This is a genomic window from Bacteroides xylanisolvens, assembly GCF_018289135.1.
GTDB lineage: Bacteria > Bacteroidota > Bacteroidia > Bacteroidales > Bacteroidaceae > Bacteroides > Bacteroides xylanisolvens.
In genome coordinates this window covers 692057-749727 of record NZ_CP072216.1, presented here as the reverse complement: position 1 = coordinate 749727, position 57671 = coordinate 692057, and the positions used below count along the sequence as shown (strand labels likewise).

The following is a 57671-nucleotide window of genomic DNA, read 5'->3' as shown; positions in this document are numbered from 1 at the left end:
TATCCATCTGATCCCAGTCCTTTGAAGCTAATTGGGAAAAACCTAGTTGTGTACGGAAAGTAATCTTGGCAGCTTCCCCCATACGTCCACGCTTGGAAGTGATTACTACCACGCCATTAGAAGCACGTGCGCCATAGATAGAAGTAGAAGAAGCATCTTTCAACACTGAAATGCTCTCAATATCATTAGGACTAATCGTGTTGAAATCTGAACTTGAAATAGCCACTCCATCCAATATAAAAAGAGGATCTTTCCCCGAATTAATTGAATTTGTTCCGCGAATACGAAAAGTTGCTGCCTTACTGGGTTCACCTGATTCAGAAAGCACCATTAATCCCGGTGCCTGCCCTTGCAGTGCCTGATCGAAACTCGGAGCAGGAACATCTTCCATCTTTTCAGCTTTTACCGTAGATACAGAACCTGCAATCGTACCTTTCTTACGTACACCGTAGGCAACAACCACTACTTCTTCTACCATTTGTGCATCACTCTCCATCTTCAGATTCATGCGAGTGGCAGCAGACACCTGCTTTTCCATCGTTTTCATTCCAATGTAAGAAAACTGCAAAATGGCGGGGGATTTCGTCACTGTGATACTGTAATTACCATTCATATCGGTAATTACTCCGTTCGTCGTACCCTTCTCCAAAACAGACACACCAATCATCGGCTGATTGTCTTCCGCCGAAATAATGTGTCCCGTTACCTGATATCCACCCTGTGCAAAAAGCAACAGGGGGATACTTGTCAGAGTAAAGAGTACAAACAAGAGAATTGATTTTCTCATCTTTGATACTTTGATTTTAAATTAATGAAATTGATTTATTTTTATAGATCCTTAATTCCGCAACACTATTATAAATTAAACTTTTTAAGTACCTGAGCAACAAAAAGTTGCTCAGGATTTTGCCATGTCAGAATTTTCACTTATCTTAGTGTTGCAAAAAAAACAAGAGAATCCGACGATAGACATGGCGAAGATACAAATTAAATCTGAGAGACTCACTCCTTTTGGGGGATTATTTTCAATCATGGAGCAATTTGACTCCACATTATCATCTGTAATCGACTCAACCCTCGGTCTAAGGTGTAGATCGTTCGGTTATCAGTACAGCGAAATCATCCGTTCTCTCATGAGTATCTACTTCTGTAGCGGTTCATGTATTGAGGATGTCACTACTCATTTGATGAACCACCTCTCGCTTCATCCGACACTTCGCACTTGTAGCTCTGATACTATCCTCAGGGCGATAAAGGAGTTGACGCAAGAAAACATTTCATACACATCAGATATGGGCAAGACCTACGATTTCAATACGGCTGACACTCTCAATACTTTATTGCTCAATTGTATATTTGCATCTGGCCAACTGAAAGAGGGTGAGATGTATGATGTTGATTTCGACCATCAGTTCATAGAGACAGAGAAGTATGATGCAAAGCCTACATACAAGAAGTTCCTTGGTTATCGCCCTGGCGTGGCGGTTATTGGCGATTTGATAGTCGGTATAGAGAATAGCGATGGTAACACAAATGTTCGTTTCCATCAGAAGGACACGCTGAAGAGGTTCTTTGCGAGATTTGAACAGAATGGGCTCACTATCAATCGCTTCAGAGCTGATTGTGGATCATGTTCCGAGGAAATCGTGGAGGAAATAGAAAAACACTGCAAGTCCTTCTATATCCGTGCTAACCGCTGCAGTTCGATCTACAATGACACCTTTGCTCTCAAAGGCTGGAAAACTGAGGAAATCAATGGCATTGAGTTTGAATTGAACTCTATCCTTGTTGAGAAGTGGAAAGGTAAGGCATATCGACTTGTGATTCAAAGACAGAAACGGATGGATGGTGTGCAGGATTTTTGGGAAGGAGAATACACATACCGTTGTATCCTGACTAACGACTATGATTCTTCCGTAAGAGAAATTGTCGAGTTCTATAACCTTCGTGGAGGAAAGGAACGTATCTTCGATGATATGAACAATGGTTTCGGGTGGGACAGATTGCCCAAATCCTTCATGGCAGAGAACACAGTGTTCCTTCTTCTTACAGCACTTATCCGTAACTTTTACAAGGCCATTATTCAAAGACTTGACGTAAAGAAGTTCGGGCTCAATGCAACAAGTCGCATAAAAGCGTTTGTCTTCAGGTTTATCTCTGTACCAGCCAAGTGGATCAGGACATCAAGGCGGTATGTGCTGAACATCTATACCTGTAATAATGCTTACGCAGATGTTTTCCAGACTGATTTTGGATAATGCCTACAACTTATGGGAATGATATTGTGTATTGCCTCAAGTCACATTGTGGGGTAAGGGGATATTGTAGGCAGAAGTGGGTGCTTCAAGTTCAAATTATCTGCAAATTCAGTAATGAGAGGACGTGTAAACGCAATAAGGACGTTCAAGGGCTTAGTTGCGGATTTGAGGTAGATTTATCTACAATAAGGAATACGCAGTCTTCGCGTAGAATAATACACTCCTTTCCCAAAATCGGTTTATGCATTTTCTGCACCGACTTGGGACAGGCTATTATTATCTATAAATATAGAATAGGAATAGACTAACTTGGCAAATTCTTAATATTGCGCCAAATATCCAAATAGATTTTTCGTGTTACTGCTGTGTGAATTAAATGTATGACCATCTGCTCTCTTAAGTTATAAATTAAACACTAATATCACTTGTTCTGTTTAGGTGTTATACACTTCTAATATTGTTCTATTTTGGCTACAAATATATATATTATATTTAAATAAAAGAAACAATATGTCGCATATTTTATACCAAATTTCCACTTATATCTTTTTGATACATATTTAAGTACACAAACCCATAAATGAAAATAAATCCACAACATATTTCAATGATAATTGAATATAAACGTTCATTTTGATAGTTACTTTAATTGCTCAAATAACAACATCACAACTCATACAAAATAGCTTATTAAGAGGATTCAATATAGAAAAGATAATTATTCAAAACTATTTCCTATTTTTGCACTCATTATATATAAATAAGGTATAAGATGAACTACGGATTTGTAAAAGTAGCTGCAGCCGTGCCACACGTAAAAGTGGCTGACTGTAAATTCAATGTAGAGAAGATAGAAAGTCTGATTACAGTGGCTGAAGGAAAAGGAGTGCAGATCATTATTTTCCCGGAAATGAGTATCACCGGATATACTTGTGGTGACCTATTCGGACAACAACTTTTGCTGGAAGAAGCAGAAATGGGGCTGATGCAAATTCTGAATAACACCCGTCAATTAGATATCATTTCTATTGTTGGCATGCCTGTCGTTGTCAATTCGACAGTAATCAATGCAGCCGTAGTGATTCAGAAAGGGAAAGTGTTGGGAGTTGCAGCCAAGACCTATCTGCCGAATTATAAAGAATTCTACGAACAACGTTGGTTCACATCAGCGCTTCAGTTGGCTACAAACAATGTACGCCTGTGTGGACAAATCGTTCCCATAGGTGCAAATCTGCTTTTTGAGACTTCAGATACGACTTTTGGCATTGAGATATGCGAGGACCTTTGGTCTACTATACCTCCAAGTTCCTCACTGGCACTGCAAGGGGCAGAGATTCTGTTCAATATGTCTGCTGATAATGAAGGCATTGGAAAGAACAATTATCTTTGTTCTCTCATCAGCCAACAATCTGCACGTTGTATTGCCGGATATGTATTCTCGTCTTGTGGCTTTGGAGAATCTACTACCGATGTGGTTTTTGCCGGTAATGGGCTGATTTATGAAAACGGTTCACTGCTTGCACGCAGCGAACGTTTCAGTATGAAAGAGCAACTGATTATCAGTGAAATTGATGTGGAACGCATCCGGGCAGAACGCAGGATAAATACTACCTTCGCCGCTAATCAGGCAAATTTAGGAGACAAGAAGGCGGTTTCTATCGCAACAGAATTTGTCAACAGCAAAGAACTGACCTTAACCCGGAAGTTCAACGCCCATCCTTTCGTACCACAAGGAATTGAGCTAAATGAACATTGCGAAGAAGTATTCTCTATCCAAGTGGCCGGACTAGCACAAAGATTAGTTCACACCGGAGCCAAAACAGCTGTAGTCGGTATTTCAGGCGGCCTAGACTCAACACTGGCACTGCTCGTCTGCGTGAAGACTTTCGATAAACTGGGATTATCCCGGAAAGGTATTCTCGGAATCACGATGCCGGGTTTCGGAACGACTGACCGCACATACCATAATGCGATCGATCTAATGAAATCATTAGGTATATCCATCCGTGAAATTAGTATTAAAGATGCCTGCATCCAACATTTTAAGGACATCGAACATGACATGAATGTACATGACGTTACATACGAGAATTCGCAAGCACGCGAACGTACACAAATACTAATGGATGTGGCCAATCAGACTTGGGGAATGGTTATCGGCACAGGGGACTTATCGGAACTTGCATTGGGATGGGCTACTTACAACGGCGATCACATGTCCATGTACGGGGTAAATGCGAGTGTTCCCAAAACACTTGTGAAATATTTAGTACAATGGGTGGCAGAAAACGGTATGGACGAAAACTCGAAAGCTACTTTGCTTGATATTGTAGACACTCCTATTAGCCCGGAATTGATTCCGGCGGATGAGAACGGAGAAATTAAACAGAAAACAGAAGATTTGGTAGGTCCTTATGAACTGCACGACTTCTTCCTATATTATTTCTTACGTTTCGGCTTCCGACCTTCCAAGATATTCTATTTGGCAAAAACGACATTCAAAGATATGTATGATGAAGAAACCATCAAGAAATGGCTTTCCACTTTCTTCCGTCGTTTCTTCAATCAGCAGTTCAAACGTTCTTGCTTACCGGACGGACCTAAAGTAGGAAGTATTTCTATTAGTCCACGGGGGGACTGGAGGATGCCTAGTGATGCCAATTCAGCTATGTGGCTTAAAGAAATAGAGAATTTATAGGGAAGTACAAACATCAAACTATTCTCACTGCTATGAGAAAAAATACTCATTACTATGAGAAGATTTTCTCATTATAGTGAGAATTTTTTCTCATAGCAGTGAGAATAGTTGAGAAAATATAACGCCTCATCATAGCTTCGATACAACATTTTAGCAAGACATGTATCTGCACAAAATTACATACTAAAATCCCTCTGTACACATAACTTTTTTTCTTATTTGCTCTATATCCGCTTCTTTAATCCTCCGAATGATATTTTTATAAATACGATGAAAGCCAAAACCGCCTTCAGTCATTTCATGAATCGCGTCTTCTTTTGAAACATTCTGAAATACCACTCGATAAAGTGCGCAAACAGCTCCTGTGCGATCTGATCCGTGATGGCAATGGATAACAATCGGCGCTTTACGATTCTTTATAATACGCAATGCTTCAATCAACTGTTCTTCATTGATGGAATGAGCTTTGGTCTTTACCCGATGAAGCTTTACGTTTGTTCTTGCGGCTTCATCATCATCACTATGTCTATTACGGAGATTGAGAGCTTCGCCAATACCATACTTTTCTAAAGCTTTAAAGTCTTCATGCGAAGGTTGCTCTGAACGATATACACCCGAATCGATCTTGTACAGATTGGTTAATTCACTATCAGGAAGAGTAATTTTCTCTACTTTTAGATTCTGACTAAAAATAGATATAGAGAAGATTACTCCCCAAAGTAGGCTCAACAGGATTCTTTTCTGCATAAGTCTATATTGTTATTATAAAAAGATCAAAGTACTCCCTTGCTGGATGGAAGTTCAAAATGATAGATATCTCTTTTGATTGCCATTTTCAAGGCACGGGCAAGGGCTTTAAAAATACCTTCTATCTTATGATGTTCATTTTGTCCTTCCGCCTTGATGTTCAGATTCATTTTTGCCGCATCACTTAGTGACTTAAAGAAATGAAGGAACATTTCCGTCGGCATCTCCCCTATCTTCTCACGCTTGAATTCGGCTTCCCAAACCAGCCAGGGACGACCACCAAAGTCTAAACAAACCTGACAAAGACAATCATCCATCGGTAAAGCATAGCCATAACGTTCAATTCCACGCTTACTACCTAAAGCCTGGTAAATACATTCTCCTAATGCAATAGCAGTATCTTCGATCGTATGATGCTCGTCTACCTCCAGATCTCCTTTTACACGGATTGTCAAGTCCATACCGGAGTGTTTTCCAATCTGCTCGAGCATGTGGTCGAAAAAGCCAAGACCGGTAGAGATGTCACAAGTGCCGTTTCCATCCAAGTTCAAAGCCACATCAATATCTGTTTCTTTGGTTGTACGACGTACTTCCGCTTTCCGTTCTCCGGCAAAAAGGAACTCGGCTATCTGATCCCAGTCAGTTGTTGCAAGGGCGCAGACTTCTTCCAGTCCTTTTTCTTTCAGGGTTTCAGGTGAATTTTGCAGATAGATTGCCCGACAACCCAAATTCTTGGCAAGTTCCACATCCGTAGGACGGTCGCCTATCACAAAACTTCCGGCAAGATCGTATTCCGGATTATTTAGGTACTTCGTCAGCATTCCGGTACGTGGTTTACGGGTGGGCGCATTATCTTCCGGGAAACTACGGTCTATCAGAATCTCATCAAAAGTAATCCCCTCTCCTTCCAATGTTTTAAGCATCAGATTATGGGCAGGCCAAAACGTTTCTTCCGGGAAGGAAGATGTACCCAATCCATCCTGATTGGTGACCATCACAAATTCAAAATCGAGTTTACTGCGGATAAAACCTAAATTACGGAATACTTTCGGATAGAATTCCAGCTTCTCCAATGAGTCGAGTTGGTAATCCACGGGAGGTTCGATCACCAACGTACCATCTCTATCTATAAATAATATTTTCTTCTTCATAAATTATCCCGGGTATTTTTTAAGGATAGCCAATAGGGTATTATTCTCTACACGGGTACCGACAGTCACACGCAAACAGTTGCAGCAAAGCGAAATGTTATGGCGATTACGCACAATAATTCCTTCACCTACCAAATAATTGTAGATTTTCACGGCATCCGTCACTTTTGCCAAAAAGAAATTCGCATCAGACGGGAACAGTTTAATGGTACATGGAAGCTTTTCAAATTCCGCTTCCAAATAGTCACGTTCTTCCTTCAGAGTTTTCACCCAACGTTCTATCTCATAATGTTTATGCAACATGGCGATGGCTTGCTGTTGAGTCAACTGGTTGACATTATAGGGATATTTGATTTTACTAAGAATATCAATAATCTCTTTGGAAGCAAAAGCCATTCCCAAACGGATAGCAGCACATCCCCAGGCTTTGGAGAATGTCTGAAATACGACGAGATTAGGATATTTATCCAACTCTTCGAGGAAAGACGGAGCTTTAGAAAAATCATTGTAAGCCTCATCCAACATTACCAATCCTTCAAACTGACAAAGAATCTTTTCTATTTCGGAACGAAGCAGATCATTTCCCGTCGGATTATTAGGCGAACAAAGGAAAATCAGTTTGGTATGCTCGTCGGTAGCTGCCAGCAATTTGTCAGCAGAGAACTGGAAGTCATCATCCAACAAAACTTTCCGATATTCTACATCGTTTACATCGGCACAGACCTGATACATTCCATAGGTAGGATCGATAGCTACTACATTATCTTTACCCGGTTCGCAAAAAGCACGAAAGACCAAGTCGATGGCTTCATCACTGCCGTTTCCGAGAAAAATATGTTCGGGAGATATTTTCTTAATTTTCGACAACAATGTTTTCAGTTCACACTGCATAGGGTCCGGATAACGGTTGTGAGGCGTATTGTACGGATTTTCGTTTGCATCCAGGAAAACAGAAGCGGTGACTCCTTTATATTCATCACGTGCCGAAGAGTAAGGCTTTAATTTCCAGATATTCGGCCGGGTTAATTCTTGTAATGTTTTCACTTCTTTAAATTTTAAGTTATGAATTTTGAATTGCTTTGAGACGAACTGTGACCGCATTCTTATGCGCGTCCAAATGTTCGTTAGCCGCCATCTCCTCAATAGCGGGACCAATAGCTTTTATTCCTTCCGGAAGAATTTCCTGGAACGTAATCTTGCGGATAAAACTATCCAGACTGACGCCGCTATATGCTTTGGCATAACCGTTGGTAGGCAAGGTATGATTTGTTCCGGAAGCATAGTCACCGGCACTTTCGGGAGTTAACGATCCAAGGAAAACAGAACCGGCATTTGTTACACGCTCTGCTACTTCCATGTAGTTTTCCGTTTCTATTATTAAGTGTTCCGGCGCGTATGCGTTAGTCAGTTCCAATGCTTCATCCAAATCCTTTACTAAAATCAGTTTACTATTCTCTAATGATTTTGCAGCAATTTCACGACGGGGCAATTCGGCTAATTGACGTTCTACTTCCGCCATTACTTCTGTTTGAAGCTTCTCGGAAGTAGTAATCAATATAGCCTGACTATCTATTCCGTGTTCTGCCTGTGACAAAAGATCTGCTGCTACAAAAACCGGGTTGGCAGATGCATCAGCCAGAACTTCGACTTCAGAAGGACCGGCAGGCATATCAATAGCTACATCACGCAGGCTTACCAACTGTTTGGCAGCTGTCACATATTGATTACCTGGACCAAATATCTTATATACTTTAGGTACACTCTCCGTTCCATAGGCCATAGCGGCAATAGCCTGCACACCACCAGCCTTGAATATTTTACTGACACCTGCCAGTTGCGCAGCAAAAAGAATAGCCGGATGAATATTTCCATTCTTATCGGGAGGCGTGCAAAGTACGATTTCCTTGCATCCTGCAATTTTAGCCGGAACAGCCAACATCAATACAGTTGAGAAAAGTGGTGCTGTTCCACCCGGAATATACAATCCCACTTTTTCGATTCCTACCGATTTTTGCCAGCAAGTCACACCGTTCATTGTTTCTACCTTCTTTCCGATAAAACGTTGGGAAGCATGAAAGGTTTCAATATTTTGTTTTGCCAGGGAGATGGCTGCTTTCAGTTCATCGCTTACCAATGTTCCGGCAACCTGTATCTCTTCAGGAGTCACAGCAAGCGCAGACAAGGTGACTTTATCAAAAGTAGCTTCATATTCCAAGACGGCTTTGTCACCTTCTGCTCTTACCTTATTTATAATAGAGCGAACAGTGTCAAACAAATTTTCCGTATTCAGTGCCGGACGTTTCAAAAGTTCCGTCCACTGTTCTTTTGAGGGATATTTAATCAATCTCATGGTTCCTACTTTATTAGATACCTATATATTTATACAATCATCTTTTCAATCGGCAGTACTAAAATACCTTCCGCTCCCAGTCCTTTCAGTTTTCCAATGATTTCCCAAAAACGTTTTTCATCAAGTACTGTATGAACAGAGCACCAGCCTTCCTGTGCTAACGGCATCACCGTAGGACTCTTCATACCCGGCAATACAGCAATGATTTCTTCCAGTTTATCTTTCGGAGCATTCATCAATACATATTTTTTATCTTCGGCTGTTTTTACCGCATTCATGCGGAACAGCAGTTCTTCGAGCACTTCTTTTTTCTCGTCGCTCATATTCTTGTTGCCAATCAGCAATGCTTCCGACTTCATTACGACTTCCACTTCTTTCAAACGGTTACTTACCAACGTAGAACCGGAGCTTACAATATCGAAAATAGCATCAGCCAATCCAATTCCCGGAGACACTTCTACAGAACCGGTAATCACGTGAATTTCAGCATTTACACCATTTTTCTTCAGGAAGTTACGAAGAATAACCGGATAGGAAGTAGCGATCTTCTTACCGTCAAACCATGACAAACCGGGATATTCAATATCTTTCGGCATAGCCAATGAAAGGCGACACTTACTGAATCCCAAACGTTTGATGATTTCCGCATCTTCTTCCTTTTCCATAAATTCATTTTCGCCAACAATTCCCAAGTCTGCCACACCGGTAGCCACTGTCTGCGGGATATCATCATCACGAAGGAATAGAACTTCAATAGGGAAATTGGAAGACTGCACCAATAAGGTACGTTTTGTAGTGCTCAACTTAATATCCGACTCTCCTAAAAGTGCCATTGTCTCTTCGAAGAGACGTCCTTTGGCTTGTACTGCGATTCTTAACATGACTTTATTTAATTTTTAATTATAATATGCGTTGAGAAATAAAAAAGGCTTACCGTATTCGGCAAGCCTTAGTTATCGTTTATATAGTTATACACAATATCATCCACGCCCACCGATTATTCGTTAGGAAAATGATGATGATGATGTGTAGTTGTATATTTCATATTTCTTTTATTAACTGCGACAAAAGTAAAGCATTTGTTTGAAACCACCAAACATTTATCACAAAAACTTGAGTTTTTATTTCAAATTAAAGGCAATATCTCTTCCGGCTCTACATCACATTTCGTAAAATGCATTTCGTCTTTCGACTTTTCTTTCGAGAAAGTAAAGTAGGTACAAACCGATTCTGTGCATACTTCTCCATCCTCATTATATAATTTTGCTTCAACAATGACAATGTTCCGCTTCACTTCTTTAATAGAGGCGCGCAATACTATATGAGAATCTTTGGTATCAACAGATTTTCGGTAACGGGTTTCCATCTTCGAAGTCACTCCAGTCGTTTGTAGTTTACGAAGCACCACCCACGCACAGATTTCATCCATCAAAACTGCTTGAATACCGCCATGCAAAGTGTCAATCCAGCCTTGATACTCGGGACGTGGCTTCCAAATGCTCACTACTTCGTCACCATCCTCATAAAATTCCATTTTTACTCCAGCTTCATTATTAGGAGCACAACCGAAACAATTGTACCCTTCCAAACCCTTCCAGGGATTTATTATCTTCTTCATAGTTCTCTCTTTTAGTTAGTTTTACTTCCCAAATATAAGCAATTCATGAAAAGGAGATGCAATTTTCACTGATTTACTTTCTAATACAACGAATAGCGAAAGCTTTCGTATCAATACCCGCATTAGATTCTTCTATGATATTCGTATCACTTTTCATGTAGAAAACCTTAGTATCGATGGTGGCATTTGTATTGTCCAATGTCCAATATGCCAAATGTTTGTTCTCATAATCTGCTTGAAAAGCCCCTACATACATTCCTACAGGAATACCATTAAAACCGGATAAATTAGTTGCAGGTTGCACTTGTCCTTCCGTCTTCAGGGGCAACCAGGTCCCTGACTTCAACAAAGAAGCTTCCCCCTTCAAGTAGTCTTTTAAAATATTCCAGTCTTCCCAATTCGGTATACTCCAGTGAGTTGGCAAGATCCTACCGGAAAGCGCAACATTAGCGGTATAAAAATAATGCTCTGTAGTAGATTGCAAATATCCGGCTATATTTGCTGTTACCTGATTCAATTTAGGGAGCGCATCACCGTTTACATATAAAGATGTCTCCAAATTACTCCTCATCCAGTATTGAGTTCCGATCTTCACTAGCGGATAATTATGGATGACTCCTCCACGAACATCACGAACAATATCTTCCTGTGCCAAAACAGGTAACACATCATCTGCCAGTGTTACTGATAAGGAGATTGTTCCGTCTGCCAGCACATAAACATTATGACGAGCCAATAAGGTGCCATCCACATAGGTTAATGAATGATCTTCCATATTCCATGATACACTTCCACCATTTACTTTTCCTGATTTTCCTAATAACTGTGCTACAATCCCTTGAGATAAATTAACGCTACCGTCTTCTTTCATCGGATAGGCAACAATCGCTTGAGAAGAAAAATCCGGAGTAACAAGATACTCTTTACATATTTCGGCTACTTGTTTTCCCGAATGTATCACTTTGTACACATTCGATTTTTCAAAAGTCAGCTTCGATACATCTATGTATTTATGCAAAATACCCGATTCGGTATGATCCACTTCTGTTCCATCCCAATCCCCGATTTCTCCGTTCACTTTACTCATTAATATATCTTCGGCCGATACAAACGTTATTTCCAACTCTCTCTGTTTTCCACTTTCCAATTGTAAAGTGGATGGTAATAAACTGGTATATAGTTTGCCGGCAGCTTCCAATGTTATGTATTGATACCCAACAGTCGCCTCTTGGGGAATCAAAATAAGCTCTTTTCCTACTAGTCGACCGTCTTTTATTTCCCATTCTCCTGCAGGAGTAATATCTTTCTCTTCAGAATAGGCAGAGAATGTTTTCTTCTGAAAATCATAAATGGTCTTAGTATAAAAGCCACTCACCGAAAGTGTAGGTTTCACAGATAGTATTTCTTCTATATTCTCTTCCTCTCCGGGGACAAGGACTATTTTCATGCGAAAGAACTGGTGGTTGTAAGTCAAAGCAACTGCATCTTTACTAGCTAATACTTCCTTTTTGGAAGCAACTAGAAAATCAGAATGAGAATAATCATCCAGTTTATCTTGAGTTGTTGCAACGGTCACTTGCATGGAACTTTCACCCATTGCTACCCCGCCCTTCTGATATGGATAATAACTGATTAAATTCAATGTTACTCCATCATCCGGATAGTAAACCGACTCATCAGATACAAACTCACCAGTAGATGAACGCACAAAATGAAGATTATCTGCATAACGTTCTTCTTGCATTGTAGTAGTTCCTGCAAGTGCAAATAATCCCACTTCATCTTTTTCTCCAAAACTATTGTTTACTACACGAGTATTCATAATCTCATGAATATCAGCTACAAACTTCAACGGAATATCTCCATTATTAATGATTTCCCCTTCTTCCTCCGAAATATGGTTTACACAAGCAGTAAACATAGTACAACAAAGGATAAAAAAACCTACTCCCACAAATAGGTTATGGCATGTTTTCATTTTGTTTTTCTATTAGTTCAAAAAAAGAAATTCTTGATTAAGCAGAAAGAATGCCATAAGAGGAAGTATTCACTTTCGGTTATGAAAAACCATACAACACGTCTGTTGCAACTGTAAAATCTTAAATTTCCACATTACAGTTTGAAATGTGGAAGCGAAAGTACACATTATAATTAAGAAAAGAAATATTTTCCTTTGAAAAGATTAGTATTATACATAAACAGCATATAATCAAACATTTACACAGCACATACAAATACAAGACATTCTGAAGCCCACCTTATTATATTAGCTATCAGTTATCATTTACTATTCGTCTTTTATTTCAAAAAGAATATCCCACTTCTATTCCGACAATGTGTCTACCTTGCGAAGAAGCATATTGATAACAATAAAATGCATCTAATGACCAACGTTTGGCTAAAGCAATCTCTACTCCAGGACGATAACGCATACGGTCTGCTCTCCAAAAAGAGGTGTCATCCAAACTTTGATAAATTTCAACAGAGAAATAAGGTGAAACGATTCCTTTTGTAGGAGCATAGGATAACTTCAAACGAGAACGTAGACGAGTTTCAGAATCACCACGGTCATAAGTCTGCTGAAACCTCTCCCGCAAAGACACTTTTAACCATTGATAACGAAAGGTGGCAGTGGCAGATATATGATAGCGATGTCTAAATTTCCATTCTGAATCACCCAAGTTCCGAAGGTGGGTTTCATATCCCACCCCCAGATTCAAAAAAGAACAAGGGCGATAACTTCCACCAACTGTCAGTCCCCAACGATCTAACCGGCTTACATCATCTTTCATACGCAATTCTAAATCGCCTGAAACAGAGAACCGAGAATCTATCTTATGGTTCACTTTAAACTTGGTCCATGTAGTGAAATCATCACTTTGTGCCCATGCGGGAAACGACATTCCAAACAACAACACAAACAGCCAAATCTTAGTATTTAATATTATTCTACTCATTGATTATCGGGTTAAAGTTACAAAGATAATAAATTATCTCCGGCAAAGGAAAAGCATGATACTGAAATAATACTGAAAAGACTGCTAATGTTGCATTAAAAGGAACACTTTGTTTCTCGGTGAGAAACGGGTCGTTCCTTTAAAAGAAACGCCCCGTTGGTTTAAAAGGAAAAAAGTATCTAAGTAAAACACTAATATTCAACTATTATTTTGGCTTCGCATTCCAAACTAACAATGCACAAAAAACTGACAATAAAGCCGCCCCTATCCAAAACCAATTGATATAGGTGAAGTCATAAACATCAACTCCGTTCTGAACCGTTTTTTGCCCTTCTATCAGTATACCACTCATCACATCCTGCAATCCGGCACCAATATAACTGGCAATGCCAACAACTCCCAATGCAGCTCCCGATGCATTGCGAGGAGCAATATCGACAGCCATCAAACCACCCAAAAAGCAAATTAGTACTCCAATTCCTAAACCAAAAAGAATCATAGCCAATACATCTATCCAAAAATGTACGCCCGGAACCAACAGGAAAAGGCAAAGTGCAAATACATTCATCAATCCGAAGATTAAGGCAGGAACATTGCGACGACCACCAAACAATTTATCCGAAATCACTCCGGAAAACATCGTACCAATGATACCACAAACCGGACAGATAGAAATGATAAAACTGGCATCCAGGGTAGAATACCCTTTTTGAGCTTCCAAGTAAAAGACGCCCCAGCTGTTTATCGCATAACGACTGATATACATAAAAGCACTCGAAAGGGCAAGAATCCAAATGGCAGGCATCATCAACACCTGGCGCTGTGCTTTATTGAAATCCGCCGTTTCTGTTGCACTCATCTCTTTTTTCTGTTTGGGAACATTCACCGGAGGGAAACCCTTACTCTCGGGAGTGTCATGAAAGAACTTCCACACGATTAAAGCTCCAAGCAAACCGACAATACCGGCTCCGAAGAAGCCGTATCGCCAACCCAAGACACTGACAATAGACGCAATAATCAAAAAGGTTAACGCCTCACCGATGTTATGGCTGGCAGACCAAAATCCGTAATAGGAACCGCGTTCTTTGTCCGTGAACCAACGGGAAAGACCAACCACACAGGAGGCGGCCCCCATAGACTGAAACCAGCCGCTAATCCCCCAAAGGACAGCAAACAGAATAAAAGAATTGGTAAAGCCGAGACATAAGTTCACTAATGCCGTAACCAATAAACCGGTAGTCATGAAGCGATTGATATTGCTACGGTCGGCAAGGAAACCATTCGTGAACTTTCCGAGGGCGTAAGTGAAGAATAATACGGAACCGATTATTCCCAGTTCCGTTTCAGAGAAGATTCCTTCCTCTACGATGGGCTTCTTTACGACGTTCAGGCTAAGGCGGCAAACGTAATACATACCGTAGCCAAAAGTTGCCGAAAGGAAGGTAGACCATTTCAGATACTTCAGACGACGTTCATCGGAAGAGGACAAAGCCTCCCCGTTACAAGGTCCCGGTGAAGAGACCTTGTAAAAGTTTATAAGCTGTTTTAACATGAAGAAATACGGTTAGTCGTGAAGTTTCTTTTTGCGCAGATACTCCAATAACAGAGCAGGACGATCGGTTTGAATTAATTTCGCTCCCTGATTAATGATCCATCCCCAGCTTTCTTCCGGTTGATGGAGTTCCACCGCACGGTCATCATCATGACCGCCACATAGTTCGGGCCAAAGAGAATTGATAAACAAGTTAGAACCTGTATCACGCACTTTCTTTATCAGGTTAAGAACCTCCGGGCTATCATTGTCGAATACTAATTCATAAGCAGCAGGCTTCATGTGTGTCTGGTAACTATCAATAATAGCTTCGGCTCCTTCTTTGTGCAACTGTACAATAGGCATAAAAATTACTTTATCCAACACAGCACCGTTTTCAGTTTTCACTTGTTCATAAGGAAGCCCGGCTTTGATAACACACTGGTCGACTGTTCCTGTCTTCTTAAGTACGGCATAAGCCTCCTGAAAATAATCATAGCCCTTATCAATATTTACCATTATCTTACCTTTGCAGAGCAACATGACTTCCTCCAATGTAGGAATCTGATGTCTTGTTTTACAAGCGACCCCATTTTTAAGACGCATTGCTTTCAATTCCGCTAATGTATAATCTTCTACCAGCCCTTTTCCGTTCATGGTGCGATTGATAGTTTTATCATGCATCACTACCAAATGTCCGTCTTTGGTTCTTTTCAAATCGATCTCTACCATATCGACTCCCATATCAATGCAATTCTGTATACCTTGCAATGAGTTTTCCGGAGCATTACGCCAGTCAGCCCGATGTGATACAACCAGTATTTTATCAGGATGATTTCCTAACAGGTTTTCTCTGATTTCAGTTATTCTATTTTGGGCAACAGCCAGTTGTACCAAACATAGAAGAAGTATGAAGTTACATATCCGTTTCATAAATGCAAACATTAAGAATTTTAATTCAGTTTATTGTTTTTCCAGACCATTTTTTCTCCCCACATTGGTACATAGGTCTGTTCACAGTTAATCTTCGAAGCCCGTTCGAGTGCCAGTTCCAATGACCATCTCGATTCGTCAACACCTGCATGAGCAAGTTCCAGAATATGCGATAACAAGACATAATCCGGTTCTACCTGCCCTGCACCTGAACCCAGAATATTATTTTCAGTCAGTGCATTGGGAGCGTAACGTGGTATCAATACATTCACATGAGAAGCCAGATTCGTATATTGTTCCGGTTTATAGTTGGAGTCTCCTACATGCATAAAGACGAAGTTACCGGTATCTTCACCACAATCAATCGAAAATACAGTCACAAAATTAGATAACCCGGAATTGTTGTGATCGGTGATACAGGTTTTAATTTTGAATTTTCCTATTTCATAATCTTTATCTCCTTTTGCGGTATAAGGATATGTCGTATCCTTCAAGTAGTTAGACAATACCGGTTTGCCTAAATCAAACATAGCCTGAATAAGATCATTGTTATAATGATCGGAATGCTTATGAGTGACGCAGAGAAAATCAATATAAGGTGCCAGTTCTTTTGCCCAACGATGAGATATGTCAATAGCAAAACACCCTGACGGAGTCTTAACCACATACCCCATATTATAGAGTGCCCAAATCTCTGCCGTACCATTTTCCACTTTTGAGTTTTTAATTCCATCCATCACGCGGTCAAATGCACTCCGATAAAAATAGATAATAGGATCGCACTTTTCCATACTTGTACTTGCTTGGTCGAAGCCATTCAGATAGCTGACAAAATAATCATTTTTACATTTATCCGCATACCCCTGAATTTTGGTCAAAGTAGCAGTACGTCCGGCATTGACAATCAAAGGAGAAGAACTCCACAACTGTTGTGCTGTGGCATCCACTTCCTCTGCCAATTGAGCAAGGATTCCTTCATAACCTGTTTCGGTACTGTTGTTGTCATCATCATCGCAAGCAACAAAACCTATTGCCAAAAGGCAAAACAGTAAATATTGAATTTTTCTTATTATATCCATCTTATTTCAGTGTTTTATAATCATTTATTATTTTATTGAAAGTTTCAACGACCCGTTCCGGTGTTGGACGTGTATCATGGCTTTCATGATCTTTAGTCGCTTCATACATGAAAACTCCTTCATAACCGACTCCTTCGAGTGCGTGCATTAACTTTCCCCACTTAATATCGCCTTGCGTAGGAAGCCAGTGGCACTCGTTGACAAAATCAAAATCCGAAGCATGTATGGTGCCAATACGTTCACCAATGGTTTCTACAAAATGTTCCGTCGTTCCTTTTGTATAATGATTGGTATCAAAACAAACCTTCACACCGGGAATGTCTTTGATAATCTCCCAAAGTTCTTCAGGAGTATTTCCCAGACAAGTCCGCGGCAGATTCTCTATACATAACTGTGCTCCTATCTGATCCGCATACTTCTTCAGATAAGCGATAGACCTGGAAGCATTGGCTATTCTTTGTGCCCGAATACTGTCGTCAATCGGTTCGGAACTTGGATGCAGAACTAAACATTTCGGTTGAAATTGAGCACACTGTTCAATCATCTCCGCCATAAAATCTACATTTTCTTTCCTTTTCTTTTCATCGAGAACCGATATATCCAGCGTGCGGGAAAAAGGAAGATGTATAGACCAGACTTTGATACCGGCACTATCAATTTTTGCTTTCATATCCCGAACACGAGGAATGACCTCATTTGCCGGAACGCCTCTATAACACTGGTTAAATGCAACTTCCACATACTCTAGCCCCACAGACCGAGCTTGAGAAAAATCTGTGGAAGCAGGTACTTTCCACAAAGCTGTAGTAGTACCTACTTTATATTTCTGTGCATATACTCCCATTGTCATCGTCATAAATACAATAAAAACCGAGATTCTCATTATCACTTACTTTTGACGGTTTGTACCTTGAATATCACCACCACGAATACTCCAGGAGTCTGTCTCCAAAGTCTTATTGATATCAAATGCTTTGACAGCACCTATATTACCAGATCCGATCGTTCCGCAATAAAGCCGTTTGTCCGGACCAATAGTAACAGCTGCCATGACTTGTTGTCCTACAGTTTCTTCAAAAACAATGTTTCCATTAGTAATATCAAGTCCCAATACTTTGTTTCCTGATTGAGTACCTATATAAAGAATACCATCCGTGCTCAAGGCACCTCCACTGTAATTCAAATTGTTGCCTACTTTTTTCTCCCAGATTTTAGCCCCGTTGGCATTTACTGCATGAACTGTCTGCGATCCTTTCTCCGTAAAGTAGATATTACCATTTTTATCTACAATCGGGAAATAGGCATCTCCTTTCGTAGTCGGATACGTCCATTTCTTTGTCCCGTTTGTCATATCGACAGCAACAAGTCCGCCTCCTTTCAACGTCGCATAAAGCATCTGATCTTTCAAAGCAAACGTAGCCTGTTCTGTCACATTTACTTCTTCCAATTTCCATATCTGATCCTTATTCGGTTTAAAAGCATAAATAGCAGCACTTGTACCCGCATAAACATTTCCGGCTTTATCAATAGCTACCGCACTACCTGTTGCTCCGTCAAGGGATTGTTGCCATTTTATAACGCCACTGGATGCATCGAGGGCATACAACGTACTCTTATTAGTAAGACAGTAAAGAACACCATCGACAGACAATGCAGGAAAAGCACCTACCGCAGCATCCAATTTAACCGCCCACTTTTGGGTTCCATTTGGATTTATAGCATATACATTATTAATAGTAGCATTTCTTACACACTGATATATGGTACCATCAGAAGCCACTAACGCACCTCCACCATACGTTATCTGACTGATAGCAAACACCCATTTGAATTCACCGCTCACTACATCAATAGCAAATAAATGCCCTGCAGGAGTAGATGTTGGGATGTACATTGTTTTTCCATCCGGAGAGAACACCGGATTGGAAGTCTTTACATATCCGGTAAGTCCGCCAAAGTTCAAATCGACAGAATTCCATTTATAATTGCCGACTGTAACAGCCAGACTACCCGACTCGGTTGTGTTATTTACATAAGTCACCGTGACAGCTACTGTATAAGTTCCGGTAGTAGCAAATGCATGTACAGGATTGTTTTCTCCTGATGTCGTACCATCACCAAAATCCCAGCTTACCGATTTCACTTCACCTGCCATAAAATACATATCGTTATAAGCAAAGGCGCAAGGTTCCCACACGACCAGTTCCGTATTGGCAAGAATAGGATAGATCAATCCCGGAGTAGCTGAAGTCTCCACTGGAATAGAATTGCCCGTAGGATAAACACAAACTACGTTGAACGTATATTCCTGATCGTTAGTCAACCCGTCAACAATGTATTCTTCCAATGAAGTATCATCCAGATTGATAATCTGATTGCCCGGATTAACAGTAACCTGATAACGGGTAAAACGTTCACTGGCAGGTTTTGTCCATCTTAAACGCACTCTTTCATTGCCGGCTGCTGCCGTCAGATCAGAAATCGGGTATCTCGCATTCTTCGGCGTACAGGCAGCGGTAGTTTTACTAGCCAATCCTCCTGTATAACGAGGCTGTACAGAAAAAGTGTAAGCAACGTCATTCACCAGATTATTGATTGTGGCAGTCATTGTTTTTGCATCCACAGTCATCTCACCTCCTTCCGCGTCTGACGATCCGGAAGTCCAAAGAATCAAATATTCATTAGGCCGGGCATTTTCGTATGCCTCCCAAGCAAGAGTCACATTCATATCTCCGGCTGTTGCCGTAAGTGACTTCAGTTCATATAAATCGAAATTCGCTTTTGGCAGCTCTTCTTCACAAGCAGTAAAAACTACTGTGAGAATAAACAACAAGCTATATATTATTTTTTTCATTGTCTGAATTCTTTTAGTTTAACCCTATTAATATCCCGTATTCTGCCACAACAATTCTGTGTTGTTTATTCTTTCCAATTCCGTTTTGGGAATAGGATACAGGAATTGGTAATCCTGAATAATATGTCCTTCCGCTTTCATGGCTTCCTTAGCACCTCCCATACGTACCAAATCGAACCAACGCTGTCCCTCATAAGGAAATTCCTGTTGACGTTCCAGCATAATCGCATTACGGAAACTATCCTGGTCGGGTAACTCTGTAATCAAAATCGGAGACAATCCGGCACGGGTATGTACGGCATTCAAAGCAACCAAGGCTTCTGAATTCTGCAAATTACTATAGCTTATTTCATTCAAAGCTTCTGCGTACATCAACAATACATCGGCATAACGGAGAATAATCTGGTCATTACCAACAGTGTTATAAGTCGCACTCTTGATATCTTTAAATTTATTCATGACACAGACCTTATCTTCCACCTTTACATAAGTAATCAAATCTTTCCGCTTATCCCCGTCTTTATAACATTCTTTCAGCGCTTTTGTCTGATTGGTATCGTCGGTCAGGTTAATAATAGAGAACCAGTATCCATGCCCTTCTCCTTCCACATCCTTATTAAAGCGAACAGCAAAAATGATCTCATCATTCATTTTATTATTTACATCAAAAACCCGGTCCGGAGTAGTCATCAGAGAATACTTACCTATCAATTGAGATAACACATTTCGAGCTTCCGTCCATTTATGGAAAGTGAGGTAAATCTTGCCGAGCAGTGCCATTGCAGCACCGGAAGTCACTCGTCCCATATCGGCACTTGCATAAGAAGACGGCAACATACTTTCATTAATAACCTGATTCAAATCACCGACAAGGAAATCATAAACCTGCTGGTCTGAACTACGTCCGATTTTCAGAGCTTCGGCCACTGTTACCACCTTATTAGTCATCGGTATTCCTCCCCACAGACGGTACATATTAAAATAAGTAAGTGCACGAATGAAAAGGGCTTCTCCTTTATATTGTTTTTTCAGAGTAGCGTCAAAGTTGGCTTCATCAATCCTATCTAATATAAGATTACAACGATACACTCCATTATTAAAATTCGCCCAAGCATTTTCCAGGATTCCATTAGAAGCTTTATCTGCAAACTGATCGATATCATAACGGTCCTGCGTTCCGGCAGTAGGTGCGCTCAATGTCAAATTATCACTCCGATATTCGCAACACTCCGTAAAATAGGAAACCTGTGTCTGCAATTTAGAGTAACATCCCATCACAGCTACATTAAAATCGTCTGCTGTCTTATATACCTTATCGGTAGGCACACTGCTACTTGGTTCCAAATCGAAGAAACTATCTGTACAGGCAACTGATAGAAAAGCAGTTGACAAGAATAGTATTAGTTTATATTTTTTCATACAACGTGTATTTTAAAGGATGATTAAAGAGTTATATTCAATCCGAATAAGAATGTTTTAGCCAATGGATAAGTACCATAGTCCTCACCCGGTGAAAGAGAATTAGACGGCCGGGCATTCACTTCCGGATTGTATCCGCTATAATTAGTTGAAGTCCAGAGATTTTGTCCGGAAACGTATACTCTCAACTTTTCTACAAAAAAGCGCTGGGTCAGATTCTTCGGCAGAGTATATCCCAGTGTCACATTCTGCAACCGCAGATAAGAGCCATCTTCCAAATGCCAGGTTGACGTACGTCCATTATAACCTTTTGATTTACGATTGGCACGATTCACCTGACCGTTTCCCGGATCTTCCGGACTCTTCCAACGATTCAAGGCGATGGTAGTGCCATTGGTATTGCCTTCCAGATTATCAATGTAACGGCGATTCAAGTTCAGAATCTCATTACCATACACTCCCTGGAAATTGAAATCTAGATCAAATCCCTTAAACCACACTTTTCCCCCGAATCCATAGGTAAAATCAGGCATATAGTTACCTACTATCGTACGGTCTTTATCCAAGTCCATCACACCGTCTCCATCTACATCCACAAACCGGAAATCTCCGGGCTTGGTATTGCTGAAATGAGGATATTTCTTTAATTCTTCTTCATTGGAGAAAATACCATCCTGCACCAACAGATAATAACAGCCGATAGGTTCACCAACTTTCGTTATGTAATACGCATGATCTACGCTACCGGTAGATATGATAGGAGCATTACCCGGACCGAGTGCCTTTACTTCGTTTGTATTCGTAGCATAATTGGCATTGAATGAATAACCGAAATCTTTCGTTATATTCTTCTGCGAGGTCAATGCTATTTCCCATCCCCTGTTGTTTACTTTACCGATATTCATCAATGCAGTGCTATATCCGGTCAGATGAGGAACAGGTACGTTCAACAACATATTAGAAGTGTTGGTATTATAATAATCCACAGTCAGTCCCAGCAATCCTTTGAACATTTGTAAATCAAGACCCACATTCACCATCGCATTCTTTTCCCAACTCAAATCCTCATTCTTTATGGTACTAGGTTTATATCCATTCACCAACTGCCCATTGCCTGTACCGAGTATATAATTATCGGAAGCCATCAGAGACAGGTGGTCATAATTACCAATCTGGAAATTACCGGTAACCCCATAACTGGCTCTAAGTTTCAAGTCATCAACAAATGACAGGAATTTTGCTTTCGTGAAAAAGTCTTCTCCACTTATTCTCCATGCAAAAGAAGCAGAAGGAAAATATCCCCAACGGTTGTTTTTTCCAAAACGGGAAGAACCGTCTGCACGAATGGCTGCTGAAGCCATATACTTACCTTTATAGCTATACTGTACACGTGCCAGATAAGAAGCAATTGTCCACTGTGTTTTATCAGATGCACCTTTCGTCACCGTACCTCCGGAAATCGTTTGTATGTAGTCATTCGGGAAATCGGTAGCCGTCACATTATCACCTTTATATGTTTCTTTTTGAGCCGATTGCACTAAAACGACATTGATAGAATGAACATCCTTGATGGTCGTATTATAATTGATTTTATTCTCAACCAACCAGTTGAAATAAAAACCGGATGAACTGTATGCAGTAGGATTCGACTTCACATCATAATATTTCTGTCCTAATAACGGAAGCTCCGATGAACGGTATTGATCGTTATGTGAACCGTAATAATCACCACCAAAAGAAATGTTATAGGTAAGCCCTTTATATAACTCCAATTCCGCAAAGACTTTTCCCACAATAGCCATACGATCTACAACATCCGATTGGAGGTTTGCCATGGCTACCGGGTTTAATACGGCATTGTGCTGATAGTCATTTCCAATTCTCCAATATCCGTTTCCCTGATAGTTATAGCTTCCATCCGCATTATACACCGGCCATACCGGAGGCATCATCAAGGCTGATTGCACAATACCGTTAGACCCGGAAGCATCTACCCGGTTGGAAGTAGAATAAGAAGGAGAAAAATTCAGACCGAATTTCAGCCTTTTATATTTCCCGTCCAAATTCATACGCATACTATATTTCTTAAAATCGGAATTAATGATAATACCTTCTTTATCATAATAGTTGGCTGAAATAAAATAACCGACTGTTTTTCCTCTGCCGGAAATAGATACATTGTGGCTGGTAGTAGCAGCAGTACGGAATATAGCGTCTTGCCAGTCCGTATCGGTCAGTCCTTTGTCACCATTCAGATAAGGAAAGAGTTCAGTGGGGATACGTTCCCATGAGTTGGGACGCATTCCATTCGGATCGTCCGGTGATCCACCGGGATTGGCATCCAGATAGGCGTTGTCATGCCCATCTTTTGCAAATTCGGCAAACTGATATGCATTCATCATTGAAAGTTTCTTCGAAACACTCTGGATACCATAATATCCATCATACTGCACTTTCATTTTCTCCGACTGCCCCTGTTTGGTTGTGATAATAATTACACCATTCGATCCACGACTACCATAAATAGCTGCCGAAGAAGCATCTTTCAAAACTTCTACAGATTCAACATCATTATTATTCAGATTGGCAAATCCACGTTCCACCGGTACACCGTCGATAATATAGAGAGGATCACTACCTGCATTCACTGTGCTGATACCACGAACACGGATACTTACGCTTCCTTCCGGATCACCACTAGGTTGCGTAACCTGTACTCCCGGCATTTTTCCCGCCAACGCCTGACGAAAATCGGAAGCGGAAACTTCTGCTATTTGTTCGGCTTTCACGGAAGAAATAGAAGTAGAAACATCTCTTTTTCTCTGAACACCATAGCCTACCACGACTACTTCATCGATCATCTTACTATCTTCCACCAACGTGATTTTTGCCGTATTCTTATCTTTTGCAGAGATATTCACAGTTTTATAGCCGATATAAGAAATAGTCAGTGTGGCAGATTCCGGTACATTCATGATTGAATAACGTCCGTCGATATCGGTAATGGTACCACTGCCTTCTCCTTTAATCTGAACACTGGCACCAATCACCGGTTCTCCTTTATCATCTGCAACAATTCCCTGGATAGTGCGTGTGCGTTGAGCTGTTTCTTCCTTTTTAAGCGGCTGTTTGCTGACAGCAATTGTATGATCGGTCCTATTGAAATAAAGTTTGGCCTGGGTGGTTATCTCGCCCAGAATCTGTTTTAATGAAGCATTTTTAATGTCGAAAGAAACTCTCGGAGCTTTGTTCACTGTCTCCTGGTCATAGAGAAATTTAAAATTAGTCTGTTTGCTGATTTTATTGAAAACACTTTCTACCGGCTCATTTTGCACGCGAAGCGTTATATCGTGCTCTTTCAGTGTTTGAGCAGCAGCCGGAACAATTAAAATGAAGGTGAATAGTAAAAAAGCTAAAAACGAACAGCTATTTTTACTTATCCCTTTACAAATAAGAAGATTATTCATAAATTTGTGCGTTTTAGTAATTGACTAAAGTTATTAAAAACGAGCAATGCGCGATACGTTATTCATTTGGGTCGAAGCTTATGAATATCCGTCCGGATTGCGGATAGGGGCATTCCTTTGGAGTGCTTCTATCATTTTAGGGAGGTTCATGAAGGGGCTGTTTTCATCTATTATTCTTTTAAAGGTTGAACATTATCTTTTCTTCATCTCATTCTTTATAAAGAAGGACATTAATACCTTCTTTCTTATATTTGATATCACCACTGATAAATTCGATGGATTTAAGTACGGCCTCCAGACTCTTATTATCGTGCTCACCGGTAATCAAGTTGTTGAAATCCTGACCGGGAGCAAAAGTAATCCGGCAATTATATACACGCTCCAGTTCTTTTGCCACATCCCGAATCGGTGTACTGTAGAAACGTAAACCTCCTTTCATCCAGACAGCCACTCCCCTGTCTTCTGTTTTCTTGCTATATTCACCGGAAACCGTATTGATAAGCACTTGCTCTTTGGCAGTCAGCCTCATCATCGCTTCCGGTAAATCAACCTGTACTTTACCACTCTCCACACTCACAGATACAATCTCATCCGTTGAATAGGACTTGACATCAAAACGAGTACCCAATACCCGAACATCCAGCCGCTTCGTCTTTACAATAAATGGCATCTTTTCATTACGGGCAACACGGAAATATCCCTCACCTTCAAGTTCTATTTCACGGCTATCTCCCACAAAACGTTCCGGATAACGCACTTGAGAACAAGAATTCAATACCAAAAGAGTTCCATCCGGCAAAGTCACTTGCCTTTTTTCACCAAAAGAAGTAGTGACTTCGGCAAGCGTGACCTGCTGCTCATTCATATACCGGAAAAAGTTGACACTCCCTATTATAATGGCTATGACAGCCGCCGTACTAACCGCCACCACAGATGCCCGACGGAACCAGGTACGTTTTTTGTGTTCAATACGTTTCAATAACTGACGTGCCTCTCTCTTATATTTTTCCCGTTCCAAATCAGTAGCAGGTTGCAAGTTCCCGGATTCTTCCCAAACCTCTGCTGCCAGTTCATCCAATAAATCTTGGTTTTCTGCCTCTTTTATGCTTTGCAAAAGTTGCGAAGCCTCTTCCCGGGTATAAAGGTCATCCAGGTAACGATGCAATTTATCTTTTTCTGTTTTAGTATCTTTCATCATACATTCAAAATAAGGATATTAATTTCCTTCCCTTTGTATAAGTAATACACAAAAGTAAGAAAGAGCTAGGGTGTGATTAACATTTATTATAAGTTTAAACAAAATAGAATCAAAAGTATATCAGCTGATGTACTTGAATATTTAGTCAGATAAGAACGAATCACTTTCAGAGAAACAGAAATATGTTCCTGCACCGTATGAACAGAGACACCCAACGCTTCGGCTATTTCTTTATGAGACATCTGTAACTCACGGCTCATTTTGAACACTTCCCGTTGGCGGGGTGTCAATTGTTCCAATGCACGGGCAACAATCTCTTTCAAATCATTGAGCAAAATATGGTTATTGGTTTCGTTAGTTGAATCGATCGCTTGAGAAAGAATCTGTTCTTTCAGCTGATCTTCATTAGCCATGTCACGCAACTGATTCAGAATACGATTACGTACGATGGTATAAAGGTAGGAAGAAAAAGAGGCTTCGGGATTGATGAAACGACGAGTTTGCCAGACTACCGTAAATGCATCCTGAAAAATATCTTCAGCAAATTCACGCGACTTGACGAACTTCAGGGCGAAGTAGAGCAAACGATTCTTGTAAGCGGCATAAAGTTCGCAAAAGGCCTCTTCATCTCCGTCTATCAGACGGAGAACCAATTCCCGTTCATTTACAAGAGTGTCTGTTGCGTACATATTTTCTTTATTTTTGGGCACAAAGGTATTGTTATGATGTTACAAACGTATGTATTTTTTCTGAAATAAAAAAATAAAAGCGATCTCACCGAAAAGATGAGACCGCTTTTATTTCATTTATCATTCAAGACAGTGCCTTATCGAAGATTTTAATTTTTCCCTTTCTTATAATTCTCCAATCCGGTCTGCAAGAATTCGATATACTTAGGAATATCTTCGTTATAAGCATACGACTTATTCAACGGTTTGCCCTGATTGTCCAACAATACATAGAAAGGCTGGGCGTTGGCTCCGAATTTCACACGTTGCAGATAACTCCATTTATCGCCGACAGTACGCAAAGTACGTTCTGTACCGTTCTCGATTATCTTTACGGGCTCGGTCAACGGAGTCTTATTATCCACGTAGAGAGTAATCAGTACATAATCGTTATTAATCAAATCACTCACTTTCGGATCAGTCCACACCGCTGCTTCCATCTTACGACAGTTTACGCAACCATATCCGGTAAAGTCGAGCATAACGGGTTTTCCGTTCAGACGGGCATATTCCATGCCTAAATCATAATCATCGAATTTCGCATGTACCTCGTTCTTATACAAATTGAAGTCTTGCGTCTGCATAGGCGGAGCAAATGCAGATACAGCCTTCAATGGTGCTCCCCACAAACCAGGAACCATATATACGGCAAACGCTAAAGAGATTAATGCCATAAAGAAGCGGGTGACTCCCACCTTATTATCATCGTCATCATGCGGAAATTTGATCTTACCCAACAGATAGAATCCAAGCAAAGCAAAGATTACAATCCACAGAGCCAGGAATGTTTCACGGTCAAGCAGTCTCCAACCATAAGCCAAGTCAGCTACCGACAAGAATTTAAGCGCAAACGCCAATTCGAGGAAACCCAGCGTTACTTTGATTACATTCATCCATCCACCGGACTTCGGCATAGATTTCAGCCAAGACGGGAACAGGGCAAAAAGTGTAAACGGCAATGCCAAAGCAATGGCAAATCCCAACATACCGATTGCCGGAGCAACCACACTTCCTGTGGTAGATACCTGTACCAGCAGAAATCCGATAATCGGACCTGTACAAGAGAAAGATACCAATGAAAGCGTAAAAGCCATCAGGAAAATACTTAGTAATCCGGTCGTAGATTCCGCTTTGCTATCTACTGCGTTTCCCCATTTCGAGGGTAGTCTGATTTCAAACGCTCCAAAGAATGAAGCCGCAAAAATCACCAGCATCAGGAAGAAGAGAATATTGAAAATAGCATTGGTAGATAAAGCGTTTAATGCACTGGCACCGAAAATTAACGTAATAGCCAAACCTAATGCCACATAAATCACTACGATAGATGCCCCATACGTCCACGCATCACGAATTCCTTTCTTTTTATCTTTACTACGCTTCAGAAAAAAGCTGACTGTCATCGGAATAATCGGCCATACACAAGGAGTGAACAAGGCCAATAATCCTCCAAGAAAACCTGTAATGAATATATATATCCAAGACATATCCTCCTGACCGTGCTCTTCGCCTAATGCTTGCAGATCACTGATAACGGGTTTCCAAAGTTCACTGGAGGTAACAGCCGGCTGAATATCCGTAATAGCCTCCGTTGTAGTTGCAGGAACCAATTCCATCATAGCAGATGAATCTTTCGAAGCAACAGGAGTTGCCCCTTCTTTCTTATCTGCCTTATCCACTACTTTTTGTTCCGGTTGTTCTGCTTTCGGTTGTTCTGTTTTCGTTGCGGCAGCATTTCCGGCTTTCGCTACTCCCGAAAACTTGAATGGCACTTGAGTAGGGGGCAGGCAGCTCTCGTCATCACAAGCTCCGTATTCCAGATAACCTTCTATCGCGTAAGCTCCACCCGTAAATTTCACTTTCTGTACAAACTTTGCTGTATTCTCGAAATAACGTACCTTCATTTCGAACAATTTATCGAAAGTAGCTACTTCTTTGCCCACAGGCTTCAGTTTACCGACAAGTTCGACACCTGATTTATTATCAACATTAAATGTTGCAGAAATAGGACCGCCATCTCCCAGGTCGGTAGAATAAACATGCCAACCTTTATCAATGGTAGCTGTAAACACCACTTCTGCCTCCGTATCGGAGAGAGTTGTCAGCTCTGTTTTAAACTTTACCGGATCCTTGATCTGCGCTTGCAATGCATATACAACAAAGCTTAAAAGCAGGAAAGAAATTATTTTTCTCATCTTTATTTTTTAATTTATAATTCATAGTCTACGCATGCACGGCTTTCCTTCGTTTCAGCCAGAATCTTGCCGGCAGCTACGTGGTCGGGATGCGTTGCATAGAATTTCACATCTTCTAATGTATCAAACTCACTGTAAAGCGCTATGTTCCATGTTTCACCGGGATTCATATTCAATCCGACTTCCACTTTGCGAATTACAGAGATTTTAGCAGGAAGAGCTTCTATTGCTTCCTTGAATTTAGTCATGACTATCAGTTTCTCTTCAGCAGGAACTTCGTCTTTTAACTTAAATAATACGATGTGTTTTACCATTACGTTGTTATTTTAATGAATTGTTTCTATATTTGTCTTGTTAATGCATACATTGCATTAATAGAAATGCAAAAATACTCTATTTGGTTCAAATATACATTTAAAGAGATGTTAATTATAGGAATAGCAGGCGGAACGGGCTCCGGAAAGACCACCGTCGTACGGAAAATAATAGAAAGCCTCCCCGCAGGAGAAGTAGTACTCTTACCACAGGATTCATACTACAAAGACAGTAGCCATGTCCCGGTTGAAGAACGCCAGAATATCAATTTTGACCATCCCGATGCTTTTGAATGGAGTTTGCTTTCCAAACATATCATGATGCTGAAAGAGGGAAAAAGTATCGAACAGCCAACTTATTCTTATCTCACTTGTACGCGCCAGTCCGAAACAATCCACATTGAACCTCGCGAAGTGGTTATCATTGAGGGAATCCTTGCTTTGTGTGATAAAAAGCTGCGCAATATGATGGATCTTAAAATCTTTGTAGATGCCGATCCCGACGAACGCCTGATACGTGTTATCCAAAGAGATGTTATTGAGCGCGGACGTACTGCCGAAGCTGTAATGGAACGTTATACACGGGTTTTAAAGCCTATGCACCTGCAATTTATCGAACCTTGCAAACGATATGCCGACCTTATTGTACCGGAAGGCGGCAGTAATAAGGTAGCTATTGATATACTGACTATGTACATCAAGAAACACTTGAAGAGTTGAGAGTGGAGAATGGAGAGTTGAGAGTTAAAAGCAAAATGTCAGGTATGAATGTCAAGACACTGATTATCCCTTTATTCCTCGTATTGTTCTGTTGTGTGTTCGGATGCCGGAACAAACAACATAGTACAACGGATGAATCCGCACGTGATCTTCCACAAATAAAAGATAGTGGCGAACTCGTTGTATTGACATTGTATAGCTCTACTTCCTATTTTATTTATCGGGGACAGGAAATGGGATTCCAGTATGAACTTAGCGAGCAGTTTGCCAAAAGTCTGGGACTAAAGCTTAGGATTGAAGTTGCCAAAAGCGTTGACGAGATGATTCAAAAATTGCTGGCAGGCGAAGGAGATATGATTGCCTATAATCTGCCTATCACCAAAGAGTGGAAAGACAGTCTGCTTTATTGTGGTGAAGATGTCATCACCCATCAAGTGATTGTTCAGCAAGGAAGAGGAAAACAGAAGCCATTAAAAGACGTAACCGAACTGGTAGGAAAAGATATATACGTAAAGCCGGGGAAATATTACGACCGCCTCGTCAATCTGAACAGCGAATTAGGAGGCGGCATCCGGATTCATGAAGTTACCAATGACAGTACTACCATCGAGGACTTGATAACGCAAGTGGCGCAAGGAAAAATCCCGTATACAGTAGCCGACAATGACTTGGCAAAATTAAATAAGACCTATTATCCTAATTTAAATATCGATCTATCTATCAGTTTCGATCAACGGTCTTCGTGGGCAGTACGAAAAGACAGCCCCGAACTGGCAGCCGCCGCTACTAAATGGCATCAGGAAAATATGACCTCTCCTGCCTACACAGCCAGTATGAAACGTTATTTTGAGAATAGTAAAATGATGCCCCACTCTCCTATCCTTTCATTGAAAGAGGGGAAAATTTCTCATTATGATGATTTATTCAGAAAGTATTCCAAAGATATCGGATGGGATTGGCGTATGCTGGCGTCACTAGCCTATACAGAATCTAATTTCGATACCACCGCTGTTTCCTGGGCCGGCGCTAAAGGACTGATGCAGTTAATGCCTGCCACCGCCCGGGCAATGGGAGTACCTCCCGGCAAGGAGCAGAACCCGGAGGAAAGTGTGAAAGCGGCTATTAAATATATCGCCGCCACCGACCGCAGTTTCAGTATGATTCCCGACAAACAGGAACGACTTAACTTCATTCTGGCATCTTATAATGCCGGCTTGGGACATATATACGATGCCATGGCGCTAGCCGAAAAATACGGAAAGAACAAACTAGTATGGAAAGACAATGTAGAAAACTTCATCCTGCTCAAAAGCAACGAAGAATACTTTACCGACCCTGTCTGCAAAAACGGGTATTTCCGTGGTATCGAGACTTACAATTTCGTCCGTGATATCATGTCGCGCTACGAATCCTACAAGAAGAAAATAAAAGCATGATTAATATTAAGTATCAAGTATTAAGTATTAACCGTGGCCTTTGAGGTGCTTATCCGCATGGCGTAATACTTAATACTTGATACTTACTTAATACTTATTTTTTGGTTACTAAGCTGATTACGATGATGGCTAATACAGATAATGGTAAGGCAAATAATATCGGATCAATCACAGGGAAAGGATAAGTGGTAATCAATACATCCCGTCCAAATAATGCTTTGCAGATACCTAATGCTGCAGATTCTTTCTGATGAAGAAATACAAGGGCAAACAGGCTACCGATTGTTCCGACCCAAAGACTTGCCATGACACCCTGCTTAGTAGCTTTCTTCCAATATAAAGCACAGAAATAGGCTGGAAGGAAAGCTGCAGCACAAATCCCCATAAAGATAGAAGTTCCACGGGCGATAATATCATGAGGCAACATATAGCAAATAATGTAGCTGACCAGAATAGAGAACAATACTCCCAGACGAATCACGTTGGTCAGTTTATTCCGCGAACGGGGTTTATAAGTTCCATAGATATCAGAACCTACCGAAGCCCCCATTGTATGGAACTGCGAGCTTAGTGTAGACATACTGGCCGAAAGGATACATAACATAAAGAGTGCGGCAAACCAGTCGGGCATCGCTTTATTAATAAAATATGGAATAATCTTATCGATGTCCTGCACTACTTCGGTAGCAACCGCTCCTTCTGTTTTCAGGAAGAAAAGGTTACTCAAAGCTCCGGCATGATAGATAGCTCCTACTGTTATAATCAAAAAGAAACAACCGATAAATACACCGCGGTTTAATTGTTTGCTACTTTCCACAGTCATAAAACGAACCACTAGCTGGGGTTGCGCAAGACATCCGATTCCTACTCCTAAAATAAGGGAAGTAACAAGTGAGTACCATTGCGGTGAACCTGTAACAGGCATTGCAGTCCATCCCTGATGTCCCAATGCTTTAAATTTTTCCGGGACTAACGGAGCAATAGCAGTCAACTCTTTATTCGCCTCGGTAAAACCCATACCGAGCACCTGGTATAAAGAGAATAATAGAAACAGCATGCAACCGAACATGATTACTGCCTGCAACGCATCTGTATACATGACTCCTTTCATACCGCCTGCAATAACATAAGCAGCAATAACCAATGTAAATATCAACAAAGAGATATTGAAATCAATCTGAAAGATCTGTTCGATAAATACAGCTCCACCTTTCATCACAACTGCTGCATAAAGCGGCATTCCGACAAAAATAACAGCAGCAATAAATACCTGTATATTACGGGAACGAAAATGACGCCCTAATAATTGAGGAAAAGTGCTCACATTCAGTTTTGCACCCATACGCCGGGTGCGTAAACCGAAAAAGATAAAAGCAATGACAACCCCAATAAACATATTCAGGAAACAGAGCCACTGAATACCCATTCCGAAAGCTGCCGCCACTCCTCCAAAACCTACAATAGCAGATGCAGAGATAAACGTAGCACCGTAAGAAAGTGCCATAACAATAGGATTCATCTGACGTCCGCCTACCAGATAGTCACTGGTATTCGTTGTTTTCTTGTATCCCAAAAAGCCGAGGTAAGCAAGTGACAGGAGATATCCTATCACAATCAAGCCGAGTGTAAATGTATTCATCGAGTTTCGTCTTTTTCGTCGTCCTTATTCCAATACTTCAGCCCAAACCAGGCAGCAAAGATCACACATACCACTGAAAGAAGGTAAGGCAGAATTATAAAAGGGTCGTCTATTCCAAACATTTGCGTATCAGATTTTAATTAGCGTTGCAAATGTAAGGAAATTATTGAAAAGACAAAACTTTTGCTTACTAATACTGATTATAATGTATCTTTTTCTCGTCAAATTTCTGTTTCGGGTTCTCTTTTGTAGCCGGATAGCCGAAAGGAATGACACAAAGCGGAAGGATATTATCAGGTAGATTGGTATATTTGCGTACCACCTGCATACGGTCTTCATAAGGATAGGCAGCCGTCCATACAGCCCCCAGTCCCAGACTTTCGGCAGCCAGCAGAATATTTTGCGCTGCTGCTGAACAATCCAAATACCAATAAGACGAACGTACAGAATCTCCGCAGACAATGATAGCGTTACGGGCTTGGGTTAACATCTTTGCATAAGGAAGCGCAGCAGCCATTGAATCCAGTTTGGCACGGTCGGATACTACTATAAACTCCCAAGGACGGACATCTTTACCCGAAGGGGCAGCCATTCCGGCACGAAGCATCAAGTCTATTTTCTCTTTCTCCACTCCCTTATTCAGATAAGTACGCACACTTTTACGTGCGAAGATATTATCCAAAGCAGCATTTCCGGTTTCGGACGTTCCTTTTTCTTCTTTGGTAGAAGAACATGCGCTCATAGCAACAACTATTGCTGCAATCAGACATAAGAAAGAGAAAATCTTTTTCATTGTGATACTATTTAAAACAGATTCAACTTATTTTTCTGCGCCTCTTCCAATGAAACCGTTTCACGTTTCAGCAGACCGCTTTTTTCACGAAGCACCTCATATTCGCTATTCAGTTCGTTCACCAATTCGGCTTTCAGCTGTGGATTCAATAATTTGGAAGCAACACTTGCATTCTGGGAAGCATCTTTCAGATGTACCACCGGAGCGTGATAGACAGGAGCAATCTTCAATGCCGTATGCATTTTCGATGTAGTGGCCCCACCAATCAGAAGAGGAATATCCAGTCCTGCTTTTTCGAGTTCCAAAGCCACATGCGCCATTTCTTCCAAAGAGGGAGTAATCAGACCACTCAATCCGATCATATCCACTTTTTCTTCAATGGCACGCTGCACAATGGTTTCCGCCGGCACCATCACTCCCAAGTCTACAATATCATAACCATTGCAAGCCATCACCACCGCTACAATATTTTTTCCAATATCGTGCACATCGCCCTTTACAGTTGCCAGCAACACTTTTCCAGCCGCGGCGCTTCCTTCCACTTTTTCCGATTCGATAATCGGTTGCAGGATAGCTACGGCTTTTTTCATCGTACGGGCAGTCTTCACAACCTGGGGAAGGAACATCTTACCGGCACCAAACAACTCGCCTACATAATTCATTCCATCCATCAACGGGCCTTCAATCACATCGACTGCTTTATCATAAAGCGGCAATGCTTCCGCCAAATCCTGTTCAAGGAAATCTCCGATTCCTTTCATCAAGGCATATTTCAAGCGTTCCTGAACGGATTCTTCTCTCCACGCATCTTGTTTGGCAGCTGGTTGTCCGGCAGTTCCGCTCATAGTTGCTTTCAGCGATTCCGCCAATTCTATCAGACGTTCCGCTGCGTCCGGACGACGATTCAAGACGACATCTTCTATCTTTTCCAATACATCGGTCGGGATATCACTATATAACACGGAAGTACCCGGATTCACAATCCCCATGTCCATTCCTCGCTGAATGGCATGATAAAGGAATACAGCGTGCATCGCCTCACGGATATAATTATTGCCACGGAAAGAGAAAGAAAGGTTACTGACTCCTCCGCTAATATGAGCACCCGGAAGATTCTTTTTGATCCATGCGGTAGCTTCAATGAAATCTACGGCATAGTTATTATGTTCTTCGATCCCTGTGGCTACGGCAAGTACATTGGGGTCAAAAATAATATCATGAGGATTAAAACCTACTTTATCTACCAAAAGACGGTAAGCCCGTTCGCAAACTTCTATTTTACGGGCGGCTGTATCTGCCTGACCTTTCTCATCAAAAGCCATTACGACGGCGGCCGCTCCATATTGGCGGATGATACGGGCATGTTCGAGGAAAACGTCCTCGCCTTCTTTCAGAGAAATGGAGTTAACGATTGACTTTCCTTGCAGACATTTCAGGCCGGCTTCAATCACTTCCCATTTGGAAGAGTCAATCATTACCGGAACACGGGCTATTTCCGGTTCGGACATGATAAGATTCAGGAAAGTAGTCATCTCTGTCTTTGCGTCCAACAGTCCGTCATCCATATTGACGTCAATCACCAAGGCACCATCTTCCACTTGTTGACGGGCGATGGAGAGAGCTTCATCATATTTCTTTTCGTTTACCAGACGGAGAAACTTACGAGAACCGGCTACGTTGCAACGTTCGCCAACATTTACAAAATTAATTTCCGGTTTGACTTCCAATAGTTCAAGCCCGGAAAGCCACATACAATCCGGTGCAAGAGCAGGGACGTGTGGTTTAGCACCTTTCACGAGGGCGGGATATTCGGCAATATAGGCATCCGTCGTTCCACAACAGCCGCCAATGATATTGATTAGTCCTTCTTCAATATATTCTCTCACTTCGTGAGCCATATCAGCAGGTGTCTGGTCATACTTACCCAGGCTATTCGGTAATCCGGCATTCGGATAAGCACTAATATAATAAGGTGCACGAGCTGCCAGTTGTTCAAGGAATGGTTTCAATTGGCGGGCTCCGAAAGAACAGTTTAAACCGACAGAAAAGATATTGGCATGTTGCACGGAAGCAAGAAATGCGTCCAATGTCTGGCCGGACAATGTTCGTCCGCCAATATCAGACACCGTTACAGATAACATGACAGGCACTTCGACACCTGTTGCTTTCATTGCTTGTTCGGCTGCAAAAATAGCAGCTTTAGCATTCAGGGTATCAAAGATTGTTTCGATCAGAATGGCGTCTACGCCACCTTCAAGCATTGCTTCCATCTGTTGCTGATAGGATGCAGCCAGTTCGTCGTAACTCAAAGCACGATAAGCCGGATTGTTCACGTCCGGGCTCATAGAGCAGGTTTTATTGGTTGGGCCTACAGAGCCGGCTACAAAACGCGGTTTATCGGGATTCTTTGCAGTGTACTCGTCGGCAAGATCACGGGCTAGTTTTACGGCTGCCAGATTCATCTCACGCACGTATTCTTCTACGTGATAATCAGCCATAGAAACTGTAGTCGAACTGAATGTATTGGTTTCGATGATATCCGCACCTGCTTCCAGGTATTTACGATGAATATCCTGAATCACGTCGGGACGTGTGAGACACAATAAGTCGTTATTCCCTTTCAACTGTCCGGGGATATGCGCAAACCGTTCACCACGAAAATCTTCTTCCTTGAGGTTATATTGTTGAATCATTGTACCCATTGCCCCATCCAGAATAAGGATGCGCTCGGATACGACTTGAGAAATTGTCTTTTTCATTACCCTATCACATTAATACCTAATTACCTACTCTGCCATCTTCTGCCAGACTCTTCGCAGTCCAGCGTTTATCTTATAGCGATTTTCTTTACCGCTTGAACATTCTTGCCATATCTCTACGGTCGTCTTTCTCCTTTATAGATTCTCGTTTATCATATTCTTTCTTACCTTTCGCCAAAGCGACTACCAGTTTCGCCAAACCTTTTTCATTGATAAACAAGCGTACAGGGACAATCGTAAAGCCGGGATTTTTCATCTCCCGCTGAAGTTTCTCCAATTCTTTTTTATTAAGCAACAACTTCCTCTCTCTACGTGCCGTATGGTTATTGTACGATCCATAGAAATATTCGGCGATGTGCATATTCTTCACCCACAATTCGCCTTTCGTAAAATAGCAAAACGTATCTACCAGACTGGCTTTTCCCAAACGAATGGATTTTATTTCCGTACCGGTCAATACAATACCTGCTGTGTAGGTATCTATCAGCTCGTAATCAAACGTAGCCCGTTTATTCTTTATATTTACAGGAGGTTGTTTCATCTTTACTCATTAATTAAGTATGGCCGTCAGCCTATTAAACACGATCTGTATCACCGCCGGACATAGTATTAACAATACAGACGACAAAAGGGTGTATTTTAATCGTTGTTTTTCTTCTACTCCCATCAGTATAGGAACTCCCTCCCATACCACATAGACGATGTAGAACTGCAGCAACCAAGCAATAATTCTAAAATCAGGTAATAGTCCGGTTACTATCTGAAGCAGGAAAGACACAACCAATGCATATCCTGCAAACTGTTGTGTCAACGGCATATTGCTATGCAGACCAAACATCCTTGTTCCCATTTCATTGATGGCATAAGCTGCCAGAAAATAGCCACCGAACAGGGCTACAGCTACGGCGCAACAATTGGTCATAGCTATCTGGAAACTTTGCGGACCTCCCCACCCATTCGTCAATAACGAACCGATGAATACGGACAGACCGCATAAACCAATCATAGGATAGACAAAAGCCATAAATACTTTTCGCCTATCCTCTTCCATAGAAATTTCCTCCCAGGCCTTGGCCGGAGAGGAAATCAATTTCATTGCTATGTTAAATAGTTCTTTGTAGTTCAATGTTATTCTGTAAATGCGTAATCATATTCAACCGAACGTTCAACCGAAGTTTCCTTCCCATCCTTATCGACCAATTCATCTTTTGAGTTATTGATTTCAGCTGTCAGTTCCAGGTATTTCGGTAATTTGCCTGTTTTCTCCTTAAATGCAGCAAGAGCAGCTCTAATTGAATAAGCCCTATAAGCATATGTAAAATTAGAACGAGTTACGGTCTCACCTGCATCCTCAACAACATGGCTAATATATAGTTTTAACTTAGTGTCAGAGGCAGTCATTGCTTCAGGATCATAAGAAAGAACAAATGAATGCTTCTTTACTTCTGAATCTTCAACACTAGAGTTTGTAACTTTCACCCAATATGGCATTGTCAAAACGATTGTATTTTTGTCATAATAAACCAAACTTGACTGTTGCTTATCCAATGAATAAAGAGGATTAGTAGGTTCCGTTTTTTGAGGATTCAAACCTTCATTACCTTTAGGGTCAATACAAAGCGGAGTAGATAGCAAAGTAACTGGTATACTAGTACTATTTGCTGTCACCTGTGATTGGTCATATTGGCATGAAATTATATACATATTTCCATCCAAAAAGCCCAATTCTGTAGTTGGAACCAACTTCGTAGTTGCATCCCCCATCAGAAATGATCCAAAATTATACTTAACAGGAACAGTCATTGTAACATTGTGGTTATCATCTCCATTCATACAAGAAGTAACTGACATACCCATAACCACAGCCATCAAAGCCACCAAGAAAAATTTCACTTGTTTCATAAACATATTTTTTAGATTTTGCAAAGATATAAATTCTAATTCATAATTAATAAATGCAAGTACTTAAAAAATACTGCATCAGTTACTTTATTATTTTTGCAAAAAGTTCCAAATGATCATCTACGTAGCTTGCAATCAATGCTGTGACTTGTTCTTCCATCTCTAAATAGGCTTCTTCCAACTCATCAAAAGCTTCATATTGCTCGTACATAGCCATAAATTCATCATCCGTCCGTTCCTTTTCCAAATCTTTCCGGTTGGCATCAAAGATTTTCTTAGCCTTATAAACTAATTTCGAAAACTCTTCCGCTCCCCACAAACGCATCACTTTCGCAAACGGATTATCAAAGATATAACCACCATAGCCATTCTGAATCAATTGACAGAACCCGCCAACCATCATCTCATCACGAAAAATCTGATAAGCCAGCAAAGAATGTTGTTCTCCCGTCAACAAAGGCATCGTCTCCGCAGTCAATTCACCACCGATTACCTCTTTATATTTATCTGTAAACGCCTGGATAAATTCATCCATTCCTTCACCCGCAGCCTTTTGTAAGGCTGATTCTACAACTTCGATCATAATCTTCTTTATATAATGATGCAGCAAAGCTACGAATTTTATTCTACATCCAGTAATAATCCCTCCATAATCTTGCCAATCTTAACTCCATTATCCGTCCTCCACGTTCTTCACACGATCCATATCATCTCATTTACAGACACTTCCTGTGAACAAATCATATAAAACACGGTATTCACATCCTTCACAGAATATGTATTTCACAGTTTCACCACATAGTGAGAACCAATACTTGCTATATTAATAGAAACAGGCAAATAGCATATATATCCCGAATGAAAAGCAACTGTTTAATAACAGACGACTCCAGTCGGCTATCCAGTCAACTCTAGTCGACTAATCAGACAACGATAGTTGTCCGAATGGCCGGCTAGAGTCAGCTGACAAGAATATTGTAAGGTGATTTATGAATTGCCGGCTCTATTCAGGCTGTTTATTATACATGTAATCGCATCCCCAAATAAACTCCTATTAGATAAGGTATAAGCCAAATGCACCAAACTACAATGCTGAAACGATTAAAATGTCTCTTTTCTATAGGCGTTCCCTTCACATAGGTCCATATCGCCCATAACGCATGTACAAACATCAGAAGAATAGCAATTGCCCCTATCACCGTATGCATTTCGTCATGCAAATGAGTCAGTTCGGCAATATGCTCCATCAGGCTTGTACCCACCGTGTCGGCCAGCAACCCGAGAAGAAAGAAAATGATATGCCAAAACTTTAATTTCCTTTGAAGACGTTCTCCCCAAACACCTATCGTATAAAACACAAGCGCAGATGAAATAACGCAAATTGCCGCTATTAAATAATGTATATCTATCTGATTCAGTTCCATAAATTTTCTTTTTCTAATAACAACAAAGCACAGGATAGATAGTTCTCGCGGTCTCAATCTTTCACAAATGCAATCCCGACTTTACAAACGACGAAAAAACGTAAACAGATTTGTCTCTTTTCACAAAAAAGTAATAAAAGGCGATTTGCAGAAACAAATAAATCGACTACCTTTGTGGGCGATTTAGAGAATCGTGACTACGTATTTTTAATTATATCACTAAAAAAAGAGCTAATTATGACTTATTCACACGAAGTGGAACACATGTGTGTTGTAAAGAAGGGCCCTAACCACGGACCGGCTCCCATACCCGAAGAAGGCAAATGGGTAAAATCTAAAGAAATCGTTGATATTTCTGGTTTGACACACGGTATCGGTTGGTGCGCTCCTCAACAAGGTGCTTGTAAACTGACACTGAACGTTAAAGAAGGTATCATTCAGGAAGCTTTAGTTGAAACTATCGGATGTTCCGGTATGACTCACTCTGCTGCTATGGCTGCTGAAATTCTTCCGGGAAAAACGATCCTTGAAGCATTGAACACTGACCTTGTTTGCGACGCTATCAATACTGCAATGCGCGAACTTTTCTTGCAAATCGTATACGGACGTACTCAATCAGCTTTCTCTGAAGGTGGTTTGATTATCGGTGCAGGTTTGGAAGACTTGGGTAAAGGTCTTCGTAGCCAGGTAGGTACTCTTTATGGTACTTTGGCTAAAGGTCCTCGTTACCTTGAAATGGCAGAAGGTTATATCAAACAAATCTTCTTGGACAAGAACGACGAAATCTGCGGATACGAATTCGTACACATGGGTAAGTTCATGGACGAAATCAAGAAAGGTACTGATGCTAACGAAGCTTTGAAGAAAGTTACAGGTACTTACGGACGCGTAACAGCAGAACAGGGAGCAGTTAAATCTATTGATCCACGTCACGAATAATATAAGGAGGAAAGAAACAATGATTAGAGAAGTAAAATTCGAAAGCCAAGACCGTCGTATCAAACAGATTATCGCTGCTTTGAACGCTAACGGCATCAAAGATATCGAAGAAGCTAACGCTATCTGTGAAGCTCATGGACTTGATCCTTATAAAACGTGTGAAGAAACTCAGCCTATCTGTTTTGAAAATGCAAAATGGGCTTATGTTGTAGGTACTGCCATTGCTATTAAAAAAGGTTGTACAAACGCTGCTGAAGCTGCTGAAGCTATCGGTATCGGTCTGCAAGCATTCTGCATCCCGGGTTCTGTAGCTGACGACCGTAAAGTTGGTATCGGCCATGGTAACCTTGCTGCTATGTTGCTGCGTGAAGAAACTAAATGTTTCGCTTTCCTGGCAGGTCACGAATCTTTCGCTGCTGCTGAAGGTGCTATCAAAATCGCTGCTAAAGCAGACAAAGTACGTAAAGAACCGTTGCGTTGTATCTTGAACGGTCTTGGAAAAGACGCTGCTCAGATCATCTCTCGTATCAACGGCTTTACATACGTTCAGACTCAATTCGATTACTTTACTGGTGAACTGAAAGTTGTTCGCGAAATCGCTTACTCTGACGGTCCTCGTGCAAAAGTAAAATGTTATGGTGCTGACGACGTTCGCGAAGGTGTAGCTATCATGTGGAAAGAAGGTGTAGACGTATCTATCACAGGTAACTCTACTAACCCGACTCGTTTCCAACATCCAGTTGCAGGTACTTACAAGAAAGAACGTGTTCTTGCTGGTAAACCATATTTCTCTGTAGCTTCAGGTGGTGGTACAGGTCGTACTCTTCACCCGGATAACATGGCTGCCGGTCCTGCTTCATACGGTATGACAGATACGATGGGTCGTATGCACTCAGACGCTCAGTTCGCCGGTTCATCCTCAGTTCCTGCTCACGTAGAAATGATGGGATTCCTTGGAATTGGTAACAATCCTATGGTAGGTTGTACAGTGGCTTGCGCTGTTGACGTAGCTCAGGCCTTGAGTAAGTAATTCAAATAATTACCATATAGTAAATCCCTGTAACTGATAAGGTTATGGGGATTTTTATTTTCAGTATGTTCGTAGGTTGAACTGCTGATTTACCTCTCTCCTACCTTTCTAATATAGTTTAGTTTTGTATTCCTACCTAATACTGATTTCACTTTACTAAGATGGATATAGATACTACTTTAAACTAAAAAAGAAAGTATTTATTAGTCCAATGCAAAAAAAGTAGAGTATTAATACAACTATCCCTAATGATACCTTGTTAAAGTAAGAGTTATTAATTATCTTTGCATTGAAAGGAGATACACCTATGAAGCTGATTGAAAATAATATCCAAAAGATAATTGACCTATGCAAAAAACATAAGGTACATAAATTATTTGTCTTTGGTTCTGTTCTTACGAGTCGTTTTAATGACAACAGCGATGTTGATTTAGTTGTCGATTTTAATAAGGCAGAAGTAAGCGATTATTTTGATAATTTCTTTGATTTCAAATATGCTTTAGAAAATTTGTTTGGTAGAAAAGTAGATTTACTGGAAGAACAGACTATTAAGAATCCATATTTGAAGAAGAATGTGGATGCAACTAAAACTTTAATCTATGGATGAGTTAATAAAGAAACACTTGCAAGATATTCTAACTGCCATTGAAGAAGTAGAAAGTTTCTTCGGCAATGCTCCTAAAGTTTATGATGACTTCTATAGTAACCTATGCCTTAGACGAGCCGTTGAAAGAAACATAGAAATTATTGGTGAAGCTATGAATAGAATACTAAAAATTGATAAAGATATAGCTATAACCAATTCTCGTAAAATAGTAGATGCCAGGAATTATATCATACATGGCTATGATAGTCTATCCGTAGATATACTTTGGAGTATGGTTATTAATCATTTACCAAAACTAAAAAATGAAGTAACAGCATTACTAAATATATAAGGTTTGTGACTTATTCACGACCATTTATTCAAAACATATGGGCCGTATGCACTCTGACGCTCAGTTCGCTGGTTCTTCATCGGTTTCTGCTCACGTAGGGATATTCAGTAAATGTTCCTCTTTCTAAAAAATCAAGAGAAAAGCTTTGCTTTACGTGAGCTTTTCTCTTGATTTTTTCGTTCAACTCTCCCAGTCTTCTATCTTTTTTGTAGAATATTGTTTACATATTCTTGTTTTTTCCTTCCCACCCATGCATTATGTACATGTCTTTTTTAGGGGAAGTTAAAACCTCTCCTGTTTTTCCTGTTATTTTAGTTAGATTATGCTGCCTTTCTTTTTTTCTTTTCGACCTTTTCTATCATACATACCGCATTGGCTGTATGTATCCCAAAGAAAATCCAAAGTACTTCCGTTTTCCTGTTTCTAGCTTTTATCCTGGCCAGTGAGTAATGTTGTTTCTGCGTTCCAAAACTTCCTTCCAGGCGGGTAGCTCTTTCACGGCTGAGTTCCGACCGTAAGATTTTCCGAAGCGGCTCATCTTTGGCAGCTCTGCCCTTACGCTTAAAGGAAGTACTTATATGATATTTTGTACAAAATTTCCGGTTGGCATTATTGGCATAGATTGAATCCGCCGCAAGCGCCTTAACCCTAACCCCGGTCAGTTGTTGTTGCAGATGAATACAGTCTTTCAAACGTACTCCTTCGTTAAAAGCCTTAAAGGAGATATGTTCTATAAAGGAGATTCCGTCTATCTGTATATTGTTGACTTTGGCTCCGAATTCAACGGATTTGGTTTCCTTGCCTCTAATAATGGGGCGAAGGTAATGCCGGTCGATACTCACGATACGGTTGGACACTTTTTTGCCTGCAAATAAATTCTTCCCTTGCTCAAGGACTGTCTGTATGACCGAGAAACGTCTTTGGTAATCAGAGGATAGTGTAAGCCTGTTCCTGTAGGATGAATGAAGCAGCTCCAGCTGGTCAAGTAACTTTTCCAATAACTGAAGTAACCTTCGTGTAATCATACGAGTCTGTGATTTCTTGCGTTTACGCAGTTTACTATAAGCAAGATAGGCACGGCGTACATCAAGATACTTGTTACGGGGACGTTGTATGTGCAAGGTCTGGCAATGTTTGCACAGATGACGATGAAGCCATACAATACCTTCCCATAAGAGTTTGGTATCAGTAGGAAAACGCAGATGACTTTCATAACAGGTGGCATCGGTCATACAGACATGAAGGTTCTCAAGATAAGGTTTCCAATGCTCGGCAAGAATGAGCTGGAGGGACTCAACGTCAAGGCGATCCGCTAGTTCCTGACGAATTGCACTAACGATTTTAGGATTGGTTAGTGGATGAAGCGGATCAATCTGAACACCACAAAATAACTGGTAATGAATATTACCGTTTAAATGCTCAATCAGTTGTGCATCGGAAAAGTTGGTATAGGACTTCAAGACCATCAAGGCTATTTTACCTTCGGGAGAAAAATAACTTTTACGCCCAAAAGGAGAGGACTTCAAATGCATTTGTCGGGCCAGTTCCGAGAAAGGGAACAGAGAATGGAGGCGACCTAATTCACTCGTTGCAAAACTTTGACGATATTTTTTAAGCATATCGAACTCGGTAAAACCTAAACAAGGTTCGATTTCTGAGATTTTTTGTATCTTTACCATGTGTTTTTATTTTTAATTACCCCCGTTTTGGCCGTCAAACCGTTTTTTGGGGGGAATGCTTAAAGATACAAAAAAGGCAACTAACTCGCAATGAATTAGTTGCCTTAAATTTTATTATTTTAGGAATATCCCCACGTAGAAATGATGGGATTTCTGGAAATTGGTAACAACCCGATGGTAGGTTGTACAGGGGCTTGTGCTGTAGACGTAGCTCAGGCTTTGAGCAAGTAATTTAAGTTACTTTATATAGATAAGTTCCTGCAATCGTGAAGATTACAGTAGCTTATCTATTTATTATATTTGCAAACACGCTATTTATCAAAAAATAGTGGTAATATATAGTAACCATACATCCAATAATATTATTCCGGAAGAAGGGGAAGCCATGCATCTGATTATATATAGCTCACCTCTATGCAACTCCAAGCAGTTCCACTTCGAATATCAATGTCGAGTAAGCAGGAATAGAATCAAAAGATTTAATACCGTAACCCATTGCATAAGGTATATAGATAATCCATTTATCCCCAACGTGCATTTTCTGAAGTGCTACCTGCCACCCTTCTATTACATCACTAAGACGTAAGGCATCGGGACAAGTACGTTCATAAGAATTATCAAACACCCGACCATCAATCAGACTTCCTTTGTAATGCACGGTAACAATACTCCGCGCACCCGGAGAAATCGTACCTTCACCAGTTTCCAAAACTTTGTAATAAATTCCACACGGCAACGCAAAAACACCTTCCTGAAATGACAGCTTTTTCAGAAATCGTCGATTGGCCTCTTTGTATTCTTTCTTTTTCCCCATAAATAAATTGATTAAGAACTTGCAAAAATAATCAGAATAACAAAGGATTTAGCATAAAAACTGTATATTTGTTTGTTGAACTATAAAAAAACTCATCGCTATGGGACTAACAAAGACTACACGTAGCATTAGTACTACCGGACTACTCCTACTTATCATGATGACTGTGGGCCTATATTCATGCACACGTACTCAAAAAGACATCATTCCTTCTGCCGATTATGCACCGTATGTAAATGCGTATACGGGAGGAGTTATTTCACAGAATTCAACCATACGCATAGAGTTGACCCATGACCAACCCATGGTGGATCTGAACAGTGAGTTAAAAAACAATCCGTTCAGCTTTTCCCCTTCATTAAAAGGAAAAGCATACTGGGTAAGCAACAACACCATTGAGTTTGTGCCGGAAGAAGGAACATTGAAACCGGGAACGCTCTACGAAGGAACTTTCCAACTGGGAGACTTCATCGAAGTGGACAAAAAACTAAAAGAGTTCAACTTCTCATTCCGTGTGCAGGAACGTAACTTCACTTTGCAGTTGGAGTCGTTACCAATTACAGCTACCCAACCGGATGAAATAAATATTAAAGGAGAAATACGCTTCAGCGATGTAGTGAAAAAAGAGGAAGTGGAAAAGATGCTGACTGCCAGCGATGGCAAGAAGAGTTATCCGGTAGAAGTCACCGCGACAGACAACCTTACCCGGTATCAGTTCAACATCAGACAAATACCCAGAGAAGCTGATGATTACCCATTGACCATTACAGCCAATGGTAACCCAGCCGGCATTGACCGCAAACAAAGCGAAGAAGTGCTGATACCGGCTAAAGATTGCTTCCGTTTTATGTCTGCCGAACGCATTGAACAACCGGAAAACGGAATTGAGATTGTTTTCTCCGCTCCTTTATCCACTACCCAGGATTTAAAAGGACTGATTGAGATTCCGGAAGTCTCTTCATCTATCTTCCAAATCAGCGAGAACAGAGTCTTCATCTATTTCGAAGCAAACACACAGAACAAACTGACGTTGAATATCCATGAAGGAGTCAAAGACAGTCAAGGTAAAGCGCTGGGAACTTCACATACGATCTCGTTCAGTGAAGTTAGTCTGAAACCACAAGTAGAAATGTCTACCTCCGCCGCCATCCTGCCCGACTCGAAAAGTCTGATTATTCCTTTCAGGGCTGTCAACCTGTATGCTGTGGACCTGAGCGTGATTCGTATCTTCGAGAATAATGTATTGATGTTCATGCAAACCAATTCACTCGCCTCGACCAATGAACTACGCCGCTCGGGAAGACTGGTTTACAAGAAAACATTATGGCTTGCCAAAGATGCTTCCAAAGATATTCATCATTGGGGAGATTACTCAATAGACCTTGCCGGGTTGATTCATCAGGAGCCGGGTGCCATATACCGTGTCATACTTTCATTCCGTCAGGAATACTCCGCTTATCCTTGTGGAGGAAACGAGAATCAGGATATGAAATTCGCCGACAGTAACACATCCGACGGGTTGACCAAAGTAAGCGGAAGTGTCTTGTCTGAAGAAGATGAAGCCATCTGGAATACGCCCGAAGCTTACTATTATTACAACGGAGGAACAATGGACTGGAGCGTGTACCGATGGACGGAACGCGACAATCCATGCCATCCATCTTATTATATGAATTCAGACCGAATTGCTGCATGTAATGTGTTTGCTTCCAATCTGGGGATGATTGTAAAACGGAATTCACTGAACAAACTATGGATTGCCGTAAGCAATATTTTGGACACCAAACCGATAGGAAAAGCACAAGTAACAGCATATAACTTCCAGTTACAGCCCATAGGAAAGGGAGAGACCAATGGAGACGGGTTCGTTGAAATCACTCCGAAGGGCGTACCTTTCATTATCGTGGCAGAATCGGAAAAGCAAAAGGCGTATGTGCGTGTCGTAGACGGTGAAGAACAGTCCGTCAGCAGATTCGATGTAGGAGGAAAAGATATTCAAAAGGGATTGAAAGGATTCATATATGGCGAAAGAGGAGTATGGCGACCGGGAGACACATTGTACATTTCCTTTATATTGGAGGACCGCGAAAAGAGAATCCCCGACAAGCATCCCGTAGCACTGGAAATATACAATCCGAGAGGACAGTTCTACACCAAAATGATTTCAACGCAAGGAATGAACGGATTTTATACATTCGACGTTCCGACACAGGCTACAGATCCAACCGGGCTCTGGAATGCATATATTAAAGTAGGAGGAACCACCTTCCACAAAGGTCTGCGTATCGAAACCATAAAGCCCAACCGCTTGAAAATAAACCTGGCATTGCCGAAGATTCTTCAAGCTACGGACAAGGATGTCTACGCCCCACTCACTTCAACCTGGCTGACAGGAGCCACTGCCTCCAAATTGAAAGCTAAAATAGAAATGTCTTTATCTAAAGTGAATACACAGTTTAAGAATTACGGACAATATATCTTCAATAATCCGGCCACGAATTTCACAACTATCAAAACTGATATATTCGACGGTACACTGGATGCAGAAGGAAAAACCAGCGTCACACTGAAAGTTCCGACCGCAACCGAAGCACCGGGTATGTTGAATGCAACTTTCACCACCCGTGTATTCGAACCGGGAGGAGATGCCAGCATCTACACCCAAACAATCCCGTTCTCGCCATTTACATCTTACGTCGGTATCAACTTGAACCAACCGAAAGGCAAATATATTGAAACGGACAAAGATCACGTATTCGATATTGTGACTGTAAACACGCAGGGACAGTTAGTGAACCGTACTAATCTAGAATACAAAATATACCACATCGGCTGGAGCTGGTGGTGGGAGAACAGCGGTGAATCTTTTGGCACTTACATCAACAACAGTTCCATCACACCTGTTGCCAGCGGCAACTTACAGACAAGAGGCGGGAAAGCATCCTTCAAGTTCCGCATCGATTATCCGTCATGGGGACGATATTTGGTTTACGTAAAAGACAAAGAGAGCGGACATGCCACTGGAGGAACCGTTTATATAGACTGGCCGGAATGGCGCGGACGTTCGAGCAAAACAGATCCCAGCGGTATCAAGATGCTTGCTTTCTCTCTGAACAAAGATTCGTATGAAATTGGAGAAACAGCCACAGCCATTATTCCTGCAGCAGCGGGAGGACGTGCACTGGTATCTATCGAAAACGGTTCGACAGTATTACGTCAGGAATGGATAGAAGTCTCCAACGGAGGAGATACGAAATATACATTCAAGATTACGCCGGAGATGACTCCGAACGTATATTTGCATATCAGTCTGTTACAGCCTCATGCGCAAACAGTCAACGACCTGCCTATCCGTATGTACGGTGTTGTTCCAGTATTTGTCACTAACAGTCAGACAGTATTGCAACCGCAGATACAGATGCCGGAAGTGTTACGCCCGGAAACCAACTTCAACGTGACCGTCAGCGAAAAGAGCGGTAAACCGATGACTTATACATTGGCGATTGTAGACGACGGTTTATTGGATCTTACCAACTTCAAGACCCCGGACCCATGGAATGATTTCTATTCACGCGAAGCGCTTGGCATCCAGACATGGGATATGTATGATAATGTATTGGGAGCTTCTGCCGGAAGCTACAGTTCGCTTTTCAGCACAGGTGGAGACGCCACACTGAAACCTGCCGATGCTAAAGCAAACCGTTTTAAACCGGTAGTCAAGTTTATAGGTCCTTTCTATCTGGGAAAAGGAAAGAGCCAGACGCATACATTGAAACTTCCGATGTACGTAGGTTCGGTACGTGCCATGGTGGTTGCCGGACAGGACGGTGCTTATGGCAATGCGGAAAAGACTGCCTTCGTACGAACTCCATTGATGATGTTGTCTACTTTGCCCCGTGTGCTTAGTATTCAGGAAGAAATTACCGTTCCGGTCAATATCTTTGCGATGGAGAATCAAGTAAAGAATGTGACCGTATCCCTTCAGGCATCCGGTGGAGGAGTACAGATTGTAGGAACTAACCAACAATCGCTCAAATTCACCCAACCGGGAGACCAGCTTGTCTTCTTTACCTTAAAAACAGGCAGCAAAACCGGAAAGGCTACGATCCACCTGACAGCAAATGGCAGCGGACAACAAACCAAAGAAACCATTGAAATAGACGTACGCAATCCGAATCCGGTAGTAACCCTGCGCAACAGTCAATGGATAGAAGCCGGACAAAGCAAAGAATTGTCATACAACCTAAGCAGTTCTTCCGCAAATAATCAGATCAAGCTGGAAGTATCCCGCATACCTTCGGTAGATATCAGCCGTCGGTTCGACTTCTTATACAATTATCAGCACCATTGCACGGAGCAGTTGACTTCCAAGGCTCTGCCTCTTCTGTTTGTCGCTCAATTCAAGACGATAGATAAGACGGAAGCCGAAAAGATAAAGACGAATGTACAGGAAGCTATCCGGCAGATTTATGGTCGTCAGCTCCCCAACGGCGGATTTGTATATTGGCCGGGGAATGCTGCTGCCGACGAATGGATTAGTTCTTATGCTGGAATGTTCCTGACGCTGGCACAAGAAAAAGGATATGCCGTTCATGCGAATGTACTGAACAAGTGGAAGCGCTTCCAACGTGCAGCCGCACAAAACTGGCGTATGCCACAGGAGGCAAGCGGTTGGCAGCAATGGCAGTCGGAATTGCAACAAGCCTTCCGTTTATATACCCTTGCATTGGCAGGAGTACCGGAATATGGAGCTATGAACCGAATGAAAGAACAGACCGGATTATCAATTCAGGCCAAATGGAGACTGGCAGCCGCATACGCACTGACCGGAAAGATGAAACCGGCTGAAGAACTTGTGTATAATGTAGAAACAACGGTGAACCCCTACTCTTCCATGAATCAGATTTACGGTTCTTCCGATCGTGACGAAGCAATGATTTTGGAAACACTCATCCTGATGAACCGGGAACGGGATGCTTTACAACAAGCGAAAGTCGTTTCTAAGAATCTGTCACAAGAGGATTGGTTCAGTACACAATCTACCGCTTTTGCTCTGATGGCAATGGGACGTCTGGCAGAAAAGTTATCAGGCACACTGGATTTTGTATGGTCATGGAACGATAAACAGCAACCGGCTGTAAAATCAGCCAAAGCTGTGTTTGAAAAAGAGATCGCTACCACTCCAAAATCCGGCACTGTTTCTGTGAAGAATCAAGGAAAGGGAGCACTTAGCGTAGACCTTATCACACGTACGCAGTTATTAAACGATACGTTACCAGCTATCAGCGATAACCTCCGCATGGATATAAGATATGCTAACCTAAACGGTACACCGCTCTCTGTCAATGACATCATACAGGGAACTGACTTTATGGCTATCACCTCAATATCCAATATTAGCGGTACTTCCGATTACACTAATCTGGCACTGACGCATATCATACCGTCCGGTTGGGAAATATACAATGAAAGAATGGTTGCTCCCGAAACGGAAAACGCAGCAGCCGACGGCTCCGGTCAATCAGTCAGCAAGTACAGCTATCAGGATATACGTGATGACAGGGTATTGACCTATTTCAATCTGCGCCGCGGTGAGACAAAGGTATTCACTGTCAGGTTACAAGCGACCTATGCCGGTAACTTTATTCTCCCTGCCGTTCAATGTGAAGCGATGTATGATGTAAACGTACAGGCACGAAGCAAAGCAGGAAGAACAACTGTCAGCCGATAATATTTGGCACGGATTACACGGATTTCACGGTTCTACTCGTTCACTTAAACCGCGTAATCCGTGTAATCCGTGCCTAATTATTTCGTACCTTATTATTTCGTACTTAATCATTTGTCACAAAGATATGTCTCTTAGCTTTTAATATTTAAATGAATCCTATAAAATTCTTCAAACGATTATCTGTCACTAAGAAAGTAATGACTATAAGCATTACTCTTTTGATAATAGGATACATCTTTTGCCTTCCCCGGCAACTGTTTCATGTACCCTACTCTACCGTTGTGACTGATCGAAATGAAGAATTATTGGGAGCACGTATCGCATCGGACGGTCAATGGCGGTTTCCTCCCCGAAAGACAACACCCGAAAAAATCAAGCAATGCCTCATTACCTTTGAAGACAAACACTTTTATCACCACTGGGGAGTTAATCCGTTAGCTACCGGAAGGGCACTCTATCAAAATTTAAAGAACAAACGTGTCGTAAGCGGAGGAAGTACCCTTACCATGCAAACCATTCGTCTCGCCCGGAACAAACCTAGAACTCTCGGAGAGAAAGTCGTTGAAATGATATGGGCTACCCGTCTGGAATTTCGGGCTTCCAAAGAGGAAATCTTATCCATGTATGTCTCTCATGCACCATTCGGAGGAAATGTTGTAGGATTGGATGCTGCTGCCTGGCGTTACTTCGGTCATTCTGCCGAAGATTTATCATGGGCGGAATCGGCTATGCTGGCTGTCCTCCCCAATGCCCCTGCCATGATCCATCTATCCAAAGGACGAAAGACACTGCTTTCCAAACGCAACCGTCTATTAAAGCAACTTCTTGAAGAAGAGATTATCGACGCATCCACCTATGAATTAGCTGTCAGCGAACCGTTACCCGACGAGCCGCATCCGCTTCCTCAAATAGCTCCCCACCTAGTCAGTCGTTTCTATCAGGAAAGAAACGGGCTATATACCCGTTCAACCATAGACAGAGGAATACAAAGCCACATAGAGAGTTTGGCAGAACGGTGGAGCAACGAGTTTAATCGAAGTGATATCCGCAACCTGGCAATTCTGGTTATCGACATTCCCACCAATCAAGTAGTAGCATACTGCGGAAATGTACATTTCGACCGTAAACAAGGAGGAAGCCAAGTAGATGTGATCCAAGCTCCCAGAAGTACAGGTAGTATTTTAAAGCCCTTTCTCTACAATGCCATGCTACAGGAAGGAAGTTTACTGCCGAAAATGCTGTTGCCGGATGTACCGGTTAATATCAACGGATTTACTCCTCAAAACTTCAGTATGCAGTTTGAAGGAGCAGTCCCCGCTTCCGAAGCCCTTGCCCGTTCGTTGAATATCCCGGCTGTAACCATGTTACAAAGATATGGAGTACCCAAGTTTCACCATTTGTTGCAACAGATGGAATTCAAGACCATCAATCGGACAGCCTCTCATTATGGTTTGTCACTAATTTTAGGAGGTGCAGAAGCAACATTATGGGATGTAACGAATGCCTATGCACAAATGGGACGAAGCCTTTCCAGCAGCCCCTCCCCGACCGTATCTCAAGGAAAGGAAGCACAGATACTACTGGAAACAGAAAATACAGAGCAAATAAACAATGATACGAAGCAAACAAGCCGTAATCATAAAAGCAATCATAACAAGCAGGAAAAACGAGAACAAAGTAACTCCAGTCCTCTCTCCGTAGAAGAGGATTCGGAAGAAACCACTTCGGCTAAAACAGGAGCAGCTTGGCTCACCCTCTCCGCCTTAACAGAAGTCAACCGTCCCGAAGAGATTGACTGGAAATCAATTCCATCCATGCAAACTATCGCATGGAAAACCGGAACCAGCTACGGATTCCGTGATGCGTGGGCAGTGGGGGTGACTCCGCGCTATACAGTAGGCGTATGGGTAGGCAATGCAACCGGAGAAGGAAAGCCCGGATTGGTTGGTGCACAAACAGCCGGTCCTGTATTATTCGATATATTCAGTTACCTCCCTTCTTCACCGTGGTTCGAACGTCCCACAGGCGTTTTCGTTGATGCAGAAATATGCCGCCAGTCCGGTCATCTGAAAGGACGTTTCTGTGAAGAAACTGATACCGTATTGATTCTTCCTGCCGGATTACGGACAGAGGCTTGTCCTTACCATCATCTCGTCACTCTATCTGCTGACGAAAGCCACCGCATCTATGAAAACTGTGCAAATACCGAACCTACCATTCAGAAATCATGGTTTGCCCTGCCACCTGTATGGGAATGGTACTATAAGCAGCACCATCCGGAATACAAACCACTGCCACCTTTCAAAGCCGGCTGTGGAGAAGATTCTTTCCAATCCATGCAGTTCATCTACCCTCCGATGAACGCCCATATCAAGTTGCCCAAACAATTGGACGGCAGTAAAGGGTTTCTCACGGTCGAACTGGCACACAGCAACCCCAATGCGACTATCTTTTGGCATCTTGACGACACTTATCAGACACAGACGCAGGATTTCCACAAAATTTCCCTGCAACCCGCTCCCGGCAAACATTCCCTGACGGCAGTAGACGGAGAAGGCAACACAGTTTCCACTACTTTCTTCATCGAATAAACATCTTATTTTATTATCTTTGCCGCATGAAACAGCCATTAAAAGAAAACGGAGGACTACCGGCATCCATCCTCTGGACACTTGCTATTGTGGCAGGTGTCTCGGTAGCCAACATCTATTATATCCAACCTCTATTAAATATGATACGCCATGAACTTGGCATATCAGAGTTCAGAACTAACCTGATTGCCATGGTCACGCAAATAGGCTATGCGGCAGGACTGTTGTTCATCACCCCCTTAGGCGACTTATATCAACGAAAGAAAATCATCCTTGTCAATTTCACCGTCCTGATCTTCTCCCTCTTGACGATTGCCCTGACACACAGCTTCCATCTGATACTCATCGCTTCATTCCTCACGGGAGTCTGTTCCATGATTCCACAGATATTCATTCCCATAGCCGCCCAGTTTTCCCGTCCGGAACATAAAGGCAGAAACGTAGGAATTGTCTTATCAGGACTATTGACCGGTATTCTGGCTTCACGTGTCGTCAGCGGATTTATCGGTGAACTGATTGGCTGGCGGGAAATGTATCACATTGCTGCAGGCATGATGTTTATCTGCGCGATTGTTGTATTAAAAGTCCTTCCCGATATTCAAACCAACTTCCAAGGAAAATATAGCGACCTGATGAAATCTCTGTTAGCCTTAGTGAAAGAATATCCGCAACTACGCATTTATTCGATTCGGGCGGCACTGAATTTCGGTTCCCTCCTTGCCATGTGGTCCTGTCTGGCTTTTAAAATGGGACAAGCTCCGTTCTTCGCCAACAGCGATGTAATCGGTATGCTGGGACTTTGCGGAGTAGCCGGTGCACTGACTGCTTCTTTTGTCGGAAGATACGTAAAACGGGTAGGCGTACGCCGCTTCAACTTTATCGGCTGCGGTTTGATTCTCTTTGCATGGTTGTTGTTCTTCGTCGGTGAAAACACCTTTGTCGGTATCATCGCCGGTATCATCATCATTGACATAGGAATGCAATGTATTCAGCTAAGTAACCAGACAAGTATCTTCGAACTAAATCCGCGTGCTTCGAACCGTATTAATACAGTTTTCATGACTACTTACTTTATCGGTGGTTCTATGGGAACATTTCTGGCAGGCAGCTTTTGGCAACTGTATGGCTGGCACGGAGTTATCAGTACCGGAGTTGTTTTAACCGGGATTTCTTTATTAATTACGATTTTCTACAAGAAATGAGTCAACAAAACGAACACTCAAACCGTTTATTATAAAAAAAACGCCAATGAAATACGGAGTTAACAGACAAATCTTACTTATCACAGCCGGTGCCGTCTGGATTATAGCCGGTGCCAATATTCTGCGAATAGGAATTGTGACCTGGTTAAACACTTCCCAAGATTGGATGTTCAAAATAGGAGAAGCCACCGTGGTTTTCTTATTATTCTTCGTATTGGTTTTCAGAAGGCTCTACTATAAACATACCCAGCGAATCGAGCAAAAGAAAGAACGCCGGAATTGTCCGTTCTCCTTTTTCGATGTGAAAAGCTGGATTACAATGATATTCATGATTTCCCTGGGAATCACCATCCGTAGCTTCCACCTCCTGCCCGAAACGTTCATTTCTGTTTTCTATACCGGATTATCCATCGCCCTCATCCTGACAGGGGTGCTTTTCATCCGTTACTGGTGGATCAGGCGCAAGACTTTTGCCAGTTGAGCCGTCTCCTACATATTCCAATCAAATATAAACATCTAATAATTTTTATTACCTGATGTTTTGAAGCAAAAGATTTCATTCTTTTTTGTTGTATCTTTGCGCGGCTATCAACAAACAGTAGCCGGAAAATAAATAAAAGGTTATAAGAATCAAGATGAAGAAAGCCCCCTCTCCCCTCATATCGTTGATACCGATTGTTGTACTGGTGTTATTATTGTTTGCCACTATCCGTACCTTTGGCAGTGATGCCCTAAGCGGCGGAAGTCAAGTGTCATTGCTTACCACTACAGCCATTTGTATCCTGATTGGTATGGCGTTTTATAAGATTCCCTGGAAAGATTACGAGCTCGCCATCACCAACAATATTGCCGGAGTGGCAACAGCCATCATCATTCTGTTGATAATCGGTGCGTTGAGTGGCATTTGGATGATTAGCGGAGTAGTGCCGACCTTAATCTATTACGGGATGCAAATTATCCATCCCAGTTTCTTCCTGGCATCGACCTGCATCATCTGCGCGTTGATTTCTGTAATGACCGGAAGTTCGTGGACCACTATTGCCACTATCGGTATTGCATTGATGGGTATCGGAAAGGCGCAAGGCTTTGAAGATGGATGGATTGCCGGAGCTATCATTTCGGGGGCATACTTCGGGGATAAAATATCTCCTTTATCCGAAACCACTATCCTGGCGTCTTCCATCACAGACACTCCCCTGTTCCGTCACATCCGTTATATGATGATTACTACGGTACCGTCTCTTATCATCACGCTGATTATTTTCACAGTGGCAGGACTTTCCCACGATGCCAGCAATACACAACATATTGCGGAGGTGGCAACCGCTTTGAATGAAAAGTTCCATATCACTCCGTGGTTGTTAATAGTCCCTGTTGTAACCGGAATACTGATAGCACGGAAAGTACCCTCTATCGTTACGCTGTTCCTATCCACTCTGCAGGCTGGTGTCTTTGCTTTGATATTTCAGCCGGAGTTGTTGCAAGAGATTTCCGGAGTTGCCGTTTCCGGATTCGATTCTTTGTTCAAAGGACTGATGATGACCGTCTATGGAGCGACAAATTTACATACAGACAATGCCGTTCTGACAGATTTAATCGCCACACGTGGTATGGCGGGAATGATGAATACGATTTGGCTGATTCTGTGCGCCATGTGTTTTGGCGGGGCAATGACAGCAAGCGGTATGCTGGGAAGTATCACTTCCATCTTCGTCCGCTTCATGAAGAAAACAGTCAGCGTGGTTGGAGCGACAGTCTGCTCCGGCCTGTTTCTTAATCTGACAACTGCCGACCAATACATCAGTATCATTCTGACGGGAAATATGTTTCGTGATATTTATGCCAAGAAAGGGTATGAAAGTTGCTTACTAAGCCGTACGACGGAAGATGCAGTAACCGTTACATCTGTATTGATTCCGTGGAATAGTTGCGGAATGACACAAGCTACTATCTTGAGTGTACCCACACTTGTCTATCTACCTTATTGTTTTTTCAACATTATCAGCCCCTTAATGAGTATCACTGTGGCAGCCATCGGATATAAAATTGCAAGACGTTCGTGAACAATCTGGCATACACTTTGTTTTTGCAATAAACGAACAACGTATTAAACCTAAACAAAAAAAAGTTATGAAAAAGTTTATTGCATTAGTAGCATTAGTATTAGTAAGTGCAAGCACAATGATGTATGCACAAGAAAGTAACGCAGCAGCACGCCGCGCAGAAAGAAAAGCTCAAAGAGATGCAGAAAGAGCAAAACTCCGTGCCGAAGAAGAGGTGCAGGACATGGCAGCCTATCAACAAGCTGTACAGGCTTTGAAGAACAAGCAATTTGTATTGGAAGCTAATCAAGTTGTCTTCCGCAACGGTATGAGTGCTTTTGTTACTTCAAACACCAACTTCGTCTTGATGAACGGCAACAGAGCTACCGTACAGACAGCTTTCAACACTCCTTACCCAGGTCCTAACGGAATCGGTGGTGTTACAGTAGATGGTAATTCTTCGGATATGAAGATGAATATCGACAAAAAAGGAAATGTGAACTGCTCATTCAGCGTTCAGGGTATCGGCATCTCCGCT

At 41.6% G+C, this 57671-nt stretch carries 45 protein-coding genes and 2 pseudogenes (2 of these 47 running past the window's edge); 16 read left to right on the top strand and 31 right to left on the bottom strand.

The genetic code is table 11. The features are described 5' to 3' along the window. Positions 1 to 787: pseudogene (locus tag INE92_RS03275) on the bottom strand (SusC/RagA family TonB-linked outer membrane protein); its annotated part reaches 395 nt to the left of the window's first position; the annotation flags it as partial. Between the two features lie 184 nt (positions 788 to 971). Between INE92_RS03275 and INE92_RS03270 the strand changes: the two are divergent. Then, entirely contained in the window at positions 972 to 2258 is a 1287-nt protein-coding gene (locus INE92_RS03270) for an IS1380-like element ISBf12 family transposase (protein WP_009040242.1), read from the top strand. Between the two features lie 772 nt (positions 2259 to 3030). After that, on the top strand, positions 3031 to 4956 hold the full coding sequence (locus INE92_RS03265; protein ID WP_195436553.1) for an NAD(+) synthase: 1926 nt from the start codon (positions 3031 to 3033) through the stop codon (positions 4954 to 4956). A gap of 183 nt (positions 4957 to 5139) precedes the next feature. On the opposite strand, the gene INE92_RS03260 is transcribed toward INE92_RS03265, so the two are convergent. From INE92_RS03260 to INE92_RS03170, 19 genes are all read right to left on the bottom strand, one after another. Further along, complete coding sequence (locus INE92_RS03260) at positions 5140 to 5703, bottom strand: dual specificity protein phosphatase family protein (RefSeq protein WP_195436552.1); 564 nt, start codon at positions 5701 to 5703, stop codon at positions 5140 to 5142. 26 nt (positions 5704 to 5729) lie between these two features. Continuing rightward, positions 5730 to 6854, bottom strand: coding sequence for a bifunctional histidinol-phosphatase/imidazoleglycerol-phosphate dehydratase HisB (hisB, locus tag INE92_RS03255; RefSeq protein WP_195436551.1), 1125 nt, complete (start codon positions 6852 to 6854; stop codon positions 5730 to 5732). Between the two features lie 3 nt (positions 6855 to 6857). After that, a complete protein-coding gene (gene hisC, locus INE92_RS03250) occupies positions 6858 to 7955 on the bottom strand; it encodes a histidinol-phosphate transaminase (RefSeq protein WP_195436550.1) in 1098 nt (365 codons plus the stop codon). Next, positions 7915 to 9204: a histidinol dehydrogenase gene (hisD, locus tag INE92_RS03245; protein WP_141409099.1), complete on the bottom strand. Its 1290-nt coding sequence runs from the start codon at positions 9202 to 9204 to the stop codon at positions 7915 to 7917. The genes hisC and hisD overlap by 41 nt, the downstream gene beginning before the upstream one ends. A gap of 29 nt (positions 9205 to 9233) precedes the next feature. Continuing rightward, the gene (gene hisG / locus INE92_RS03240) at positions 9234 to 10085 is read right to left on the bottom strand and encodes an ATP phosphoribosyltransferase (protein WP_008021757.1); all 852 of its coding nucleotides are present in this window, start codon (positions 10083 to 10085) and stop codon (positions 9234 to 9236) included. Between the two features lie 245 nt (positions 10086 to 10330). After that, positions 10331 to 10822 (bottom strand): PaaI family thioesterase, encoded by a 492-nt coding sequence (locus INE92_RS03235; RefSeq protein WP_004310812.1) that lies wholly within the window; start codon positions 10820 to 10822, stop codon positions 10331 to 10333. Positions 10823 to 10895: 73 nt separating this feature from the next. Further along, the gene (locus INE92_RS03230) at positions 10896 to 12800 is read right to left on the bottom strand and encodes a fimbrillin family protein (RefSeq protein WP_212701951.1); all 1905 of its coding nucleotides are present in this window, start codon (positions 12798 to 12800) and stop codon (positions 10896 to 10898) included. Between the two features lie 325 nt (positions 12801 to 13125). Continuing rightward, positions 13126 to 13779 carry a DUF2490 domain-containing protein gene (locus INE92_RS03225; protein WP_192919012.1) on the bottom strand — a complete coding sequence of 218 codons (654 nt, stop codon included), beginning with the start codon at positions 13777 to 13779 and terminating at the stop codon, positions 13126 to 13128. Positions 13780 to 13984: 205 nt separating this feature from the next. After that, a complete protein-coding gene (locus INE92_RS03220; protein ID WP_015532808.1) occupies positions 13985 to 15331 on the bottom strand; it encodes an MFS transporter in 1347 nt (448 codons plus the stop codon). 12 nt (positions 15332 to 15343) lie between these two features. Further along, positions 15344 to 16243: a glycerophosphodiester phosphodiesterase family protein gene (locus INE92_RS03215; protein WP_032811830.1), complete on the bottom strand. Its 900-nt coding sequence runs from the start codon at positions 16241 to 16243 to the stop codon at positions 15344 to 15346. Positions 16244 to 16263: 20 nt separating this feature from the next. Next, positions 16264 to 17322, bottom strand: coding sequence for an MBL fold metallo-hydrolase (locus INE92_RS03210; protein WP_015532807.1), 1059 nt, complete (start codon positions 17320 to 17322; stop codon positions 16264 to 16266). 1 nt (position 17323) lies between these two features. Next, positions 17324 to 18205 carry a sugar phosphate isomerase/epimerase family protein gene (locus INE92_RS03205; RefSeq protein WP_008021743.1) on the bottom strand — a complete coding sequence of 294 codons (882 nt, stop codon included), beginning with the start codon at positions 18203 to 18205 and terminating at the stop codon, positions 17324 to 17326. A gap of 6 nt (positions 18206 to 18211) precedes the next feature. Next, on the bottom strand, positions 18212 to 20176 hold the full coding sequence (locus INE92_RS03200) for an outer membrane protein assembly factor BamB family protein (RefSeq protein WP_009040895.1): 1965 nt from the start codon (positions 20174 to 20176) through the stop codon (positions 18212 to 18214). Positions 20177 to 20203: 27 nt separating this feature from the next. Next, positions 20204 to 21595 carry a RagB/SusD family nutrient uptake outer membrane protein gene (locus INE92_RS03195; RefSeq protein ID WP_015532806.1) on the bottom strand — a complete coding sequence of 464 codons (1392 nt, stop codon included), beginning with the start codon at positions 21593 to 21595 and terminating at the stop codon, positions 20204 to 20206. Positions 21596 to 21618: 23 nt separating this feature from the next. After that, the gene (locus INE92_RS03190) at positions 21619 to 25062 is read right to left on the bottom strand and encodes a TonB-dependent receptor (protein ID WP_015532805.1); all 3444 of its coding nucleotides are present in this window, start codon (positions 25060 to 25062) and stop codon (positions 21619 to 21621) included. A gap of 208 nt (positions 25063 to 25270) precedes the next feature. Beyond that, positions 25271 to 26260 (bottom strand): FecR family protein, encoded by a 990-nt coding sequence (locus tag INE92_RS03185; RefSeq protein WP_015532804.1) that lies wholly within the window; start codon positions 26258 to 26260, stop codon positions 25271 to 25273. An 86-nt stretch (positions 26261 to 26346) separates the two neighbouring features. Continuing rightward, entirely contained in the window at positions 26347 to 26949 is a 603-nt protein-coding gene (locus INE92_RS03180; protein WP_009040891.1) for an RNA polymerase sigma-70 factor, read from the bottom strand. A gap of 149 nt (positions 26950 to 27098) precedes the next feature. Continuing rightward, complete coding sequence (locus INE92_RS03175) at positions 27099 to 29180, bottom strand: protein-disulfide reductase DsbD family protein (RefSeq protein ID WP_015532803.1); 2082 nt, start codon at positions 29178 to 29180, stop codon at positions 27099 to 27101. A gap of 14 nt (positions 29181 to 29194) precedes the next feature. Continuing rightward, the gene (locus INE92_RS03170) at positions 29195 to 29494 is read right to left on the bottom strand and encodes a Dabb family protein (RefSeq protein ID WP_015532802.1); all 300 of its coding nucleotides are present in this window, start codon (positions 29492 to 29494) and stop codon (positions 29195 to 29197) included. Positions 29495 to 29560: 66 nt separating this feature from the next. Between INE92_RS03170 and udk the strand changes: the two genes are divergently transcribed. Together udk and INE92_RS03160 are read left to right on the top strand one after the other, a co-directional pair. Further along, positions 29561 to 30214: a uridine kinase gene (udk, locus tag INE92_RS03165; RefSeq protein WP_182429350.1), complete on the top strand. Its 654-nt coding sequence runs from the start codon at positions 29561 to 29563 to the stop codon at positions 30212 to 30214. A gap of 44 nt (positions 30215 to 30258) precedes the next feature. After that, on the top strand, positions 30259 to 31650 hold the full coding sequence (locus INE92_RS03160; RefSeq protein ID WP_032811731.1) for an MltF family protein: 1392 nt from the start codon (positions 30259 to 30261) through the stop codon (positions 31648 to 31650). Between the two features lie 94 nt (positions 31651 to 31744). On the opposite strand, the gene INE92_RS03155 is transcribed toward INE92_RS03160, so the two are convergent. The 9 genes from INE92_RS03155 to INE92_RS03120 all read right to left on the bottom strand — a co-directional run bounded on the left by INE92_RS03155 (position 31745) and on the right by INE92_RS03120 (position 40167). Then, positions 31745 to 33289: a sodium:solute symporter family protein gene (locus tag INE92_RS03155; protein WP_015532799.1), complete on the bottom strand. Its 1545-nt coding sequence runs from the start codon at positions 33287 to 33289 to the stop codon at positions 31745 to 31747. Beyond that, positions 33286 to 33411, bottom strand: coding sequence for a symporter small accessory protein (locus INE92_RS27145; protein WP_004296931.1), 126 nt, complete (start codon positions 33409 to 33411; stop codon positions 33286 to 33288). The genes INE92_RS03155 and INE92_RS27145 overlap by 4 nt, the downstream gene beginning before the upstream one ends. 68 nt (positions 33412 to 33479) lie before the next feature. Next, positions 33480 to 34082: a nitroreductase family protein gene (locus INE92_RS03150; protein WP_004315984.1), complete on the bottom strand. Its 603-nt coding sequence runs from the start codon at positions 34080 to 34082 to the stop codon at positions 33480 to 33482. Between the two features lie 11 nt (positions 34083 to 34093). After that, entirely contained in the window at positions 34094 to 36841 is a 2748-nt protein-coding gene (gene metH / locus INE92_RS03145) for a methionine synthase (protein WP_015532797.1), read from the bottom strand. Between the two features lie 88 nt (positions 36842 to 36929). Beyond that, the gene (smpB, locus tag INE92_RS03140) at positions 36930 to 37382 is read right to left on the bottom strand and encodes an SsrA-binding protein (RefSeq protein ID WP_008643258.1); all 453 of its coding nucleotides are present in this window, start codon (positions 37380 to 37382) and stop codon (positions 36930 to 36932) included. A 9-nt stretch (positions 37383 to 37391) separates the two neighbouring features. After that, positions 37392 to 37937: a Yip1 family protein gene (locus INE92_RS03135; RefSeq protein ID WP_008021718.1), complete on the bottom strand. Its 546-nt coding sequence runs from the start codon at positions 37935 to 37937 to the stop codon at positions 37392 to 37394. A 32-nt stretch (positions 37938 to 37969) separates the two neighbouring features. Beyond that, positions 37970 to 38743, bottom strand: a complete 774-nt coding sequence (locus INE92_RS03130) for a hypothetical protein (RefSeq protein ID WP_117809150.1) — start codon at positions 38741 to 38743, stop codon at positions 37970 to 37972. 82 nt (positions 38744 to 38825) lie between these two features. Continuing rightward, positions 38826 to 39326 (bottom strand): DMP19 family protein, encoded by a 501-nt coding sequence (locus INE92_RS03125; protein ID WP_008021714.1) that lies wholly within the window; start codon positions 39324 to 39326, stop codon positions 38826 to 38828. 436 nt (positions 39327 to 39762) lie between these two features. Further along, positions 39763 to 40167, bottom strand: a complete 405-nt coding sequence (locus INE92_RS03120) for an HsmA family protein (RefSeq protein ID WP_008021711.1) — start codon at positions 40165 to 40167, stop codon at positions 39763 to 39765. A 237-nt stretch (positions 40168 to 40404) separates the two neighbouring features. Here INE92_RS03120 and INE92_RS03115 point away from each other — a divergent pair, with 237 nt between their 5' ends. The 5 genes from INE92_RS03115 (at position 40405) to INE92_RS27215 (ending at position 43201) form a co-directional block, all read left to right on the top strand. Further along, positions 40405 to 41106 (top strand): iron-sulfur cluster assembly scaffold protein, encoded by a 702-nt coding sequence (locus INE92_RS03115; RefSeq protein WP_007759112.1) that lies wholly within the window; start codon positions 40405 to 40407, stop codon positions 41104 to 41106. 19 nt (positions 41107 to 41125) lie between these two features. Continuing rightward, the gene (locus INE92_RS03110; RefSeq protein ID WP_004315991.1) at positions 41126 to 42136 is read left to right on the top strand and encodes a GGGtGRT protein; all 1011 of its coding nucleotides are present in this window, start codon (positions 41126 to 41128) and stop codon (positions 42134 to 42136) included. Positions 42137 to 42443: 307 nt separating this feature from the next. After that, on the top strand, positions 42444 to 42743 hold the full coding sequence (locus INE92_RS03105) for a nucleotidyltransferase family protein (RefSeq protein WP_008021707.1): 300 nt from the start codon (positions 42444 to 42446) through the stop codon (positions 42741 to 42743). Further along, positions 42736 to 43074 (top strand): HepT-like ribonuclease domain-containing protein, encoded by a 339-nt coding sequence (locus INE92_RS03100; protein ID WP_009040918.1) that lies wholly within the window; start codon positions 42736 to 42738, stop codon positions 43072 to 43074. The genes INE92_RS03105 and INE92_RS03100 overlap by 8 nt, the downstream gene beginning before the upstream one ends. Before the next feature lie 37 nt (positions 43075 to 43111). Then, entirely contained in the window at positions 43112 to 43201 is a 90-nt protein-coding gene (locus INE92_RS27215) for a GGGtGRT protein (protein ID WP_157133827.1), read from the top strand. A 193-nt stretch (positions 43202 to 43394) separates the two neighbouring features. Here the strand turns inward: INE92_RS27215 and INE92_RS03090 are convergent, their stop codons facing one another. Then, the gene (locus INE92_RS03090) at positions 43395 to 44753 is read right to left on the bottom strand and encodes a transposase (RefSeq protein ID WP_212701949.1); all 1359 of its coding nucleotides are present in this window, start codon (positions 44751 to 44753) and stop codon (positions 43395 to 43397) included. Positions 44754 to 44885: 132 nt separating this feature from the next. Here INE92_RS03090 and INE92_RS03085 point away from each other — a divergent pair. After that, positions 44886 to 44984: pseudogene (locus INE92_RS03085) on the top strand (GGGtGRT protein); the annotation flags it as partial. A gap of 181 nt (positions 44985 to 45165) precedes the next feature. On the opposite strand, the gene INE92_RS03080 reads toward INE92_RS03085, so the two are convergent. Next, positions 45166 to 45567: an FKBP-type peptidyl-prolyl cis-trans isomerase gene (locus INE92_RS03080; protein ID WP_008021699.1), complete on the bottom strand. Its 402-nt coding sequence runs from the start codon at positions 45565 to 45567 to the stop codon at positions 45166 to 45168. A gap of 100 nt (positions 45568 to 45667) precedes the next feature. Here INE92_RS03080 and INE92_RS03075 point away from each other — a divergent pair, with 100 nt between their 5' ends. The 6 genes from INE92_RS03075 to INE92_RS03050 form a co-directional block, all read left to right on the top strand. Then, on the top strand, positions 45668 to 51298 hold the full coding sequence (locus INE92_RS03075) for an alpha-2-macroglobulin family protein (protein ID WP_195435673.1): 5631 nt from the start codon (positions 45668 to 45670) through the stop codon (positions 51296 to 51298). A gap of 149 nt (positions 51299 to 51447) precedes the next feature. Then, on the top strand, positions 51448 to 53889 hold the full coding sequence (pbpC, locus tag INE92_RS03070) for a penicillin-binding protein 1C (protein WP_008997756.1): 2442 nt from the start codon (positions 51448 to 51450) through the stop codon (positions 53887 to 53889). A gap of 26 nt (positions 53890 to 53915) precedes the next feature. Further along, on the top strand, positions 53916 to 55091 hold the full coding sequence (locus tag INE92_RS03065; RefSeq protein WP_004315999.1) for an MFS transporter: 1176 nt from the start codon (positions 53916 to 53918) through the stop codon (positions 55089 to 55091). Positions 55092 to 55137: 46 nt separating this feature from the next. Continuing rightward, a complete protein-coding gene (locus INE92_RS03060; protein WP_008018526.1) occupies positions 55138 to 55572 on the top strand; it encodes a hypothetical protein in 435 nt (144 codons plus the stop codon). 154 nt (positions 55573 to 55726) lie between these two features. Next, positions 55727 to 57154, top strand: coding sequence for a Na+/H+ antiporter NhaC (gene nhaC, locus INE92_RS03055; protein WP_015532794.1), 1428 nt, complete (start codon positions 55727 to 55729; stop codon positions 57152 to 57154). A 67-nt stretch (positions 57155 to 57221) separates the two neighbouring features. Further along, positions 57222 to 57671 carry the 5' portion of a DUF4251 domain-containing protein gene (locus INE92_RS03050; protein ID WP_004305931.1) on the top strand. It continues 141 nt past the right edge of the window, so the window shows 450 of its 591 coding nt (coding positions 1–450); its start codon is at positions 57222 to 57224; its stop codon lies off the right edge, out of view.

Coding starts and splice junctions, on each gene's coding strand:
- INE92_RS03270 (WP_009040242.1), top strand. CDS start 972: ATGGCGAAGATACAAATTAAATCTGAGAGACTCACTCCTTTTGGGGGA.
- INE92_RS03265 (WP_195436553.1), top strand. CDS start 3,031: ATGAACTACGGATTTGTAAAAGTAGCTGCAGCCGTGCCACACGTAAAA.
- INE92_RS03260 (WP_195436552.1), bottom strand. CDS start 5,703: ATGCAGAAAAGAATCCTGTTGAGCCTACTTTGGGGAGTAATCTTCTCT.
- hisB (WP_195436551.1), bottom strand. CDS start 6,854: ATGAAGAAGAAAATATTATTTATAGATAGAGATGGTACGTTGGTGATC.
- hisC (WP_195436550.1), bottom strand. CDS start 7,955: ATGCGGTCACAGTTCGTCTCAAAGCAATTCAAAATTCATAACTTAAAA.
- hisD (WP_141409099.1), bottom strand. CDS start 9,204: ATGAGATTGATTAAATATCCCTCAAAAGAACAGTGGACGGAACTTTTG.
- hisG (WP_008021757.1), bottom strand. CDS start 10,085: ATGTTAAGAATCGCAGTACAAGCCAAAGGACGTCTCTTCGAAGAGACA.
- INE92_RS03235 (WP_004310812.1), bottom strand. CDS start 10,822: ATGAAGAAGATAATAAATCCCTGGAAGGGTTTGGAAGGGTACAATTGT.
- INE92_RS03230 (WP_212701951.1), bottom strand. CDS start 12,800: ATGAAAACATGCCATAACCTATTTGTGGGAGTAGGTTTTTTTATCCTT.
- INE92_RS03225 (WP_192919012.1), bottom strand. CDS start 13,779: ATGAGTAGAATAATATTAAATACTAAGATTTGGCTGTTTGTGTTGTTG.
- INE92_RS03220 (WP_015532808.1), bottom strand. CDS start 15,331: ATGTTAAAACAGCTTATAAACTTTTACAAGGTCTCTTCACCGGGACCT.
- INE92_RS03215 (WP_032811830.1), bottom strand. CDS start 16,243: ATGAAACGGATATGTAACTTCATACTTCTTCTATGTTTGGTACAACTG.
- INE92_RS03210 (WP_015532807.1), bottom strand. CDS start 17,322: ATGGATATAATAAGAAAAATTCAATATTTACTGTTTTGCCTTTTGGCA.
- INE92_RS03205 (WP_008021743.1), bottom strand. CDS start 18,205: ATGAGAATCTCGGTTTTTATTGTATTTATGACGATGACAATGGGAGTA.
- INE92_RS03200 (WP_009040895.1), bottom strand. CDS start 20,176: ATGAAAAAAATAATATATAGCTTGTTGTTTATTCTCACAGTAGTTTTT.
- INE92_RS03195 (WP_015532806.1), bottom strand. CDS start 21,595: ATGAAAAAATATAAACTAATACTATTCTTGTCAACTGCTTTTCTATCA.
- INE92_RS03190 (WP_015532805.1), bottom strand. CDS start 25,062: ATGAATAATCTTCTTATTTGTAAAGGGATAAGTAAAAATAGCTGTTCG.
- INE92_RS03185 (WP_015532804.1), bottom strand. CDS start 26,260: ATGATGAAAGATACTAAAACAGAAAAAGATAAATTGCATCGTTACCTG.
- INE92_RS03180 (WP_009040891.1), bottom strand. CDS start 26,949: ATGTACGCAACAGACACTCTTGTAAATGAACGGGAATTGGTTCTCCGT.
- INE92_RS03175 (WP_015532803.1), bottom strand. CDS start 29,180: ATGAGAAAAATAATTTCTTTCCTGCTTTTAAGCTTTGTTGTATATGCA.
- INE92_RS03170 (WP_015532802.1), bottom strand. CDS start 29,494: ATGGTAAAACACATCGTATTATTTAAGTTAAAAGACGAAGTTCCTGCT.
- udk (WP_182429350.1), top strand. CDS start 29,561: ATGCAAAAATACTCTATTTGGTTCAAATATACATTTAAAGAGATGTTA.
- INE92_RS03160 (WP_032811731.1), top strand. CDS start 30,259: ATGAATGTCAAGACACTGATTATCCCTTTATTCCTCGTATTGTTCTGT.
- INE92_RS03155 (WP_015532799.1), bottom strand. CDS start 33,289: ATGAATACATTTACACTCGGCTTGATTGTGATAGGATATCTCCTGTCA.
- INE92_RS27145 (WP_004296931.1), bottom strand. CDS start 33,411: ATGTTTGGAATAGACGACCCTTTTATAATTCTGCCTTACCTTCTTTCA.
- INE92_RS03150 (WP_004315984.1), bottom strand. CDS start 34,082: ATGAAAAAGATTTTCTCTTTCTTATGTCTGATTGCAGCAATAGTTGTT.
- metH (WP_015532797.1), bottom strand. CDS start 36,841: ATGAAAAAGACAATTTCTCAAGTCGTATCCGAGCGCATCCTTATTCTG.
- smpB (WP_008643258.1), bottom strand. CDS start 37,382: ATGAAACAACCTCCTGTAAATATAAAGAATAAACGGGCTACGTTTGAT.
- INE92_RS03135 (WP_008021718.1), bottom strand. CDS start 37,937: ATGAAATTGATTTCCTCTCCGGCCAAGGCCTGGGAGGAAATTTCTATG.
- INE92_RS03130 (WP_117809150.1), bottom strand. CDS start 38,743: ATGAAACAAGTGAAATTTTTCTTGGTGGCTTTGATGGCTGTGGTTATG.
- INE92_RS03125 (WP_008021714.1), bottom strand. CDS start 39,326: ATGATCGAAGTTGTAGAATCAGCCTTACAAAAGGCTGCGGGTGAAGGA.
- INE92_RS03120 (WP_008021711.1), bottom strand. CDS start 40,167: ATGGAACTGAATCAGATAGATATACATTATTTAATAGCGGCAATTTGC.
- INE92_RS03115 (WP_007759112.1), top strand. CDS start 40,405: ATGACTTATTCACACGAAGTGGAACACATGTGTGTTGTAAAGAAGGGC.
- INE92_RS03110 (WP_004315991.1), top strand. CDS start 41,126: ATGATTAGAGAAGTAAAATTCGAAAGCCAAGACCGTCGTATCAAACAG.
- INE92_RS03105 (WP_008021707.1), top strand. CDS start 42,444: ATGAAGCTGATTGAAAATAATATCCAAAAGATAATTGACCTATGCAAA.
- INE92_RS03100 (WP_009040918.1), top strand. CDS start 42,736: ATGGATGAGTTAATAAAGAAACACTTGCAAGATATTCTAACTGCCATT.
- INE92_RS27215 (WP_157133827.1), top strand. CDS start 43,112: ATGGGCCGTATGCACTCTGACGCTCAGTTCGCTGGTTCTTCATCGGTT.
- INE92_RS03090 (WP_212701949.1), bottom strand. CDS start 44,753: ATGGTAAAGATACAAAAAATCTCAGAAATCGAACCTTGTTTAGGTTTT.
- INE92_RS03080 (WP_008021699.1), bottom strand. CDS start 45,567: ATGGGGAAAAAGAAAGAATACAAAGAGGCCAATCGACGATTTCTGAAA.
- INE92_RS03075 (WP_195435673.1), top strand. CDS start 45,668: ATGGGACTAACAAAGACTACACGTAGCATTAGTACTACCGGACTACTC.
- pbpC (WP_008997756.1), top strand. CDS start 51,448: ATGAATCCTATAAAATTCTTCAAACGATTATCTGTCACTAAGAAAGTA.
- INE92_RS03065 (WP_004315999.1), top strand. CDS start 53,916: ATGAAACAGCCATTAAAAGAAAACGGAGGACTACCGGCATCCATCCTC.
- INE92_RS03060 (WP_008018526.1), top strand. CDS start 55,138: ATGAAATACGGAGTTAACAGACAAATCTTACTTATCACAGCCGGTGCC.
- nhaC (WP_015532794.1), top strand. CDS start 55,727: ATGAAGAAAGCCCCCTCTCCCCTCATATCGTTGATACCGATTGTTGTA.